This is a genomic window from Nocardia sp. NPDC058519 (genome assembly GCF_042719755.1).
Taxonomy (GTDB): domain Bacteria; phylum Actinomycetota; class Actinomycetes; order Mycobacteriales; family Mycobacteriaceae; genus Nocardia.
The window spans coordinates 57,672-100,768 of record NZ_JBHXNK010000028.1; the positions used below are offsets into that span (position 1 = coordinate 57,672).

Genomic DNA, 43,097 nt, shown 5'->3' on the forward strand with positions numbered 1-43,097 from the left:
ATTCCGAGGGGAATTCGTGACTGACATCGAAACCACCAAGGCGGCGAAGGCTGCCGCGGTCTCCGGGGTCGAGATCGTCCTCGACCGGGTCACCAAACGCTATCCCGAACAGCCCGAACCCGCGGTCGACGAGGTCTCCATGACCATCCCGGCCGGGGAGATCGTGGTGCTGGTCGGCCCATCCGGCTGCGGCAAGACCACCACCATGCGGATGATCAACCGGCTGATCGAACCCACCTCGGGCACCGTCACCATCGGTGGCCGCGACGCGGGCGCGATCGACGCCGACGAATTGCGTCGCGGCATCGGCTATTCGATCCAGCAGGCGGGACTTTTCCCGCACATGACTGTCGCCAAGAACATCGCCACGGTGCCGGGCCTGCTCGGCTGGGACCGCCGCCGGATCGCCGAACGCACCGACGACATGCTCACCCTCGTCGGCCTCGACCCCGGCACCTACCGCAACCGCTACCCCCGCCAGCTCTCCGGCGGACAGCAACAGCGCGTCGGCGTCGCCAGGGCGCTGGCGGCCGACCCGCCGGTCCTGCTCATGGACGAACCGTTCGGCGCGGTCGATCCGATCACCCGCGGGCTGCTGCAGGACGAATTGCTCCGCCTGCAAGGCGAACTCGGCAAGACCATCGTGTTCGTCACCCACGACTTCGGTGAAGCGGTGAATCTGGGCGACCGCATCGCCGTCCTCGGCGACCGCTCCCGCATCCTGCAGTACGACACCCCCGCCGCGATCCTGGCCGCACCCGCCGACGAAACGGTCGCCGGTTTCGTCGGCGCCACCGCCACGATCGACCGCCTCGGCCTCGCCGTCCTCGCCGACATGGACCTGGACCAGGGCATCGCCGTCGAGGAGAGCACCACTCCCACAGCCCTCACCACGGCCCTGCACGATGCCGACCGAACCTGGGGCATCATCCTCGACGCACAACGCCGCCCACTGCGGCGGGTCTCGACAGGCGAACTCGCCCACGCGGATTCACTGCACGAGCTCGGCACCCCGATCGGCACCACCCTGCCCGCCGACGCCACGCTCCAGGACGCACTGGCCGCGCTTCTCACCGAACGCACCGCCTCCGCCGTCGTCGTCGACAACACCGGCACCTACACCGGAACCGTCACCGTCGACACGCTGATCAGCCATCTGGCCGCGACAGAAACCACACCGGCATGACGGCCGAGCCGCGATCGACGCCGATCGCACCGGGAGCGACGACACCAGTGGACGGAATCGCCCTCTGCGATCCATCGCATCGTCTATCGGCGTCGAACACGAGGCGTAGCACCGCGCGAACGTCGCCACGAACGCCGATCGAATCCGAGCCGGCTCGGAGGGCAGCGCAGTGACGAATGTCGTTTCCGTTCGGCCGACTTCGATAGCCGACGTCCCCGCCGCGACCGCCGCACCCGCCACACAGCGCCGTGCCGAATACCTCCGCCTCCTCGCCCAGCCGGTGATCGTGCTCATCCTCACCGTCGGTGTGCTCGTGTGGGCGTTCCGGCGCGATCTCACCGTCATCCAGCAGGCCAGTATCAGCGTGAGCAATATCGCGCAGGTGACCTGGCAGCACGTGCTGATCACGGCCGCGGTGGTGCTCATCGTGGTGGTCGTCGCCGTGCCGCTCGGGACCTTGCTCACCAGGCACCGATTCCGCCGTCTCGCACCGCTTTTCGTCGGCATCGCCAATATCGGGGCATCCGCTCCGGCGATCGGGCTCATCGTGCTGTGCTACCTGGTCACTCGCACCACCGGGTTCTGGGTGGGTGTCGCGCCGATCGCGTTCTGCTCGCTGCTGCCGGTCCTGCGCAATACGATCCTGGGCTACCAGCAGGTCGACCCGGCACTGATCGACGCGGGCAGGGGACAGGGCATGTCCGCCGGTCTCGTGTTGCGCCGCATCGAATTTCCCCTAGCCGTGCCCTACATCTTGGCGGGCCTGAGAACCTCGCTGGTGCTGGCCGTCGGCACCGCGACACTGTCGTTCATGGTGAGCGCGGGTGGGCTCGGCATTCTCATCGACACCGGCTACAAACTGCGCGACACCGTGACATTGACGCTGGGCGCCGTACTCGCTGTCGCGCTGGCACTGTTCGTCGACTGGCTCGGTGCGCTGGCCGAACAGTTCCTCGGACCGAGGGGGTTGCGGTGAGATTCACCGGATTGCTGCGTGGGCTCGCCCCGGTGCTGAGCGTGCTGGTGCTCGCGAGTTGTGGCTTGCAGTCGGGTGGTTCGGTGCCGCTGCCGGTCGGGCCGGGCAGCATCGAACCCGTGCCCGAACTCGACGGTGTCGCGGTCACGGTGGGCTCCAAGGATTTCACCGAGGCCAACATCCTGGGCTACATGATCGAATTCGCGCTCACGGCCGCGGGCGCGAATGTGCGTGACCTGACCAATATCCAAGGCTCCAACAGCCTGCGCGACGCGCAGCTGAACGGCCAGATCGACATCGCCTACGACTACACCGGCACCGGCTGGATCAACTACCTCGGCAAGGAGAAGCCGATCCCGACCGAGGCGGCCCAGTTCGAGGCGGTACGCGAGGCCGACCTCGCCGAACACGACATGGTGTGGGCGGCGATGGCGCCGATGAACAACACCTACGCCCTCGTCACCAGCAAGAGCAACGCCGAGCAGACCGGGGTACGCACGCTGTCGGACTACGCGAACCTCATCGCGAAAGATCCCGGTGCCGCGGCCACCTGCGTGGGCACCGAGTTCAACGTCCGCCCGGACGGCTATCCCGGCCTGGCCGGCGCCTACGGGATCGACCTCGGCAAGGCCCAACGGCAGATCGTCCAGGACGCGCTCGTCTACCAGGCCACCGCCGACGCGAAACAGTGCCGATTCGGCTCGGTCGCCGCCACCGACGGCCGCATCCCCGCTCTCGAACTCGTGCTCCTCGAAGACGACAGGGCCTTCTTCCCGAAGTACAACGCGTCGCTGGTCATGCACCGCGACTTCGCCGACGCCCACCCCCAGGTCGTCGGGGTCATGACCCCGATCTCGGCCCGGCTCACCAACGAGGTCATCACCGAACTCAACCGTCAGGTCGACATCGACGGCCGCGAACCCGCCGACGTCGCCCGTGACTGGATGATCGCCGAGGGACTCGTCACCGCAGGCTGATCCAGCGCGGTGGTTTGCTGAACTGTTACCAGCATCTCGCCCGAGATGTCCGGAACGCGTGGGTCGCTCACACCACTGACTCAGCTTCTCGGGCCATGATGGACGGCGGTAGACACAACCGGAAACCGCGACGCGCGGCGGTGGGGGCTCGCGTCCAGACTGGGAGGCTGATGCATGACCATCGAAATCCGCAAGGTGACTGTCCTCGGGACAGGGGTGCTCGGGTCCCAGATCGCCTTCCAGACCGCGTTCCACGGGTTCGACGTCACCGCCTACGACATCGACGACGCGGCGCTCACCGCCGCGCGCACCCGGTTCGATGACCTCGCCACGGTGTACCAGCAGGACGTCGCAGGCGCCGATGCGAGCAACACCACAGCGACCGCCGCGGGCATCACCCTGACCGCCGATCTGGCCACCGCGGCGGCCGAGGCAGACCTGATCATCGAGGCGGTCCCGGAGGTACTCGAGATCAAACGCGACCTGTACGGCAAGCTCGGCGCGCTCGCACCCGAACGCACCGTGTTCGCGACGAACTCCTCGACGCTGCTGCCCAGCGACATCGTCGACTACACCGGCCGCCCCGACCGATTCCTGGCGCTGCACTTCGCCAACCACGTCTGGAAGTTCAACACCGCCGAGGTCATGGGCACCGACCGGACCGATCCGGCGGTGTTCGCCGCGGTGGTCGAGTTCGCGAAGGCCATCGGCATGGTGCCGATCGAATTGCGCAAGGAGAAGGCGGGTTACGTTCTCAACTCGTTGCTGGTGCCGTTCCTGAATTCCGGAATCGAGCTCGCCGCGGGCGGATACGCCGAGCCCGCCGCGGTGGACGAGACCTGGCGCATCGCAACCGGTGCGCCCATGGGCCCGTTCCAGATCCTCGACATCGTCGGCCTGACCACCCCGTACAACATCCTGATCAACGGCGGTGAAACCCAGAAGAAGCTCGCGGCCTGGCTCAAGGAGAACTACATCGACAAGGGCAAGCTCGGCGCCGCGACGGGGGAGGGGTTCTACCGCTACACCGCGTAGTCACGTACATCAGCACAGTCCCGCTCGACCTTCCGGATCGGACAGAGGAGTCGGATGTACTACAGCAACGGCAACTACGAAGCGTTCGCCCGGCCGCGCAAACCCGAAGGCGTGGACGGCAAATCGGCCTGGTTCGTCGGGGCGGGGCTGGCCTCGCTCTCCGGCGCGGCGTTCCTCATCAGGGACGGGCAGCTGGCCCCCGACAAGATCACCGTCCTGGAGCGGCTGAAGCTGCCCGGCGGCGCGCTCGACGGCATCAAGGAGCCGAAGAAGGGTTTCGTCATCCGCGGCGGGCGCGAGATGGAGAACCACTTCGAATGTCTGTGGGATCTCTACCGTTCGGTGCCGTCGATGGAGATCGAGGGCGCCAGCGTGCTCGACGAGTTCTACTGGCTCAACAAGGACGACCCGAACTTCTCCCTGCAGCGGGCCACGGTGAAACGTGGGCAGGACGCGCATACCGACGGGCTGTTCGCCCTCACCGATCGCGCGCAGAAGGACATCGTGAAGGTGTTCCTCGCCACCCGCGAGCAGATGGAGAACAAGCGCATCGACGAGGTGTTCGGCCCGGAATTCCTGGCGAGCAACTTCTGGCTGTACTGGCGCACGATGTTCGCGTTCGAGGAATGGCACAGCGCGCTCGAGATGAAGCTGTACCTGCACCGGTTCATCCATCACATCGGTGGCCTGCCCGACTTCTCCGCGTTGAAGTTCACCAAATACAACCAGTACGAGTCGCTGGTGCTGCCGCTGTACCGGTGGCTGCTCGACCAAGGCGTGCGGTTCCGGTTCGACACCGAGGTCACCGACGTCGACTTCGATATCTCCGGGCCGCGCAAGCAGGCCACGCGCCTGCACTGGATCGCCGACGGCACCGCCGGTGGCGTCGACCTGACCACCGACGATCTGCTGTTCGTCACCATCGGCTCGCTCACCGAGAACTCGAACGAGGGCGATCAGCACACCCCGGCCAGGCTCGACGAGGGACCGGCCCCGGCCTGGGATCTGTGGCGCCGCATCGCCGCCAAGGACCCCGCGTTCGGCCGTCCCGAGGTCTTCGGCGGCCACATTCCGCAGACCAAATGGGAATCGGCGACCGTCACCACCCTCGACGAGCGGATTCCGCGCTACATCCAGAAGATCTGCAAGCGTGACCCGTTCAGCGGCAAGGTGGTCACCGGCGGCATCGTGACGGTGAAGGACTCGTCGTGGCTGATGAGCTGGACGGTGAACCGGCAGCCGCACTTCAAGCAGCAGCCCGCCGACCAGATCGTGGTGTGGGTCTACGCGCTGTTCGTCGACCGTCCCGGCGATTTCGTGAAGAAACCCATGGCTGACTGCACCGGCGCGGAGATCACCCAGGAATGGCTGTACCACCTGGGCGTTCCCGAAGCCGAGATCCCGGAGATGGCCGCCGACGCCGCGACGTGCGTCCCGGTGATGATGCCCTACATCACCGCGTTCTTCATGCCGCGTCAAGCCGGCGACCGGCCTGACGTGGTGCCCGCGGGCGCGGTCAACTTCGCCTTCATCGGCCAGTTCGCGGAGACCACCCGCGACTGCATCTTCACCACCGAGTACTCGGTGCGCACCGGGATGGAGGCGGCCTACACGCTGCTCGATGTCGAGCGGGGAGTGCCGGAGGTATTCGGCTCCACCTACGACATCCGGTCGCTCCTGGCGGCGACCAGCCGGTTGCGCGACGGCGAGGAGATGAGCCTGCCCGGACCGGAGTTCGTCCGCAACCGGCTGCTGAAGAAGCTCGACGACACCGAGATCGGGCCGCTGCTGCGCGAATTCGGCCTCCTCGGCGAGGACTGAGAAACAACAACGGGGCCCGATCCGGTTCGGATCGGGCCCCGTTGTCGATGTGCGACTACTTCTTGGTGATGTCGACACCCGGCGCGGCGTCGGTGAGGATCGAGTCGGCGGTCAGGACCGCACCACCGCTCTTCTTCCGCGACCGCAACCGCTTCTCCAGGGTGGTGGCCAGGAAGCTCAGCGCCATGTTGAGCGAGATCATGATCAGCGCGATGACGATCAGCGCGGGGATCGTGTTCTGCATCGACGCGCCTTCTTGCTGCCCGGACCGCACCAGCTCCACATAGGTGATCTGGTAGCCCAGCGCGGTGTCCTTGAGCACGACCACCATCTGCGAGACCAGGGCGGGCAGCATCGCGGTGACGGCCTGCGGGAGCAGGATCAACCGCATCAGCTGGTTCTTGCGCAACCCCAGCGCGACGGCGGCTTCGGTTTGTCCCTTGGGCAGGGACTTGATGCCGGCGCGCACGATCTCGGCGATGACCGCGGAGTTGTAGATGATCAGCGCGATGACCACCGCGGCCAGCGCGAGCTGGTCGGAGGGGAACAGGTCGTAGTCGCCGAATACCGCGAACAGGAAGATCATCAAGATCAGCACCGGGATCGCCCTGGCGAGCTCGACGACCGTGCCCGCGACCCAGCGCACCCACGCGTGGTCGGACAGGCGCAGGATCCCGAAGATCATGCCGAAGAACACCGAGCCGATGATCGAGATGACCGCGGCGGTGAGGGTGCCTTCCAGGCCGGGCAGGAGGTAGGTCTCCCAGATCTCGGCTTCGAGAAACGGTTTCCACTTGGCCGCGGTGAACTGGCCCTTGTCGGCGAAGGCGTTGTAGAGCCACCAGCCCGCGCCGACGAGCACGACGACGACCAGGACCGAGTACAGGTTGTGCCGTAGCCGGGCGCGGGGCCCGGGAGCGTCGAACAGAACCGAAGCGCCGCTCATCGTGCCACCTCGTATCGCTTGGCCAGCCAGCCGAAGAACAGCCCGGTCGGCAGGGTGAGGACGACGAAGCCGAGCGCGAAGATCGCGCCGATGGCCAGGACCGCGGCCTCGTTCTCGTTCATCGCGCCCATCAGGTACGCGGCTTCGGCGACGCCGATGACCGAGGCGACCGTGGAGTTCTTGGTCAGTGCGATCAGCACGCTGCCCAGCGGTGCGATGACGGCCCGAAACGCTTGCGGCAGCACGATCAACCGCAGATTCTGGGCGAATCCGAAGCCCAGCGACCGGCCCGCTTCGGATTGGCCGAGCGCGACGGTGTTGATGCCAGAGCGCAGCGATTCGCAGACGAAGGCCGCGGTGTAGACGCTCAGGCCGATGATCGCCCAGCGGTAGTTGTTCTCGCGTAGATCGTCACCGGCGATCTTCCACCCGAGAGTGGTGTAGAGGCCGAGCGAGGTGAACACGATGATCAGGGTGAGCGGGGTGTTGCGGAAGATGGCCACGTACGCCGCGCCGACCCAGCGCGCGACCGGAATCGGGGACACGCGCATACCGGCGACGACGGTACCGATGACGAGCGCACCGATCGCCGAGAAGAAGGTGAGTTTGATTGTTACCCAGAACGCATCGAGGATTTGGTTGTCATACCTCGAGATCAGGTCGAACACGGACGCGCGTCCTCCGATCGGTGTGAAAGCCAGCAGGACAACATCGCATCGGTGACCCGGGAATTCCCGGGCCACCGATGCGATGGTCGATCAGTAGCGGTCGACGACCGGCGGCGCGGGCACCGCGATGCCGGTACCCGCGAAGTTCTTCTCCTGGGCGGCCTTCCACGAACCGTCGTCGATCATCGCCTGGATGGCGTCGTTGACCTTGCCGCGCAGCTCCGAATCGCCCTTCTTCAGGCCGACGCCGTACTTCTCGGTGGTGAAGGTCTTGTTCACCAGCTTGAAGGTGCCCGGCGACTGCGCGGCGTAACCGGCGAGGATCACGTTGTCGGTGGTGACCGCGTCGATCGCACCGCTACGCATCGCCTCGATGCACAGCGAGTAGGTGTCGTAGGTCTGCAGCTGCGCCTGGGTGTAGTTCTTCTCGATGTTCTGGGCCGGGGTGGAGCCCTTCACCGAGCAGACCTTCTTGCCCGCGAGGGAATCGGGGCCGGTGATGTCGGTGTTGGCGGCAGGTACAAGCAGATCCTGGCCCGCGATGTAGTAGGGGCCGCCGAAATCGACCTTCTCCTTGCGCTTGTCGTTGATCGAGTAGGTGGCGACGACGAGGTCGACCTGGCCGTTCTCGATCAGCGTCTCGCGCTGCGCCGAGGGCGCTTCCTTGAAGGTGATGTTCTCCGGCTTCACGCCGAGCTTGTCGGCGACGTACTTGGCGACGTCGACATCGAAGCCGCTGTAGGTGCCGTCGGTATTGCGCAGGCCCAGACCCGGCTGGTCGAACTTGATGCCGATGGTCAGCTTGCCGTCCTTGGCGTTGTCAAGGGCCGACTTGTCGTCACCGCCACCACAGGCCGCGGTGACGGTGGCTGCCATTACCAGTGCCGCTGCGCCGATTCCGACGCGCATCGCACGATTGATCCTCATGGTTTTCCTTCTCCTTGTGACAATGGTGCTGCGAGTCAGTGACTGAGAATTTTGCCGAGGAAGTCCTTGGCGCGTTCGGATTTCGGTGCGGTGAAGAAAGCTTCGGGCGCGGTGTCCTCGACGATCTCACCGTCGGCCATGAACAGCACGCGGTCGCCCGCCCTGCGCGCGAAGCCCATCTCGTGGGTGACCACGAGCATGGTCATGCCCTCCTTGGCGAGGGAGACCATCACGTCGAGCACCTCGTTGACCATCTCCGGGTCAAGTGCCGAGGTCGGTTCGTCGAACAGCATGACCTTGGGGTCCATCGCGAGCGAGCGGGCGATGGCGACGCGCTGCTGCTGACCGCCGGAGAGCTGGGCCGGGTACTTGTCGGCCTGGTTGGCGATGCCGACGCGCTCGAGCAAGGCCATGGCGTGCTTGCGTGCTTCGTCTTTTTTCTTCCCGCGGACCTTCGTCGGCGCCAGCATGACGTTCTCGACGATCGTCTTGTGCGCGAACAGGTTGAACGACTGGAACACCATGCCCACCTCGGCGCGCAGCGCGGCGAGAGCCTTGCCCTCGTCGGGCAGTGCGACGCCGTCGATGGCGATGTCACCGGAGTCGATCGGTTCGAGGCGATTGATGGTGCGGCACAGGGTCGATTTCCCCGAACCCGACGGGCCCAGGACGATCACGACCTGCCCACGGGGCACTTCGAGGTGGATATCGCGCAGGACATGGAGCTCACCGAAGTGTTTGTCCACGTTGCGCATCGAGATCATCGGCGGAGCAGCGGTAGTGGCTGCGGCGTCGGCGTTCCCGGTCGCGGGTGCGGCGTCGTCGGTCATGGTGAGAAACCTTATGTCCATTCTGGAGAATTGCCCGGCTTTCGAAGACATGCCGTGACGGCACGCCGAAACGACACCTGCTGGTAACCCGGTGGCTGCCCGTTACCTTTGCGTATTATCGCGCGAACGCAACCGTGACGCGCATCACAGTCAGGGCTGCCCGTACCCTGGACAGGTGGATTCGACGGTTCAGGACGCGACTGAGGGCGTCACGCAGCGCAGCTCCGTGACGCAGCGCAGCTATGAGGTTCGCACATTCGGCTGCCAGATGAACGTGCACGACTCCGAACGCTTGTCCGGGCTGCTCGAGGACGCGGGCTATACGAAAGCCGCCACCGGGGAGACGCCCGATCTGATGGTGTTCAACACCTGCGCGGTGCGCGAGAACGCCGACAACAAGCTCTACGGCACCCTCGGTCAGCTGGTCCCGGTCAAGCAGGGCCGCCCCGGCATGCAGATCGCCGTCGGTGGCTGTCTGGCGCAGAAGGACCGCGAGACCGTGGTGGCCAAGGCGCCGTGGGTCGACGTGGTGTTCGGCACCCACAACATCGGCTCGCTGCCGGTGCTGCTCGAGCGGGCCCGCCACAACGAGCAGGCCCAGGTGGAGATCCTCGAATCGCTCGAGGCGTTCCCGTCGACGCTGCCCGCCAAGCGGGAGTCGGCCTACGCGGGCTGGGTGTCGATCTCGGTGGGCTGCAACAACACCTGCACGTTCTGCATCGTGCCCTCGCTGCGCGGCAAGGAAGTGGACCGCCGTCCCGGTGACGTGCTCGCCGAGGTACAGGCGCTGGTCGATCAAGGCGTGCTGGAGGTGACGCTGCTCGGGCAGAACGTCAATTCCTACGGCGTGAACTTCGTCGATCCCGAACAGCCGCGCGACCGGGGCGCCTTCGCGCAGCTGCTGCGCGCGACCGGGCAGATCGAAGGCCTCGAACGCGTGCGGTTCACCTCCCCGCATCCCGCGGAGTTCACCGACGACGTCATCGAGGCGATGGCAGCCACCCCGAACGTCTGCCCGCAGTTGCACATGCCGCTGCAATCGGGTTCGGACCGGGTGCTCAAGGCGATGCGCCGCTCCTACCGCAAGGAACGCTTCCTCGGCATCATCGACAAGGTGCGCGCCGCGATGCCGCACGCGTCGATCACCACCGACATCATCGTCGGCTTCCCCGGCGAGACCGAGGAGGATTTCCTCGAGACCCTCGACGTGGTCCGTCGCGCCCGCTTCACCAGCGCCTACACCTTCCAGTACTCGAAGCGTCCGGGCACTCCGGCCGCCGAGCTGCCCGATCAGCTGCCCAAGCAGGTCGTGCAGGAACGCTTCGAACGGCTGATCGCGTTGCAGGACCAGGTCTCCTGGGAGAACAACCAGGCGCTCATCGGCACCGAGGTGGAACTGCTCGTCGCCGACGGCGCGGGCAAGAAGAACGCGGTGACCGCGCGGATGAGCGGACGCGCGCGCGACGGCAGACTGGTGCACTTCCGTCCCGGTGACGTGACCGGTATCCGTCCTGGCGACATCGTCACCGTCGACATCACCGAGGCGGCACCGCACCACCTCATCGCCGACAGCGCGGTGAAGTCGCATCGGCGGACCGCCGCCGGTGACGCGCACGAACGTGGCATCACGCCCAAGACGGCGCCGATCGGTGTCGGGCTCGGACTGCCCCGCATCGGCGCACCGGTCGTCGAGGCGGTCGAGACCGGCTGTTCGACGGGCTGCGCGTCGTGAGCGACGACGAATCTACTACCGGTCGTAGTGGGTCGGATGCGAACGGTGCGTCCGGTGATGGCACAGTGGGACCCGCCAACGATCAGCCTGTGGACAGGAGCGGACACGCGGTGAACCCGGCGCGCAACGACCAGGACTTCGAACAATTCCGCGATGAACTCGACGCGGTCGAGCGTCGCATCGCCGGCGAGATCGACCCCGGCGCGCGGGCGCTGGTGGTGGCCGGTGCGGTCTTCGCACTGCTGATCTCGCTGGTCCTACCGACCGCGGGCACCGCGCGCGGCTTCGACGTGCTGCTCGCCACCGACGCCGCGGGCGTCGAGCACATCGGCCTGCCGTCGCGGATCTTCGTGTGGCTGGTCATCGTCTTCGGTGTCGGCTTCTCGTTGCTGGCGCTGACCACCCGCCGCTGGGTGCTGGCCTGGATAGCCTGCGCGGGTTCGGCCGTGGGCAGCGTGTTCGGCGTGCTCTCGATCTGGCACCGCCAGACCCCCGGCCTCGGCAACTACGAGGGCGCGGGCCCCGGCATCGGCCTGATCCTCGGGACCATCGCGATCATGGTGCTCACCTTCCACTGGGTCCGCGTGGTCTGGAGTCGCACCGCCGTGCAACTCGCCGCGGAGGAGCAGCGCCGCAACGCGGCGCGCGAAGCCGAGGATCGCGACCGCAAGCGACTCACCGGCGAATAGTGCTGCGAGACAAGAAAACCCCCGACCGTATCGGTCGGGGGTTTCTTTCTCTGCAACTCACAAATTGCTGACAGCGCCCTCGGCGGCCTCGGCCCATTCGCGCCACTGCTGAGCTTGCTCGAGTGCCTTCTCCGCATCGCGCTTCTTGCCCGCCGCGGTGGCCTTGGCGGCCTGCTCCTCGAACTGGGCTACCCGCTCACGGAACTGCGCGGCCCGCGCGACCGCCTCGGGGTCGGAGCGACGCCACTGCTGATCGGCGGCGTCGCGGACCCGCTTCTCGATGGCGCGCAGCTTGGCTTCCAGCTCCTGCATGCGCTCGCGGGGGACCTTGCCGATGGCGTCCCACTTGTCCTGCAGCTCGCGCAGCGCGTTGCGGGCGGCGTCCACGCCGTTGGCCGGGTCGATGTGCTCGTAGGCGGCCAGCAGTTCCAGCTTGGCGGTGGCGTTGTGGTCGAACTCGGCGTCGCGCTCGGAGACCGCCGCGTTGCGGGCGGCGAAGAACACGTCCTGGGCGCTCTTGAACCGCCGCCACAACGACTCGTCGGCCTCGCGCGGTGCCCGGCCCGCGGCCTTCCACTCCGAGAGCAGGTCGCGGAACACCGCGGCGGTGCCGGTCCAGTCGGTGGAGTCGGCCAGTTCCTCGGCGCGCACGCACAGCTCTTCCTTGCGCGTCTTGGCGGTGGCGCGTTCACGGTCGAGGTCGGCGAAGTGGGCGCCGCGACGGCGGTTGAACGCCTCACGGGCCTTGGAGTAGCGCTTCCACAGCGCGTCGTCGACCTTGCGGTCGACACCGCGGATCGACTTCCACTCGTCGAGGATCTCGCGCAGCCGGTCGCCGGCGGCCTTCCACTGCGTGGATTCGGCGGCGATCTGCTCGGCCTCGGCGGCGAGGGCTTCCTTGCGCTCGGTGTGCTCGTGGCGGGCGCGGTCCTTCTCCTCCTTGGCGTGCGCGGCGGCTTCCTCCGAGTGCTCGGTGATGGCCTGCAGACGGGCCGTCAGGCCGTCGATGTCGCCGATGACGGCCGCGGTCGGCAGCGTCTCGGCCAGTGCCAGCGCCGCGGCCTTGGTCTTGCGGGCATCCGCGCCCGCGGCCAGCCTGGCCTCGAGCAGCGCGACCTCGGTCGCGAGATCGTCGAAGCGGCGGCCGAAGTGGGCAAGGCCCTCGGTGACGTCGCCCGCCTGCCAGGAACCGACGACGCGTTCGCCCTCGGCGGTCCGCACCCAGGCGGTGCCGTCCTCATCGACGCGACCCCACTTGCCCGGGTCGGTGGCGCTCGGCACGATCACGGCGTGCGGATGCGGTTGATCGGGGCCCGGCGCCGGTTTCACGGCATGCGGTTTCGGCGGACGCGGAGCATTCCCGCCGGGCTTGGGGGTACCGGACGGTCGCGGGGCCGGACCTGGGGTGGGCTTCGCGGTTCCGTTGCTGTCGGTCATTGCTCTCCGTCCCTGCCGCGCGTCACGGCTGCCTGGTTACGCCCTAGCACATCCCATTGAACCCGGTTCGAGCCGCGGAAACCATCGATCCGGAGGATCGGATAGCGGATTTCCTGGGATTTCGTCCCGGACGACGTGGGTAGTCGCACCTGAAAACACTAGCAATCTCGACGAGCATCACTACGCCGGACACTCGCAGACGGCCGCACGCCCGCGCGGCGCCGGATGCGGGCCAAGGTGCGCGCTGCGGCTACGGTTACCGCGTGTTCTCGATAGCGGCCCTGGTCCCGTCGCCGCCGATGCTGGTGCCCGAGCTGTGTGGGCGAGTCCCGGTGTCCGGCAGCGATCCCGACGATCCGACCGTCGTGCTGCGCGCGGCCGCCCTGGCCGCCGCGGCCACCCTCGCCGCGACCGCCGACCGGTGGTTCGTCGTCGGCGTCGACAGCCATGACCGGATCTACGGTTCGGCGACGCGGGGAACGTTTCGTGGGTTCGGCGCCGATGTCGTCGTCGGGCTCGGTCCGGTGGGCGCGGAGCCTGGTCCAGCAGACGCCCAGCTTCCCCTTCCGCTACTGATCGCCGGATGGTTGCGGGAGCAGGCCGCACCGCGGATTTCGGTGCGGGCCCGGCTGTTCGCCGCCGACGCTTCGCCCGCGGCGTGTGCCGAGGCAGGCGCGGCGCTCCGAGCCGAGCTCGACAACGAGCAGGACCCGTACGCGGTGCTCGTCGTCGCCGATGGTGCCGCGACCTTGACGGTCAAGGCGCCCGGCTATCTCGACGAGCGGGCCCACGAGGTTCAGTACGACCTCGACGCCGCCTTGCGCGCGGGTTCGCGGGCGGGGCTGGCCGCGCTGGAGCCGGAGCTGTGCGCGGCGCTGCTCGTCGACGGACGGGCCGCCTACCAGGTACTCGGCGGGCTGTTCGCCGCGGATTCGGCTGATCCGCGGGTACGTACGCTGTACCAAGGCGCGCCCTTCGGCGTCGGCTACGACGTGAGCGTGTGGGAACCGGGTGGAGAGGAAGGTAGCGGCGAGTGACGCGTAGACCGATCGCGGTCGTAGGCCCCACCGCCACCGGCAAGTCCGACCTCGCCCTCGATCTCGCCACCGAACTCGGCGGCGAGATCGTCAACATCGACGCGATGCAGCTCTACCGCGGGATGGATGTCGGCACCGCGAAACTGCCGCCCGACCAGCGCCGCGATATCCCGCACCATCTGCTCGACGTTCTCGATGTCACCGAGACCGCGACCGTCGCCGCCTACCAGAGCTCGGCCTGCGCCATCGTCGAAGACATCATGGCGCGCGGAAAGACCCCGGTCATCGTCGGCGGCTCGATGATGTACGTGCAGGCCCTGCTCGACGAGTGGGATTTCCCGGCCACCGACCCCGAGGTCCGCGCTCGCTGGGAAGCACTCCTGGATGAGGGCGGCGTGCAGGCACTGCACGAGGCGCTGCGGCAGGCCGACCCGGTCGCCGCGGCCACCATCCTGCCCACCGACGGCAGGCGCATGGTGCGCGCGCTCGAGGTCGTGGAACTGACCGGCCGCCCGTTCGCCGCCTCGGCCCCGACCATCGGCACCCCACGCTGGAACACCGCGATTCTCGGCGTCGACCGCGAGACCGCCGCTCTCGACGCCCGCATCGAGACCCGCACCGCCCTGATGTTCGATTCGGGCCTGGTCGACGAGGTCCGCGGACTGCTCGATATGGGCCTGCGCGAGGGCCAGACCGCACGCCGCGCCATCGGCTACGCCCAGGTACTGGCCTACCTCGACGACGAATACGATCTCGACCACGCGCGCGAGCGCACCCTGATCGGCACCCGGCGCTACGTGCGCAGGCAGCGGTCGTGGTTCCGCCGCGACCCCAGGGTCCGCTGGGTCGACGGCGCCGATCCCGAGCTCGCCACGACCGCGCTGGCGCTGCTCCGACAATCGAACACCGACCCGATAGGACGGACAGCGCAGTGACGCGACGAGTGAGTACCCGCAACGCCTCGGTGCAGGTGTGGCAGGCCTACCTCAACAACCGGACCAAACGTCATCGCGACGGCCGGTTCCTCGTGCAAGGCGTGCGCCCGATCACCCAGGCACTGGCCAACGACTGGCCGCTGGAAACGCTGCTCTACCGGCTCGGCGGCCCCGAGCTGTCGAGCTGGGCGCGCGAGGTTCTCGACACCGCCGACGTGCCGCAGGTCGGCCTGGTCCCCGAACTCATGGCCGAGCTGGGGGAGAAGGCGGCGAGCGCGCCGGAGATCGTGGCGGTCGCGGTGTCACATCACCCCGACCTGGCCGATTACGCACCCGGTGAACCGGGGGAGGACGCCCCGGTCGTGGTCGTGTTCGATCGCCCGAACTCGCCCGGCAACCTCGGCACCCTGATCCGCTCGGCGGACGCTTTCGGCGCGTCCGGGGTGATCGTCACCGGCCACGGCGCCGACCAGTTCGACCCGCAGGCCGTGCGCGCCTCGACCGGTTCGCTGTTCGCGATGCCGGTGCTGCGCGCTGCGGGCCCCGGTCAGGTGCTCGAATTCCGTGACCGCCAGCAGGCCCGCGGCATCCCGACCCGCATCGTCGGCACCGATGAGGACGCGCCGGGCACCATCTACGACCACGACTTCACCGAGGCCACCATCCTGGTCGTCGGCAACGAGACCACCGGCATGAGCTCGGCCTGGGCCGACGCCTGCGACGACCTGGTCACCATCCCGATGGGCGGCACCGCCAGCTCGCTCGGCGCGCCGTCGGCGGGGGCGATCAGCCTCTACGAGATCGCCAGGCAGCGGCGCACGTTCGCCCGGTAGTACCCCCGACCGCCGCGCAGAGGAGAATGACGGACGTGTCCGACATCGAATTCAGCAAGGGCCACGGCACCCAGAACGATTTCGTGGTGCTGCCCGACCTCGAGGTGCGCCTCGACCTGACCGTCGACCGGGTCGCCGCGCTGTGCGACCGGCAGCGCGGCCTCGGCGCCGACGGTGTGCTGCGCGTGGCGAAGGCCGGTGCGCTGCTCGCGGCCGGTGTCCTGGAAGCGCTGCCCGAGGGTGTCGGCGCCGACGACTGGTTCATGGACTACCGCAACGGCGACGGTTCGATCGCCGAGATGTGCGGCAACGGGGTGCGGGTCTTCGCGCACTACCTCAACGCCACCGGGCTCGAGGAGCGCACCGAGTACGTCGTCGGCAGCCGCGCGGGCGCCCGTCCGGTCGTCGTGCACGCCGCGGGGCCGACCGACGGTGAGGTCACCGTGGACATGGGTGTCGTTCGCGAACTCGGCCCCTCCACCGCCACCCTGGCCGGTTGGGCGCTGGCCGGAATCGGCATCGATGTCGGCAATCCGCACCTGGCCTGTGTCGACGACGGCCTGACCGTCGACGCGCTCGCCAAACTCGACTTGAGCGTGTCGCCCGGCTTCGACCCCGACCTGTTCCCGCACGGCGTGAACGTCGAAATCCTCACCGCGCTCGACGCCGACAACGCCGTCGACATGCGCGTGTACGAACGCGGGGTCGGCGAGACCCGTTCCTGTGGCACCGGAACCGTGGCCGCGGCCGCCGCCGCGCTGACGGCCGCCGGGGTGTCGATCGGCACCGGATCCGGCGAGGTCACCGTCCGTGTACCCGGCGGACAGGTCCGCGTCGGCATCGCCGACCGACGTGCCTGGTTGCGCGGGCCCTCGGTGCTGCTGGCCTCGGGCGCGTTGTCGCAGGACTGGTGGGACGCGCAGTAGCAGCGATAACCGCGTGCACGCTGTCACCTGGACGTGGCAGCATAGAGGACGTATGACGAAACCAGTAGAACCCACAGAATCCACATCGGCCGAGCACACCACCGCGGCCGATCCCGACGTGGCCGCCGATCGCGGTGACGTCGATGATGCGCTGGCCCGCCACGCGGCCCGCATGAAACAGCCCGGTTGGGCGGCCGACCCGACGGTCGGTGAGATGCAGCTCGACGAGCGCAGCTCGCTGCGCCGCGTCGCCGGGCTGTCCACCGAACTCACCGACATCACCGAGGTCGAATACCGCCAGCTGCGCCTCGAGCGCGTCGTGCTGGTCGGTGTCTGGACCACCGGCAGTGTCGCCCAGGCCGACGCGAGCATGGTCGAGCTGGCCGCGCTCGCCGAGACGGCGGGCTCGGAGGTCCTCGAGGCGCTGATCCAGCGCCGCGACAAGCCCGACCCGGCCACCTACATCGGCTCCGGCAAGGCCGAGGAGTTGCGCACCGTTGTCCTCGACACCGGTGCCGACACGGTGATCTGCGACGGTGAGCTCACGCCCGCGCAGCTCACCGCGCTGGAGAAGGTCGTGAAGGTGAAGGTCATCGACCGCACCGCGCTGATCCTCGACATCTTCGCCCAGCACGCCACCTCCCGCGAGGGCAAGGCCCAGGTCGCGCTGGCGCAGATGGAGTACATGCTGCCCCGCCTGCGCGGCTGGGGTGAGTCGATGTCGCGCCAGGCCGGTGGCCGGGCCGGCGGCAACGGCGGTGGCGTCGGTCTGCGTGGTCCCGGTGAGACCAAGATCGAAACCGATCGTCGCCGCATCCGGGAGCGGATGGCCAAACTGCGCCGCGAGATCCGTGAGATGAAGACCGCCCGCGACACCATGCGCGCGCGCCGCAGCGGGAGTGGCGTGCCCTCGATCGCGATCGTCGGCTACACCAACGCGGGCAAGTCCAGCCTGATGAACTCGCTCACCGGCGCGGGTCTGCTCGTGCAGGACGCACTGTTCGCCACCCTCGACCCGACCACCCGCCGGGCCGCGCTCGACGACGGCCGCGAGATGGTGTTCACCGACACCGTCGGCTTCGTCCGCCACCTGCCGACCCAGCTGGTCGAGGCCTTCCGCTCGACGCTAGAGGAGGTCACCGGCGCCGACCTGCTGCTGCACGTCGTCGACGGCGCCGACCCGCTGCCGCTCGAGCAGATCCAGGCCGTGCGCGAGGTGATCACCGAGGTGATCAGGGAGCAGGGCACGCCTGCCCCGCCCGAACTGCTGGTGGTCAACAAGATCGACGCCGCCGATCCGAACGAGCTCACCCGGTTGCGCGGCATGCTGCCGCAGGCGGCCTTCGTCTCCGCGCAGACCGGCGCGGGAGTGGAGGAGTTGCGCGAGCGGCTCTCCGAGGTGCTCGGTGGACTCGATGTCGACATCAGTGTGCTGCTGCCCTACAGCCGCGGTGACCTGCTCGCCCGCATCCACGCCGACGGCCGGATCGTCACCGCCGACCACGAGGAAGGTGGCACCCGGGTTCGCGCGCGTGTGCCGCACGCCTTGGCCGCGGCACTGTCCGAGTACGCCCATTCCGGGCCTTCCGCGCCGGCGCTCAGCTGATCTTTTTCGCTGATTTGCCCGCCGGTTGCGGACAAATGTCGATGCGACACAGGCATTTTCGGACGCTATGGTCGAATATCGACTGCAGGAGGGTGTTATGTCGAACGACCATGATGGTACGAAAAATCTGAAGGAGAACAGGGTCGCGGAGGGCGATCCTGTTCGGTCCGGCGGGGTCTTGTCGGACGGGGCGCCGCTGAATCCGGCGCCGAGCGAATGGGACATGCGCGCCTTCGAAGCGCTGTTCGCGCCGGTGCGGTTGTGGACCAGCCCGAAGTTCTACGGTCTGGAGAACATCCCGGCCGAGGGGCCGGTGCTGATCGTGGCCAACCACAATCTGCTCGGCGGGATCGACGCGCCGCTGATCATGCCGGAGATCCTGCGGGTGCGCGGCAGGCTGGTGCGCGGCCTGGCCGAGCATGTGCTGATGGTGCCCGGCGTGCGGGACTTCCTGCATCATTTCGGCGCTGTCCGCGGTACCCGCGCGAACTGCCTGGCGCTGCTCGAGCGCGGGGAAGCGGTGGTGGTGTTCCCTGGTGGTGGCCGTGAGGCGATCCGCCGCAAGGGCGAGAAGTACGTGCTCAAGTGGGAGGGGCGCACCGGTTTCGCGCGGATGGCGATTCAGGCGGGGGTGCCGATCGTGCCGCTGGCGATGATCGGCATCGACGACGCCTACGACATCGTCTTCGACGGTCAGCATCCGGTGATGGCTCCGCTGCGCTGGACCTGCCGTCTGCTCGGCATCAATCCCGAGCTGAACCCGCCGCTGGTCAAGGGTGTCGGCCCGACGGTGCTGCCCCGCCCGGAGCGGTTCTACTTCTCCGTGGGTGCCCCCATCGACCCCACACCGTGGATGGAGGCCGACGACCTCGACGGCGCGGCCACCGATCTGCGCGATGTGGTGCGCAAGGGTCTCGAAGAAGAACTGCAGTTCCTGTTCAACGAGCGCGAACGCGATACCGGCCGCACCCTGGTCGGCCGCCTGCGCAACGCGCTGCCCTGGTGACCGGAACCGCCTGATCGGCTGGATCGGCGTCGCGGAGCAGACGCACACATGTGTGGAATGCCCGCGGCGCCGATCTCGTTACCCAGTTATACGGACTAGGGTCCGCATAGCGAGAGGGTGACGATGATCGTGACGGAACAGGTCCAGGTCGTGCCCGGCGCCGACCGCAGGCGCTGGCGCAACGAATGGCTCGACTCGCGGCAGTCGTTCCCGGCTACCGGCAACTTCGTGCTGGAGGACTACGCGCACGGGCTGCTGCTGGTGCACAACGAGGACATCGTCGACCCGGGTGAGGGGTTCGACACCCATCAGCACCGCGATACCGAGATCCTCACCTGGGTGCTGGAAGGCACCGTGGTGCACCGGGATTCGACCGGACATTCGGGGATGATCCGACCCGGGCTCGCGCAGCGGATGAGCGCGGGTGCGGGCATCCTGCATTCGGAGCGGAATGGGGCGGGCTACCGGGAGAAGGAGCGTCTGCACGTCGTGCAGATGTGGATCCCGCCGGACACCACCGGCGTCGCCCCGAGCTACCAGGAACTCGACATCGAGGGTGAGCTCGCCCGCAACGTGCTGGTGCCGGTGGCGTCCGGGATGCCGCGCCATCGCGGTGCGGCGGCGATCGGCATCGGCAACCGCCATGCCGCCTTCCACGTCGCGCGACTCGACCCCGGTCAGGCGATCATCGTCCCCGACGCACCCTACGGTCACGTCTTCCTCGCTCGTGGCACCGTCGACTACGAGGGTTACGGCACCCTGACACAGGGCGACGCCGTTCGCCTGACCGCGACGGGCGGCCACCGCGTCACCGCGATGGCCGCCGCCGAGCTGCTGATCTGGGAGATGACCGCGACCGCGCGCCGCTAGACCTTGCGGATGACGGTGACGACCTTGCCCAGGATTTGCGCGTCGTTGCCGGGGATCGGCTCGAAGTGCGGGTTGTGCGGCATCAGCCACACGTCCTTGCCGCTGCGCTTGAAGGTCTTCACGGTGGCCTCACCGTCGATCATCGCGGCGACGATATCGCCACCCTCGGCGACATTCTGCTGACGCACCACGACGAAGTCGCCGTCGCAGATCGCCGCGTCGATCATCGACTGGCCGACCACCTTGAGCAGGAACAGCGAACCCTCACCGACGAGTTCGCGCGGCAGCGGGAAAACATCTTCCACGGCCTGTTCGGCCAGAATCGGGCCACCGGCGGCGATCCGTCCCAGGACCGGGACGAACGTCGGAGTCGGGCGGCTCGGGTCGACCTCGTCGGTCTGCTGGGGCAGCGTGGTCACCGAGCGGACCGCCTCGTCGAGCCCGCGGACGTTCACCGCGCGCGGTCGATTCGGGTCGCGGCGTAGATAGCCCTTGCGTTCGAGGGCGCGCAGCTGATGGGCCACCGAGGAGGTGGAGGTGAGACCGACCGCGTCGCCGATCTCGCGGATGCTGGGCGGATAGCCCCGTTCGGTCACCGAGGCACGGATGACATCGAGGACCGTGCGCTGACGCACGGTGAGATCCGTCCCGGATCCCGATGTGACGGTGCCGGTGCCGCTTTCGTCACCCGTGTCGTCTGTGTGGGTCACCGTGTCCCGCCCTTCTGAGTTGTCGAATTCGCCATCTCGAGGCTAGTCGGGCCACGCCGAACAATCAAACATCTGTTCGAGCATGTCGGGCGTTTCGTGCTGACAGCGGCGCTGGAATCTGGTAGAAATCGAACATCAGTTCGTCGCACAGGTGTTCGAATAAGGGGAGGCATCGCCGCCTCACCAGTACTTTCTTGCAGCAGCGGAGCACACCACCCCGGAGGTTCTTCCGATGAGCACAGCAACCAGCGCCCTGCGTTCCTCAGACCCCATCCCGGCCTCGGAGTCGATTCTCCGTCGGCACCGGACCGCCCGCGCTCCACGGCCTTTCGCCTTGGTCCGGCCCGCGATGCCGCAGTCGGCAGGCGCCGAAGATCAGACGGTCGAAGCGCCGACCGCAACTGCTGTCTCGACCCGCCCGGCCGCGACGGCCCCCTCGGAAGTCACGCGCAGTATCGTCCGGTCCGGCGTGTTGAGCTCGCCGGTGGACGCCCTGCCCGCCGCCGATATCGTCCGCGTCGCCCGGCGCATCGAACTCACCGACGCCGAGCTCGATCTCGCCTTCGCGACCGTGCCCCGCAGTGAACCCGCGCGCCGAACCCGCGAGGTCGCTCGCCCGTCGGCGGATCGGGGCCCACGCCATCGCGCACCGCGCAGCGAACTCTCCCTGTATGCCCGCGGTCCCGTGCGCGCCGGCCGGGCGAAGGGCTTACATCCGCTGCACCGAGTCGAACAGGCCAAGGTCGGATTCGCCGCGCTGGCCGTGACCGCGCTGGTGACCGCGCTGATCGTCGTGGCTTTCCTCGGGCTGGCGCATGTGCGCGCGGGCAGTTTCGTCGACCACGTCGACTCGACGATCCCCGGAATCTCGGAGCAGGCGGGGCTCGGGTCCGGCGCACGGTTCGAGCCGGGTCGATGAGTCGAAAATAGCTGCGCGGAAACGCTTTCGGGGAGTTTTCGGCAGTGTGCGAGATCGTCGGTATCGACGAATCACACCCTGAAACTAGAACACGTTGCTACGGTGACGGGCATCCTGAATCGGGGCGGGGCCCCGGTCGAACCCGGATGCGAGGTCTCGGTGCGCCGCTGCTCGATCGCTCTACTACTCGGTGCGATGCTCGCTGCGTTGCTCGCACCCGCCGCGCACGCGGTTCCCGCCTATACCGAGTACCTCGATCTGCCCGCTCTCAACGGTGACGGCGAATACGGTGGCGGGCTGCACCCGCAGCTTCCGACCACACAGCCACCCCTGCGGGCAGCGCTGACGCAGGCACGGGCCGACGGCATCGACCCGGCACGGTATGCGACGCTGCTGCACCAGTATTGGCTCGTCGTAGCCACCGACAATGCCGCGATCGACCTCGAAGCCTGGGCGCCCGAGCGCGGCGTCGCGGCCAATTCGGCCACCTTCAGCCAGGTGTACGTGAACTACTTCCGCCTCGCCGCCGCCCGGTCCGATCTCTACTGGGCAGGCATGGCAGGCATCGCCGGCGCCTCCTTCGCCGCGGGCTTCTTCGACGTCGGCGACATCGCCGGGGCTGTCTCGGTCGCCGGTATCCACGAACTCGGCAACGCGGTCGCCGACCTGCTCCGTGCCACCCCGCCGGAGCTGCTCACCGGGGTCCCGTCCGATGTCACCGGCCTGGCCGCCCTCGGTCCCCGGCTGACCGCCGGCGACCTCGCCTGGTACCAGACCCGGCTGATGATCATGCAGAAACACATCTTCATCGACCTGGTCCCGATGCACGAGGCCTACCTCGCCGACGGACTGGCGGGCATCGACGAGATGTTCGCGGCCGGCCTGCTCGGCGACGGCATGCGGGTGTCCTGGAACGGGATCGACGGCGGCACCGAAGCGGGCCGCGCCGACGCGCTGGCCGCCATGGCCGATCGGGAACAGAACCAGATCGTCGCCGACCAGTGGGATGTGACCTCGCGCGGCCGCGACGGGATGGGTCGAGTACTCACCTACGTCACCACCGTGGCGGGCAAGCCCGCCGTCCCCGGCACCCGCGCTCCGGGCGTGTACGCGCCGGTCACGGTGTGGTCGCCGATCGCCGCTGGCGCGCCGCTGGGTCTGCGGATGCCGCTGCCCGCGTTCAACTGGGCCGATCGTGAGACCCGCTGGGACTACATCTCCGCCGACCTGCTGCCCCGCCATCTCGACCTCGCGACCGACCCGGCGCGCGCGGTGACGGTGTATCGCGAACCGTTCACTGTCAAGCTCGACCGGGGCCGGATGCTCGCGCGGCTACCCGACATCATCGCGGACCTGACCACGCAGTGGCAGGTTGTGCCATCCTGACCGGTATCCTGTCAAGAGCCATGGAATAGAAATGCGCATCGACGAAGGAACCCTCGGATGCATTGCCCGTATTGCCGACACCCCGACTCGCGCGTCGTCGACTCGCGGGAAGCAGAGGAGGGCACCGCGATCCGTCGCCGTCGTTCCTGCCCGAGCTGTGGGCGCCGATTCACCACCGTGGAGACGGCGATCTTGTCGGTGGTCAAGCGCAGTGGCGTGACCGAGCCGTTCAGTCGCGAGAAGGTGATCGTCGGTGTGCGCCGGGCCTGCCAGGGTCGTGAAGTCGATGACGACGCCCTGAACCTGCTCGCCCAGCAGGTCGAAGACGCGGTGCGCGCCACGGGTTCTCCCGAGGTACCCAGCCACGAGGTCGGCCTCGCCATCCTCGGCCCGCTGCGCGATCTCGACGAAGTGGCGTATCTGCGCTTCGCCTCGGTGTACCGATCCTTCACCAGCGCAGCCGATTTCGAACGCGAGATCACCGAGATGCGTGCGGCCCGCGCGGCTGCCGCGGTCGCCGCGACCGAGTCCTAGTAACCCGTCCGGGGCGGGAACGGGTGACGAATCCTCAACGCCCGCATCGACTTCAGCGTCGAATCGAGCTGATGGCCTTGTCGATGCGCTTCGCCGACACCGGGTACGGCGTGCCCAGCTTCTGGGCGAAGAGACTGACTCGCAGTTCCTCGATCATCCACCAGATTTCGGTGACCTCACGGGCGTTCTTGCGTCCGGGGGGCAGGGCGCCGACGAGCTTGTCGTAGGCGGCGAGCATGCGGTCTACCTCGACCATGGCCTGACGGTCGCGCACCGCCGAGCCCGGTAGCGATTCCAGGCGCTGTGCCGCGGCGAGGAGGTAGCGCGGGAGTTCACGCAGCCGCACCCGTCCCCATTCGGCAACGAAACCGGGGAACAGCAGGTCGTCGAGTTGCTGGCCGACGTCATCGGCGATATCGGTTTCGAGGGTGTCGGCCAGCGCCGCTCGCGCCTGCTGGGCGGCAGCCAGTACCGGCACGACGGTGCGGATCAGGGCGACGACCGCCGTGGACAGTTGCGGCCGGACGATCGCGACCAGCTTGTCGAACTCCTCGGGCGTGCGAACCGGGCCGCCCGCCTTGGCGATGAGCTCGTCGGCGGCGGCGACCCGGCAGTCCTCGACCAGCTTGTCGAGCGACCCGTCGGGGTTCTGGCTCAGCGCCAGCCGATCGCGGGCGGGCAGTCCGGCGGTGACCGCACGAGTCGAGGTCGGGATCGCGGCGAGCAGCAGGGTGCGCACACCCGCTCGCATCGCGGCCGCCTGCTCGCCGGGCGAGCTCAGCACGCGCACCGCGACGCCCTCGCCCTCGGGGACGAGTGCCGGGTACCCGGTCACGGTCTGGCCCGCGACTTCGCGGCTCACGGTCGACGCGACCGAACCGAGGGATTCCGAGGTCCACACTGTCGCAGGCGCCCGCTCGGCACCGGCGGTGGCACGGGCGACCGATGCTGAAACCTGTTCGGCCAGTTGTGCTTTCAGCTGCTGGAGGCTCTTGTTCTTGGCGAGCACCTTGCCGTGCTGATCGACGGCGGCGAAGGTCATGCGCAGATGGTCGGGCAGCGCGGTGGGGGAGAGGTCGTCGGCGGTGATGGTGACCGAACCCAGCCGCGACAACTCCCGCGACAGCCCCGTGCGCAGCGGCTCGGCGCGCGGAGTCAGCGCGCGCAACGCCGCCGACGCGAAGTCGGGCGCGGGAACGATCGCGCGCCGCAACGCTTTCGGGAGAGTCTTGATGAACGTGGCGGCGAGTTCTTCGCGCATGCCGGGAACCAGCCAGTCGAAGCCGACCGCCCGCACGTGCGCGAGCTGCTCCACCGGGATCCGCGCGGTGACGCCGTCGTCGTCCTGCCCCGGCTCGAACTGGTAGGTCAGCGGGAAGCTGAGTTCGCCCTGACGCCAGGCGTCGGGGAAGTCCGTCGGGTCGAGCGTGGCGACACCGGCGTTGACCACGGTGTCGGTCGAGAAGTCCAGCAGTGCGGGATCGTTGCGCTCGGTCTTGCGCCACCAGCTGTCGAAATGGCGCACCGACACGATATCGGCGGGGATGCGCTTGTCGTAGAACTCGAACAGCACTTCGTCGTCGACGAGGATGTCGCGCCGCCGGGCCCGATGTTCGAGGTCGGCGACATCGTCGATCAGGGCCCGATTGCGGGCGAAGAATCCGTGGCGGGTCTGCCATTCGCCCTGTACCAGCGCGTGGCGGATGAACAGCTCGCGCGAGAGCTCCGGGTCGATGCGCCCGAAGTCCACCGGCCGCCCGGTCACCAGCGGCACGCCGTACAGCGTCGCCCGCTCGTAGGCCCGCGCCGAACCGCGCTTGGCCGACCAATGTGGTTCGGAGTAGGTACGTTTCACCAGATCGCCGGCCAGCCGTTCGGCCCACTCCGGCTCCACCTTGGCCGCGATCCGGCCCCACAGCCGCGAGGTCTCCACCAGCTCGGCCGCCATCACCCAGCGCGGCGCCTTCTTGGCCAGCGACGACCCGGGGAAGATCATGAACTTCGCATTGCGCGCCCCGAGGAACTCCCGCGACTCCGCCTCGCGCACACCGATATGGGACAGCATGCCCGCCAGCAGTGACTGGTGGATCTGGGTACTCGGCCACGGCATCGCGTCATCGTCGGACGAATCCGCCGACCCGCTTGCCGCTTTCGCGGGCACAGTGGTCTGCCCACGTTGCGCTCCGTCGCCGCCACGTCCGGATCGGGAATTTCCACGGCCACGGCGTCCACGATTGCCTCCGGCGCCCTCGGCCGAGCTACCACCGGCGGCCCCGGTGCGCCGGTTCCCGGCCGATTCGCCGATCGTTGTGGTGTCGGGGTTCGCCTGTCCCCGAACCGAACCCGCGTCGGTCCAGCCCATCCCGCGGGCGATCGTACGCAATTGGCCGTGCAGGTCCTGCCACTCCCTGATGCGCAGGTAGTGCAGGAACTCGTCGCGACACATCCGGCGGAACTGGTTGGACGACAGCGACTTCCGCTGCTCGGTGAGATAATCCCACAGCCGCAGATAGGCCAGGAAGTCCGAGCCCTCGACGACGAAGCGCGCGTGCTGGGCGTCAGCGGCCTGCTGATGCTCCACGGGACGTTCGCGCACATCCTGAATCGACAGCGCCGCGACAATGATCAGTACCTCGTCGAGACACCCGTTGCGCTGCGCTTCGACGAGCATGCGCGCCATCCGCGGATCCACCGGCAGCTGCGCCATCTCCCGCCCGATCGGCGTGAGCGTGAGATGTCCACCCGAATCGGGTTCGCCGTCAACGGATTTCGTGCTGCCGTGCGCAAGCGCGCCCAGTTCTTCGAGCAGGGCGATGCCGTCGCGGATAGCGCGACGGTCGGGTGCCTCGACGAACGGGAAGCTCTCGATATCGCCCAGCCCCAGCGCCGTCATCTGCAGGATGACCGCCGCGAGGTTGGTGCGCAGGATCTCCGGCTCGGTGAACGCGGGGCGCGCCTCGAAATCGTCCTCGGAATACAGCCGGATACAGATACCGTCGGCGACGCGGCCGCAGCGACCCGATCGCTGCCGCGCCGAGGCCTGCGAGACCTCTTCGATCGGCAGCCGCTGCACCTTCGTGCGCATCGAGTAGCGCGAGATGCGCGCCGTACCGGGGTCGATGACGTAGCGGATGCCCGGCACCGTCAGCGAGGTCTCGGCGACGTTGGTGGCCAGCACCACCCGGCGACCGGTATGCGGGGCGAAGACCTTGTGCTGTTCAGCGGCCGAGAGCCGTGCGTACAGCGGGACGATCTCGGTGCGGGGGAGTTTCAGGTCTCTCAGGGCGTCGGCAGTGTCGCGGATCTCGCGTTCGCCCGACAGGAACACCAGCACGTCACCGTCGCCCTCGGCGAACAGTTCGACAACCCCGTCGGCGATGGCGTCGGTGGGGTCGCGGTCGACGACGCGGGTGTCCTCGTCGTCGTCCGCGGCGGGCAGTTCCAGCGACAGCGGACGGTACCGCAACTCCACGGGATATGACCGGCCCGACACTTCGACGATCGGCGCGGGAGTGCCCTGCGCATCGGCGAAATGGCGGGCGAACAGTTCGGGATCGATCGTCGCCGAGGTGATGATCACCTTGAGATCGGGCCGCCGCGGCAGCAACTGCTTCAGATACCCGAGCAGGAAGTCGATATTGAGGCTGCGTTCGTGGGCCTCGTCGATGATGATCGTGTCGTAACGGCGCAGCATCCGGTCGCGCTGGATCTCGGCGAGCAGAATGCCGTCGGTCATCAGTTTGACCAGCGTGCGATCCGACGCCTGATCGGTGAACCGGACCGTGTAGCCGACCACGTCACCCAGTTCGGTGCGCAGTTCCTCGGCGATGCGCTCGGCCACGGTGCGCGCGGCCAGCCTGCGCGGCTGGGTGTGGCCGATGGTGCCGCGGATCCCGCGACCGAGTTCGAGGCAGATCTTCGGGATCTGGGTGGTCTTGCCGGAACCGGTCTCACCGGCCACGATCACGACCTGGTTGGCGGCGATGGCGGCGGCGATGTCGTCGCGGCGCGCGGAAACGGGAAGTTGTTCCGGGTAGGTGATCTGCGGAAGCGCCGCGCGGCGATTGGCCACGCGGGTCTCGGCGGTGGCGATCTCGGCCTCGATGGCGGGCAGATCGTCGGGCCGCACACGGTCGAGCTTGCGCCGGAGCCGATGTTCATCGCGCAGCGAGACCTCCGCCAGGCGGGTGCGCAGCGCGCGGGTTCCGGTGCTAGCTGTCCTGGTCATTGCGCTTACCAGCGTAGCGAAGCCCGCCACCGGTTTTCCCCCGAGTCACCCGCTCGCGGGCTTGCGGAGACCAACGACACACCACGACGCCCGCCCGTCACGGCCCGCGCGTCCGGCTGACAGCGCGCGACGCGAACGCCCGTGCGCACACGAGCTCCCGGTCAGCTGGGGTCCGTCGTGCGAGGATCCGGGCATGAGCGCAACGGAGCGAACGGCATGGTGGATCAGGGCCTATCGGCTCGGTTTCGGCCTGCTCGGGGTTGTCGTCCTGCTGTGGATCCCCGTGCGCAATATCGACTCGGCGACCTTCTCGCTCACCAACTATCTGAGCTACTTCACCATCGAGTCCAACATTCTGGGCGTGATCGTGCTGCTCATCGGCGGCCTGGTCGCACCGCAGGGTCGCGGCTGGCAGCTGTTCCGTGGCGCTGTCACCCTCTACATGCTCATCACCATGGTCGTGTACGCGGTGCTGCTGTCGCGGATCGATGTGATGCTCAACGACAAGTGGATCAACGACCTCATGCACCGCTACCTGCCCTTGATCCTGGTGCTGGACTGGATGTTCGTCGCGATGGCGCAACGCCTGCGGCCGAGTCCGGCCCTGATCGGGCAGTGGTTGCTCTTTCCGCTGATCTACGGCATCTACAGCCTGATCCGTGGTCCGATCGTCGACTGGTATCCCTATCCGTTCATCAATCCCACCGACCAGGGCTATGTGTCGATGGCGATCGGGCTGGTCGTACTCACGCTGGTCTTCGCGGTCCTGGCGGTAGCCATGGCTTCGCTGGGTGATCTGCCCGCGTGGTGGCGTGAACGCAAGGCCGAAGGCTGACCCGCGATGGCCCCGGTGCGCGCGTCGCGGCGCAGTGGGGTAAATGTGGACCCATGAATGCGCTCTGGCACGGATTCGCTGATATGGGTGCCGTCAATCGTGACGGTGCGTTCGTTATCGCTCGCGGCGAGGGCGCTTACGTCTTCGACACCGCGGGCAAGCGCTACCTCGACGCCACCGCTGGGCTGTGGTTCGCCAACGTCGGCCACGGTCGCGGTGAGATCGCCGACGCGGTCGCCGACCAGTTGCGCACCATCGCGCACTACTCCAACTTCGGCGACCTTACCGAAGCCCCCACCCAGGAACTCGCCGAGAAACTCTCCTCGATCGCCCCCGTTCCCGGCAGCAAGATCTTCTTCACCTCCGGTGGCTCCGATTCGGTGGAGACCGCGGCCAAACTGGCCCGCCGCTACTGGCACGAACAGGGCCGCACCGACAAGAAGATCCTGGTCGGGCGCCGGTTGGCTTACCACGGCATGCATTACGCGAGCACCTCGCTCGGCGGTCTGACGCCGAACAAGGAGGGCTACGGCGTGCTGGTCGACGACACCCGCACCGTCGAATGGGACGACGCCAAATCGCTGCTCGCCCTGATCGAAGACGTCGGTGCCGAGCAGATCGCCGCGTTCTTCTGCGAACCGATCATCGGTGCCGGTGGGGTGTACCTGCCGCCAGAGGGCTACCTGGCCGAGGTCCGCCAGATCTGCCGTGACCACGACATCCTGTTCGTCGCGGACGAGGTCGTCACCGGTTTCGGCCGCATCGGCGGGTCCTGGTTCGCCTCCACCCGCTTCGACCTGCAGCCCGACCTGATGACGACGGCCAAGGGCCTCACCTCCGGCTACGTCCCGATGGGCGCGGTCTTCATCGCCCCCCACCTGGCCGAGCCGTTCTTCGCAGGCGGCACCTGGTTCCGCCACGGCTACACCTACGGCGGCCACGCCGGTGCCGCCGCCGCGGCCCTGGCCAACCTCGCCATCGTCGAACGCGAGGGCCTCATCGAGGAAGCCGCCCGCCTCGAATCCACCCTGCACACCGCGTTGGCCCCGTTGGCCGACCACCCCCGCGTCGCCGAAGTCCGCAGCGGCCTCGGCGCCGTCGCCGCCGTCCAGCTCGCAGACCCCGCCGAAGGTCCCGCCCTGGTGAAAACCTTGCGCGAACACGGCATCTCGGGCCGCGCCGCCGGTGCGGGCGCCATGCAGATCTCGCCGTCGTTCGTCATGACCGACGCACAGGTAGCCGAGCTCGCCGACGGATTCGCGCGCGCCCTGGGCTGATTCGTACACCGGTTCCGTCTGCCGAACTCGCCGGCGGAACCGGGCTCGAGGCGGGCGACCTCAGCGTGCCCTGATCCCCTGGCAGGCGGTGGGTCGGCGGAATCAGGAAGGTTCGAGCCCCAGGGTGAAGAATCGGCTCAGTGGGTCGGGGGAGTAGCTGCCGAACGGGCCGCACTCGGTGAACCCGTGGCGCAGGTAGAGGCGGCGGGCCGGGGCGAAGAAGTCTTCGGCGCCGGTTTCCAGGCTCAGCCGCCGGTACCCGCGTTCTCGGGCTACCGCGACCAGGTGGGCGAGCACAGCGGCGGCGACACCGCGGCCGGTGTGCCCGTCGGCGGTGCGCATGGACTTGATCTCGGCGTGCTCGGTGTCGAGTTCCTTCAGCGCACCGCACCCGGCGAGGTCGTCGCCGGACCACGCGCTCCACACCGTGACCGCGGGATCACGCAGGGCGGTGAGGTCGAGGGCGTGCATGCTGCAGGCGGGGGTGGTGTCCGCCATCTCCGCGTGGTGAGCGGCCAGCAGGGCCCGGATTTCCGCGCCGGTGAGGTCATCGGCCACCACGCGAAGCCGGTCGACCGCGGCAGTTGGGTTATCGGTCATCAGTCCAGTTTGCAGATCGATGCCGATGCCCATCGATCCGGGTCGGCCACTATGGGCGTGACCTCGCCGTGCGGAACGAGCGGTGCTGAGGGCGCAGCGCATGGTCTCGCCGTGGTGTCCGCCGGCGTGAGGCGTCGCGATGAGGTGCGTCCTGACCGCGGAAAACGCCCCGGAGCACCACTGTGGGTGCGAGCATGGTGGCGCGGGTGTCGACTCGAAAGTGGTGGGGTGTGGCCGATTTCGTGGAGCAGTATGCGTTCGTGCGGTGGCCGGTGGTCGCCGCGTTCGTGCTGGCGTCGGTGATCGTGGCGACCCGGTTGACCAGGCGAACGCCGCCCGCGCACCGGGTCGATACCGCGTCCGACAGCGCGCACCTGCTCATGTGCCTGGTGATGCTGGTCATGCTGGTGTTCCCCGCCGCCACCGACCCGCACGCGATGCGCGGGCTGCTCACCGCCCTCACCGTGGCGTTCGCGATCCTGCTCGCCGAACGCGTCATGGGCCGGCGCACCGGCTCGGCACCCGACGGTGTGTTGGCACTGGGCTATCACACCGTCGCCGCGGCGGCGATGCTCTACGCGATGGCCGGGCACGGGGCGGTGCACGGCGCCGGTGGGGCGAGCTGGCCTGCCGTCGTGCTGGCGGTGCTGTTCGGCCTCGACGCGCTGGTCGCGCTCGGCACCGTCGGTCACCGGTCACGCTGGCACAGCTTCGTCCATCCCGCCGGTTCCCACCCGCTGACCTCGGCGCTGGTGCCCCACGTGGCGATGGATTTCGGGACCGCGTTCATGCTGATCGCCGCGATCGGCCGGTGAATACCGATCCACAACCGCTTGCGCTGCGAATTGCCTTAGTGCGGGCAGGAATTCGACGATGAGCGGGCAGCGCGGTCCCCAACCGCCGCCGGGGCTCCGCGGCGGCGGTACGCGGATCCCCGCGATCGTCTCCGGCGCCGACGATCGCGAGGAGATGCGCGCGCTCTACCGCGCCACCGGCGCCGCCGCGTTCGGGTTGGCACTGCGGGTGCTGCACCGTCGCGGCGCGGCCGAAGATGTTGTCCGCGAGGGATATCGGCGCGCGAGAGCGGCGCAATGGATCGTCGACGAGGACGACACCGACCGGGAATCCGCTGCCCGCCCGGCCGAATCCGCCGATGACACGGTGATGGGCCCGCCGTCGCGTCCCGGTCCGGACCTCGGGACGCCGTGGGGTCGTTCGGCATTCGTCGCGACCGAACAGCGATCCGATCTGGCCCCGCACACCTACGGTTCGATGGACGTGGCGTTCGGTCGCGGGGTCGTCTATACCAACGACGGTTCCCGCCGGTCCGATCACGAGGGCACCGACCACGTCGATGTCGGCTCGCGTGCCGGACTCGACCACCTCGGCGCCGACTACCCGGACCATGAGGGCACCGATGGCGCAGGCCCCGGCCTCCGTCTTCCCGCCGCGGACCACGCAGAAGCCGGCCGTGGTCACCCCAGCCCCGGCAATGCCGGTACAGACCGGCTCGGCACGGACCGATGGGGCTTCGGCACGGATCGACCGGGCGCGGGACATCCCGGCATCGACACCGAACGTCCGGGTGTGGACCATCCCGGCGCAGCCCCTACCCAGATCGACCTCGGCAGCCCGGCGTTCACCCCCGACCAGTCCTGGCTGCTGGCCCAGATCCATCGCCTCGCGGTCCAGCGCCTGCGCCTGGATCGCCGCGGCGGCGACGACATGCCTTGGCTCGCGGCCGCGGCCAGGCTCGGCTTCGACGACCCACTCGACAGCCACTGCGAGATCTTCGTCCTCGCCTACTACGGCGGCCGCACCTACCGCGCCATCGGCCGCGAACTGGGCCTGCGCGTGCCGATGGTCACGAGACTGCTGGCCGAGAGCATCGAACGGCTCGCCGAGCAGCGGATCGACCAGTGGACGGCCGGCCAGTCGTGGTGCCCGCCCGGCTCGGTGCTGTCCCTGGCCGACGCCTACGCGCTCGACGCGGTCGCCGAGCTCGAACATCACCACATCGAGAACAAACTCACCGCCACCACCGCGAACAGCCTGTCGCAGTTCGCCACCCGCGTCCGCGGTGTGCACGAAGTGCTCGCGCTGCTGGCCGCCGACGATCAGCACACCCCGCCCCGCGCGCTCGAAACCCGCATCCTCGCCGACCTGGGTACGGCCGCGCCGCAGCGGCGCGGCCAGTGGACGGCCAGACCACCCTGGCTGCGCCGGTTCGGCGGTCAACCGGACGGTTAGGCGTACCTCCGCCTTCGTTCCGGCCGTGCGCAGTTGAGGAACGCTGTCGCGTCTGCGCCCATCACGCGGCTGCGCCGATCAGAGCACCACCACGTGATCTTCGGCGACCCGCCCGCCGAGGCGAACCCACCCGTCGGAGTCCCACTCGGTGTAGAGCTGCGAGCCCTGCCCCTGCGTGATGATCAGCCCGCGACGCAACTGCCCGGTGAGCGCGACCGCCGCTGCGCCGGTCGCCTCGTCCTCGGCGATGCCCATCGCGGGAGCGAACATCCTGGCCCGCAGCGCGCCGCGCGACTCGTCGGTCCACGCCCAGAAGAAATGCTGGCCCTCGGTGAAGTCGCCGGGCGACAATGCCGCCAGCGCCTCGGCCGACTCCAGTTGCTGGAAGGCGAATTTCGGTGCCCACTCGGCGCGCGCGGTGATCCAGGTCAGGCCGTCGGTCCGGGTGACGGCCACCGGGCCCGCGGGCACCTGCAAAGTGTGCACCGGCGTGCGCTGGACATCCAGCCACCACGCGGTGCCGACGGTGGGATGCCCGGCGAAGGGCAACTCGACGGCGGGTGTGTAGATGCGGACGTCGGCGACGCCGTCGACGGGATCGGAGACCACCGTGGTCTCGCTGAATCCCAGCCGCGCCGCCAGCTCCTGCTTGTCGAGGGCGACAACATCGCCCGCCCTGGCGATGCCGAGCGCGTTGCCGAGATTTCCGGCCGGATCGGTGAACACTCGGACGACCTCGACCTGGATGTTCGGGGCATCGGGCACATCATGTGCGTTCATGATCGCGAGCCTACCGGGACGCTGAGCGGCGCCGACCGAACCGTGAGCCCCGGACGTGTCCCCTCCTCACGGCAGCGGCCCCGACCCGGAATCCGGATCGGGGCCGCCCGAACGCCTCGTAAGCAGGCGCGAAGCCGATGTCTCGAATCAGACGGCGGCCGAGGCCAGCGCCTCGGTCGACGCCACCGCCTGGCCGACACCGGCGACGATCGCCGCGGCCCGCAGCGACTCGAAGATCACCTCGCGCGAGACACCCGCCTCACGCAGCGTCTTCTCGTGCGCTTCGAGGCAGTGCGCGCAGCCGTTGATCGAGGAGACCGCGAACGACCACAGCTCGAAATCGGCCTTGTCGACACCGGGGTTGCCGATGATGTTCATCCGCAGACCCGCCCGCAGGTCGTCGTAGCGACCGTCCAGGAACGCCTTACCGCGGTAGAACACGTTATTCATGCCCATGATCGACGCGGCACCGAGCGCGGCGTCGTACGCCTCGGCCGAGAGCACGTCGGCGGCCTCTTCGGCGATCTCGCGCAGGGTGGTCGCCGACCGGGTGGCGGCGGCCGAAGCGAGCAGGGTGCCCCACAGCTGCTGCTCGTTGAGCACCGTGGTGCGGGCCAGCGAGGACAGATTGAGCTTGAGGTCCTTGGCGTACTCGGGAAGAGAGTTCTTCAGGTTCTCGATGCTCATGACAGTGGGGCTCCTCTGGGGTGTTTCGGTGGGGAAGGGTGAATCAGACGCTGGCCGAAAGGAGTTCGCCCGCGTCGATGGTCGGGTCGCCCTTCTTCCAGTTGCAGGCGCACAGCTCGTCGGACTGCAGGGCGTCGAGCACGCGCAGCACCTCGTCGACATTGCGGCCGACCGAACCGGCGGTCACCGAGACGAACTGCACCTCGTTGTTCGGGTCGACGATGAAGGTGGCGCGATCGGCGACCCCGTCGGCGTTGAGAACGCCGGTGGCAGCGGCAAGTTCACGCTTGAGGTCCGACAGGATCGGGAAGGGCAGGGTCTTGAGATCCTCGTGCTGGGCACGCCACTGGAAGTGCACGAACTCGTTGTCGACCGAGGCGCCGAGTACCTGCGCGTCACGATCGGCGAACTCCTCGTTCAGCTTGCCGAACGCGGCGATCTCGGTCGGGCACACGAAGGTGAAATCCTTGGGCCAGAAGAACACGATGCGCCACTTGCCCGCGTGGTCGTCGCTGGTGATCTGGGTGAAGTAATCGTCGGGCTGCTGCGCGTCGACCTTGGAGAGATCGCCTCCGATGACGGCCTTGAGGTTGTATGCCGGGAACTGGTCGCCGATGGTCAGCAGAGCCATGCTTCGTCTCCTCATTCGTGGGTGGTTGATGTCAACCTACTGAAAGGTAAAGCCGATTGCTGGTCGTACACTGATAGGTGTGAGTGATCAGACTTATCAGCCAACCCTGTCGCAGCTGCGTGCGTTCGTGGCCGTCGCCGAATACCGGCATTTCGGCACCGCCGCAGCGCGTTTGACTGTGAGTCAACCCACGTTATCGCAGGCACTGGCATCACTGGAAAACGGACTCGGGCTCCAATTGATCGAGCGCAGCACCCGCCGCGTGCTGGTCACCGCGGCCGGGATGCGGCTGCTGCCGCAAGCCAGGGCGACGCTGGAAGCCGCCGATCGATTCGTCGCCTCGGCGACCGGCGACACCCTCGGCGGCACGCTGCGCCTCGGCATCATCCCGACCGTCGCGCCGTATGTGCTGCCCGAGTTGCTGCCCGAATTACGCCGCAAACTGCCCGGGGTGGTGCCCCAGGTGATCGAGGACCAGACCTCGCGGCTGCTCGACGGCCTGCGCACCGGTGTGCTCGATGTGGCGGTGCTCGCGCTGCCGAGCGAAGCGAGCGGCCTGGTCGAGATCCCGCTCTACAGCGAGGAGTTCGTCCTGGTCACTCCGCGCGGGCACGACCTGGCCGGGCGTACCGACCTGGCCGCGCCCGCGCTCGCCGACCTGCCACTGCTGCTGCTCGACGAGGGGCACTGTCTGCGTGATCAGACCCTTGACCTGTGCCGCTCGGTCGACGTGCAGCCCGGGACGGTCGGCGACACGCGCGCCGCGTCGCTGACCACCGTGGTGCAATGTGTGGCGGGCGGGCTCGGCGTGACACTCATCCCGGAGATGGCCGTGGCCGCCGAGACCGCGCGCGCGAATCTGGACACCGCGCGCTTCGCCGACCCCGCCCCCGGCCGCACGATCGGGCTCGCATATCGAGGGTCATCCGCGCGGGCCGCGGACTACGAATACCTCGCAGCGGTCATCCGATCCAAGCGCCCTTTCTGATCTCATCTGTTCGAACGACGAAATTCCCGACCGCCGGTGCTGTTCTTGAAAGCGGTGACGATCCCGACTCGGGACCGACACGACTCGTAGTCAGACAGTCGAAGGAATGGTCATGTACAAGATTCGTTCAACCATCGCGGTGCTCGCATGTGCGCCGCTGATCGCATTAGGTGCCGGCGTAGCCGGCGCAGCACCCGCGGCGGATCCTGCCCCAGCCCCCGTCGCACCGGTTCCTGTTCAGGTCGAGCCCGTCGTGTTGTCGCCGTTCATCACCATCCCCGGCGCTTTCCTGGCGTGTCTTCCGGTCCTGGTGACAGTGCCGTTCCTCTACCCGGTATGCGTGGTCTGACACGCCGATGCCAGCAACCAAGAGGAGTAATCGAGGCACTCCCGCACCACAGTGCGGGAGTGTCCCTATGGCTTGGGGTCGATGGTGGCAGATCGCCGCCGCATTGCTGCTGATGTGGGCGACAGTCGGGACAGCGCAGGCGGCTGCCCCGGTGACCCTCGGTGGCGGATCCGGCATCATCTTCGATGACGGGTCGACCTGCACACTCACCACCATCGGCTTCGACGGATCGGGTCAGCTGGTCGGCTTCACCGCGGGACACTGCGCGGTGGCCGGAGCCGGAGTATCCGCGGAAGCTGATCAAGAGGCCGGGTCCGTCGGCACCGTCGCGTTCACCAGTACCGACCTCGACTACGCGGTCATCCGCTTCGACGCCGGTCTGGTCAACCCGGTGAACTACGTCGGCTCGACCTCGATCACCGGTGTCGGACTGCCCGCGCAGTTCCCGGCCGTCGCCTGCAAGGAAGGACGAACCACCGGGCAGACCTGTGGTTTGGTCTACGGCGATGTTTTCGGCGGGGCCAATTGGACGCTGACACAGATCTGCGTGATCGTCGGTGATTCCGGCGCGCCCGTGGTGGTCGGATCTACCCTCGTCGCCATTGTCAACGGCTACGTCGCGGTGCCGTGTATCGGCCCGCAAGTGGGCGCGAATTTCACCAGAATTCTCGACGATGTGAATTCCCGCGGCGGCGCTGGGGTGGGATTCCACCCGATTTAATATCGAATATCACTGCGCCGAAATCGCGGTGGTCGATAATAACCGGACCAATTCGGCCTGCCGGTGTGTTTTCGTCTTGGCGAAAATGTGCTGCAAATGAGTCCGGGCGGTATATACCGACACGGAGAGTTCATCGGCGACGGCGGGGAGTCCGTCGCCGCGCAGGACGCACAGTGCGACCGATACCTCCGCGTCGGTCAAACCGTAGAGCTCGTGCAGCACAGCCGGATCCGGTGTCGGTTCATGATCCGGATCGGTGATCGCCACGAGCGCGGCTCTCGGCCACAGCCCGTTGCCGGAGTGCGTGTCCAGCGCGGAGATCCGCAGGATCAGCGACCGCTTGCCCGAAGGACGGGCCACGGCCACGTTCCCGCCGCCGAACTCCGAGTCGGTGGCCTCGTCGATCAACTGGCGCAGCCGGTCCTGCACCTGTGCGGAGTGGGCCCGTAGATGTCCGAACGAGTCCACCGTCAACCCGTCGGACTCCCGCGCGATGCGCTCGGCCGCGGCGTTGGCGAACACCAGCGCGGTGTCGGCGGTGACGATCATGATGCCGTGGTGGGCCTTCGTCAGGGCAGCGAGCGCGAACGCCCGTTCCCGCGCCATGCCGACCAGCTTCGCGCGAGTGTGTAGCGCGGCGCGCAGGTGCGGGACGAGCACTCGCAGCAGTACCGGACCGCCGGGCTGGTCGATGATCGCGCCGTGGTCGGGCATCGTCAGACACAGCCACGACGACGGCAGATCGCCGGTGAGCCGAGCGACGAAACTGTTGGCCAGGCCGTTCGCCCGCACCGCCGCGGTGCCGCCGCCGTTTCCACACCCGAACAGTTCCTCACCGGTCGCGGTGGCACCGACCGGCAGCCGATTCACGCGTACGGCGCCCGCGTCGAGTTGCTTGCGCACCTCGGCGGCGGTGATCGCGCCCGCGGAATTGACCTCGACGCCGCCGTGGGCAGGGTCGGCGATCACGAGAAAACCGTGCATCGCGTCGAAGGTATCGGTGATCTCGCGAACCACTCCATCCCAGCGGTCCGGTTCGGTGCCTGCGGTATGTATTTCGGCGATCAAGTTCGAAAAGCGTTGTAGCGCAATCGACATGACTGGCCTTCCTCGGGCACTGATCGCGCGCACGATGTTTCCGTACGGCGGGGCCTTCCGAGTGGTACCAACCCTCCCATCGTAGTCGATCGACGGCGGGCACAACATCGGTCCACAGTCTCGTTCCGGTTGCGGCAGCGGCCTGATCACCTGCTATTTTGAACGTTGTTCAATTCTGTTGTGAAGGATGTTTGCCGTGTCTGAAGTCGAGAAGAACGCGAAGCCGGTGACCGGGTTCGCCGCACGGGACATGGCGCAGATCGCGGTGTTCGCGGCGCTGATCGCCGCCCTCGGCCTGCCGGGTGCGATCACCGTCGGGTTCAGCGGGGTACCGATCACGCTGCAGACGCTCGGGGTAATCCTCACCGGCGCGATCCTGGGCGCCCGCAAGGGCACTGCCGCGGTGGCGGTGTTCATCGCGCTGACCATGATCGGGCTGCCGCTGCTGTCGGGTGGCCGCACCGGACTCACCGCGCTGGCGTCGCCGACGGCCGGCTACCTGATCGGCTGGATTCCGGCGACGCTGGTCATCGGGTTGCTGACCGCGATGATCCTGCCGAAGTATCCGATCGTGCTCGGCCTGCTGATCAATGCCCTCGGCGGCATCGTGATCATCTACCTGTTCGGCACCGCGGGACTGCTGGTGCGCACCGATCTCAGCCCGTGGGCGGCGGTGTCGACCAACTTCGCGTTCGTGCCCGGCGATCTGGCCAAGGTCGTGATCGCCACGGTCGTGGCGAAGGGTGTGCATCGCGCCTATCCCGGGCTGATCCGTTCCGCGACGTCGTGAGCGAGATCGTCGTCAGCTCGGTCGGGCACCGTTTCGGTGAGCGGACCGTGCTGCGCGATATCGACCTGCGGATCACCGAACGCCGGGTCGGATTCATCGGCGCCAACGGGTCGGGCAAATCGACGCTGGCCCGCATGCTCAACGGACTGCTCAAGCCCTCCACCGGCACCGTCACCGTCGACGGACTCGACGTCGCCCGCAAGGGCGCGCAGGTGCGGCGCAAGGTCGGCTTCGTGTTCACCGATCCCGACACCCAGATCGTGATGCCGACGGTCGCCGAGGACCTCGCGTTCTCGCTGCGCCGCAGCGACCTGAGCAAGGCTGAGATCGCGGCACGGGTGCGGCGAATGCTCGACCGCTTCGGCCTCGCCGCCCACACCGACCATCCGGCACACCTGCTCTCCGGCGGCCAGAAACAGCTACTGGCCATCGGTTCCGCGCTGATCCGCGAGCCCGAGGTGATCGTGGCCGACGAACCGACCACGCTGCTCGATCTGCGCAACGCGCGGCGGGTTTCGCAGGCGCTGAACTCCCTCGACCAGCAGGTGATCGTGGTGACCCACCAGCTCGGACTGCTCGACGGATTCGATCGAGTCGTGGTGCTGGACAACGGTTGCGTCGTGTTCGACGGCCCCCCGGTGGCGGCGATCGACGCGTATCGGCAACTGATCGAATGATCGGCCTGTACTGCCCCGGCGACTCGCTGCTGCACCGGATGCCGGCGGGAGTGAAGCTGGCGCTGTTGCTGGTCTCGATCCTGGCGTTGACGGTGTTCGTCCGCGGCCCGCTCGGAGTGCTGGTCGCGGTGGCGCTGGTAGTCGGCCTGTTCGCGCTGGCCCGTATCTCCTGGCGGGTGGCCTTCGCTCAGGTGCGCCCGGTGCTGTGGATGACCGCGATCATCGGAGTGTTCCAGCTACTCACCACTTCGCCGATGCGGGCCGTTGTGGTGTGCGGGGTGTTGCTCGTTTCGGTCGCTCTCGCCGCCCTGGTCACGGTGACCACGCGCGTGACCGACATGCTCGACGCCCTGACCCGCGCGCTCGGACCGCTTCGTCGTGCCGGGGTGAACCCGGAGCGGGTGGGTCTGCTGCTCGCCCTGGCGATTCGGTGCGTTCCCTTGCTGGCACAGATCGTCCACGATGTCGGTGAGGCGCGGCGAGCGCGCGGGGTGTCATGGTCGGCGACCGCACTGGTCACGCCGGTATTGGTGCGGGCGTTGCGGACCGCCGACGCGATGGGGGAGGCCCTTGCGGCTCGTGGAGTCGACGACGACTGAGCACGTGTGAGAATCGGCTCTTGCCATTCCTAGACGACCGGTCGTATAGTTTCTCGCATGGCACGACCACGGCGCAGCGACGACACGCGAGCTCTCCTCATAGAGGAGGGCGCCGTCGGCCTGCTGTCGCAGGGCTACCACGGCACCGGCATCAAGCAGGTGCTCGACAAAGTCGGCGTGCCGAAAGGGTCGTTCTACAACTACTTCGACAGCAAGGAGAGCTTCGCGCAGGCGATCATCGAGCATCATTCGCTGTGCGTGCAGCGCAACCTCGCCGCCGCCTTCGATACGGCGCCGGACCCGCTCAGTGGCATCCGCGCCTTCTTCGCGACCATGACCGAGGATTTCGTCACCGCCGAATACACCGGCGGCTGTCTGATCGCCAACCTCGGCGCGGAACTGGAAGGCAGTGAGCTGCTGCGGAATTCGCTGTCGACTGCCTGGGCGGCGTGGCGTGACGGCGTGGCCACCGCGCTGGGTGAGGCGCAGGCGCAGGGTACTGTCCGCGCCGATATCGACGCCGTGGATCTGGCGGATCTACTCCTCGAATCCTGGGAGGGTGCGGTGATCCGGATGAAGATCGACCGCACCGTCGAGCCGCTCGACAAGTGTCTGCGCCGACTGCTCGACGACTACTTCCGGCCGTAACCCCGTCGGCGCCGGTCCGGTGCCGATTCGACCAGCATCGCCGGCCTACGGGTCGGTCTCCTTTCGGTCGCCATTTCAAGACGACCGGTCGTATATCATTCGAAAGGATCAGTTCATGTCCACAGCGAAGACGGTCGTCGTGACCGGTGGTTCCAGCGGCATCGGGCGTGATGTCGCTCGTGCGCTCGTCGCCCGGGGTGACAATGTCGTCCTTGGCGGGCGCGACGCCGACAAGCTCGCCGAGGTCGCCGCCGAACTGGCCGCGCCCGAACGGGTGGCCACCGTGGTCGGTGACATCGCCTCGCCCGCAACGGGTTCGGCATACGTGCGTACCGCGCTCGATCGGTTCGGCCGGGTCGACGCGCTGATCAACAGCGCGGGCGTCTTCGGTGCCACGCCGTTCGTCGACGTCACCGAGGACGAACTCGATCGCTACCTCGGCGGCAACCTCAAGGGCACCTATTTCACCACCCAGGCCGTCGTTCGACAGCTGCTCGCCCAGGGTGCGGGCGGCAGCATCGTCAATATCGGCACGGTTCTGATCGACCACGCGCTGGCCGGTCTGCCCGCCTCGGCCGCGCTCATCAGCAAGGGTGGCGTGCACGCGCTCACCACCAGCTTGGCCGCCGAATTCGCCTCCGCCGGAATCCGGGTGAACGCGGTGGCTCCCGGCATCATCCGCACCCCGCTCTTCGGTGACGGCGACGAGCGCGCCTCGGGTGCGCTGGCGCTGCTGAACCGGATCGGCGAGGTCGCCGACACCACCGCGGCCGTGCTGTATCTCACCGACGCCGAGTTCGTCACCGGCCACATCCTGCCCGTCGACGGTGGGTTCATTTCCGGTCGATCCGCCTGAGTCGACGAAAACTGCTCCTACCCAGCGGAGTCGGGTGCGCAGCTGCCCGACCGCCGGTCATCCTGTGAAAGCTGTACCCATCGAAAGGACACGCTCATGCCGTACGTGAACATCAAGGTCACCGACGAAAACGTCACCACGGAACAGAAGTCGCGGCTCATCGAGGGCGTCACCGATCTGCTCTTCGAGGTACTCGGCAAGAACCCCGACAGCACCTACGTCGTGATCGACGAAGTGCCGCTGACGGATTGGGGCGTCGGTGGAGTGAACGTCGCCGAGTATCGCGCCCGTCGAGCCGCCACGGAGTGAGTCGTCGGCACTGTCACCGAGCGAGAGCGCGGGGCCGACTCACAGTGGACCGTCGAACTCGATCGAGGCGTCCAGGGCGAACCAGCCCATGGATGTCAGTTTCGCACCGCGCTTGAAGTAGCTGGGTCCCAGCCACAGACCCGGCTCTATCTCGCGCAACTCGTCGTAGATCCGGTGGGCGGGACCGGGCTTTCCGGCTCGGAGATCGTCGTAGTCCAATCGCACGGCCGCGCGGCCGTCGACCGAGGATGCGCCGACCGTTGCCACGAAGTTCAGCGCCCGCATACCGCCGAGCAGGCGGAAGATGTTGTGCCCGAATGCCATCCCGCCGTCCACGTGACGAAAGGACTTACCGACCCAGAAGTAGGCGGGACGGTCCATCAGCGGTCCGAGCAACCGGGTGCCGGTCGCGGGGAAGGACCGCATCACCAGGTCGCCGGTCAGTCGGCCGAAATCGGATGCTGTCGTCTCCGGCGCCGCGGTGAACAACTCCGTGAACGTGGCGATCCCCTTCGTGGACAGGGCATCGAGGCGGGGACGTTGGTCGGATGGTCGGTGGACCGGCATCAGACCGTTCCCGGACAACGGTGTCGGCTTCATGGGCGGACTCGATTCTGTCGTAACTCGGTCTTCGCATGGTGCCAAGTCGCGGCGCGCCCCGGTGCCGGTTTCGCCGGACCCATGACAGCGGGCCGGGACGCATCACGCGTCCCCGCCCCCAGGCGGGGGAGATTACGACCGGTCGCGCCGGGCGTACGGCGCGATCGCGCCCCGCGCCAGTGCCCGCG

44 protein-coding genes (1 of these 44 only partly in view) are annotated in these 43,097 nt (G+C 68.0%); 31 read left to right on the forward strand and 13 right to left on the reverse strand.

Annotated elements, in window-relative coordinates:
• The 6 genes from ACFWPK_RS26555 to ACFWPK_RS26580 form a co-directional block, all read left to right on the forward strand.
• Nucleotides 1-24, forward strand: partial view of an ABC transporter permease gene (locus ACFWPK_RS26555; RefSeq protein ID WP_378920284.1) — the 3' end only. 627 nt of this gene lie to the left of the window's left edge; 24 of the gene's 651 nt are visible here — the last part of the coding sequence; its start codon lies beyond the left edge, outside the window; the stop codon is at nucleotides 22-24.
• Complete coding sequence (locus ACFWPK_RS26560; RefSeq protein WP_378920204.1) at nucleotides 17-1,186, forward strand: ABC transporter ATP-binding protein; 1,170 nt, start codon at nucleotides 17-19, stop codon at nucleotides 1,184-1,186. The genes ACFWPK_RS26555 and ACFWPK_RS26560 overlap by 8 nt, the downstream gene beginning before the upstream one ends.
• Nucleotides 1,187-1,388: 202 nt before the next feature.
• Nucleotides 1,389-2,162, forward strand: a complete 774-nt coding sequence (locus ACFWPK_RS26565) for an ABC transporter permease (protein WP_378920286.1) — start codon at nucleotides 1,389-1,391, stop codon at nucleotides 2,160-2,162.
• Nucleotides 2,159-3,139 carry a glycine betaine ABC transporter substrate-binding protein gene (locus ACFWPK_RS26570; RefSeq protein ID WP_378920205.1) on the forward strand — a complete coding sequence of 327 codons (981 nt, stop codon included), beginning with the start codon at nucleotides 2,159-2,161 and terminating at the stop codon, nucleotides 3,137-3,139. The genes ACFWPK_RS26565 and ACFWPK_RS26570 overlap by 4 nt, the downstream gene beginning before the upstream one ends.
• Before the next feature lie 174 nt (nucleotides 3,140-3,313).
• Nucleotides 3,314-4,174, forward strand: coding sequence for a 3-hydroxyacyl-CoA dehydrogenase (locus tag ACFWPK_RS26575; protein ID WP_378920207.1), 861 nt, complete (start codon nucleotides 3,314-3,316; stop codon nucleotides 4,172-4,174).
• Nucleotides 4,175-4,228: 54 nt separating this feature from the next.
• Nucleotides 4,229-5,995: an oleate hydratase gene (locus ACFWPK_RS26580; RefSeq protein WP_378920209.1), complete on the forward strand. Its 1,767-nt coding sequence runs from the start codon at nucleotides 4,229-4,231 to the stop codon at nucleotides 5,993-5,995.
• A gap of 55 nt (nucleotides 5,996-6,050) precedes the next feature.
• Here ACFWPK_RS26580 and ACFWPK_RS26585 read toward each other — a convergent pair whose 3' ends face one another.
• The 4 genes from ACFWPK_RS26585 to ACFWPK_RS26600 form a co-directional block, all read right to left on the reverse strand.
• Entirely contained in the window at nucleotides 6,051-6,941 is an 891-nt protein-coding gene (locus tag ACFWPK_RS26585; RefSeq protein WP_378920211.1) for an amino acid ABC transporter permease, read from the reverse strand.
• Entirely contained in the window at nucleotides 6,938-7,609 is a 672-nt protein-coding gene (locus tag ACFWPK_RS26590; RefSeq protein ID WP_378920213.1) for an amino acid ABC transporter permease, read from the reverse strand. The genes ACFWPK_RS26585 and ACFWPK_RS26590 overlap by 4 nt, the downstream gene beginning before the upstream one ends.
• A gap of 90 nt (nucleotides 7,610-7,699) precedes the next feature.
• Nucleotides 7,700-8,536 (reverse strand): glutamate ABC transporter substrate-binding protein, encoded by an 837-nt coding sequence (locus ACFWPK_RS26595; RefSeq protein ID WP_378920214.1) that lies wholly within the window; start codon nucleotides 8,534-8,536, stop codon nucleotides 7,700-7,702.
• Between the two features lie 35 nt (nucleotides 8,537-8,571).
• Nucleotides 8,572-9,300: an amino acid ABC transporter ATP-binding protein gene (locus ACFWPK_RS26600; protein WP_378920288.1), complete on the reverse strand. Its 729-nt coding sequence runs from the start codon at nucleotides 9,298-9,300 to the stop codon at nucleotides 8,572-8,574.
• A gap of 241 nt (nucleotides 9,301-9,541) precedes the next feature.
• Between ACFWPK_RS26600 and miaB the strand changes: the two genes are divergently transcribed.
• Together miaB and ACFWPK_RS26610 are read left to right on the forward strand one after the other, a co-directional pair.
• Nucleotides 9,542-11,098, forward strand: a complete 1,557-nt coding sequence (gene miaB, locus ACFWPK_RS26605; protein ID WP_378920216.1) for a tRNA (N6-isopentenyl adenosine(37)-C2)-methylthiotransferase MiaB — start codon at nucleotides 9,542-9,544, stop codon at nucleotides 11,096-11,098.
• 89 nt (nucleotides 11,099-11,187) lie between these two features.
• Nucleotides 11,188-11,787, forward strand: a complete 600-nt coding sequence (locus ACFWPK_RS26610) for a hypothetical protein (protein ID WP_378920218.1) — start codon at nucleotides 11,188-11,190, stop codon at nucleotides 11,785-11,787.
• Nucleotides 11,788-11,844: 57 nt separating this feature from the next.
• Here the strand turns inward: ACFWPK_RS26610 and ACFWPK_RS26615 are convergent, their stop codons facing one another.
• Nucleotides 11,845-13,224, reverse strand: coding sequence for a DUF349 domain-containing protein (locus ACFWPK_RS26615; protein ID WP_378920220.1), 1,380 nt, complete (start codon nucleotides 13,222-13,224; stop codon nucleotides 11,845-11,847).
• A 263-nt stretch (nucleotides 13,225-13,487) separates the two neighbouring features.
• On the opposite strand from ACFWPK_RS26615, the gene ACFWPK_RS26620 reads away from it, so the two are divergent.
• The 7 genes from ACFWPK_RS26620 (at nucleotide 13,488) to ACFWPK_RS26650 (ending at nucleotide 20,437) form a co-directional block, all read left to right on the forward strand.
• The gene (locus tag ACFWPK_RS26620; protein WP_378920222.1) at nucleotides 13,488-14,261 is read left to right on the forward strand and encodes a hypothetical protein; all 774 of its coding nucleotides are present in this window, start codon (nucleotides 13,488-13,490) and stop codon (nucleotides 14,259-14,261) included.
• Nucleotides 14,258-15,196: a tRNA (adenosine(37)-N6)-dimethylallyltransferase MiaA gene (miaA, locus tag ACFWPK_RS26625; protein ID WP_378920224.1), complete on the forward strand. Its 939-nt coding sequence runs from the start codon at nucleotides 14,258-14,260 to the stop codon at nucleotides 15,194-15,196. Before ACFWPK_RS26620 ends, miaA begins: the two co-directional genes overlap by 4 nt.
• Complete coding sequence (locus ACFWPK_RS26630; protein WP_378920226.1) at nucleotides 15,193-16,029, forward strand: TrmH family RNA methyltransferase; 837 nt, start codon at nucleotides 15,193-15,195, stop codon at nucleotides 16,027-16,029. Before miaA ends, ACFWPK_RS26630 begins: the two co-directional genes overlap by 4 nt.
• Before the next feature lie 44 nt (nucleotides 16,030-16,073).
• The gene (dapF, locus tag ACFWPK_RS26635; RefSeq protein WP_378920290.1) at nucleotides 16,074-16,955 is read left to right on the forward strand and encodes a diaminopimelate epimerase; all 882 of its coding nucleotides are present in this window, start codon (nucleotides 16,074-16,076) and stop codon (nucleotides 16,953-16,955) included.
• Between the two features lie 172 nt (nucleotides 16,956-17,127).
• Complete coding sequence (hflX, locus tag ACFWPK_RS26640; protein ID WP_378920292.1) at nucleotides 17,128-18,561, forward strand: GTPase HflX; 1,434 nt, start codon at nucleotides 17,128-17,130, stop codon at nucleotides 18,559-18,561.
• Between the two features lie 97 nt (nucleotides 18,562-18,658).
• The gene (locus ACFWPK_RS26645; RefSeq protein WP_378920228.1) at nucleotides 18,659-19,567 is read left to right on the forward strand and encodes a lysophospholipid acyltransferase family protein; all 909 of its coding nucleotides are present in this window, start codon (nucleotides 18,659-18,661) and stop codon (nucleotides 19,565-19,567) included.
• 123 nt (nucleotides 19,568-19,690) lie between these two features.
• The gene (locus tag ACFWPK_RS26650) at nucleotides 19,691-20,437 is read left to right on the forward strand and encodes a pirin family protein (protein WP_378920230.1); all 747 of its coding nucleotides are present in this window, start codon (nucleotides 19,691-19,693) and stop codon (nucleotides 20,435-20,437) included.
• Here ACFWPK_RS26650 and lexA read toward each other — a convergent pair.
• A complete protein-coding gene (gene lexA, locus ACFWPK_RS26655) occupies nucleotides 20,434-21,072 on the reverse strand; it encodes a transcriptional repressor LexA (RefSeq protein ID WP_378920294.1) in 639 nt (212 codons plus the stop codon). The genes ACFWPK_RS26650 and lexA overlap by 4 nt on opposite strands.
• Before the next feature lie 307 nt (nucleotides 21,073-21,379).
• On the opposite strand from lexA, the gene ACFWPK_RS26660 reads away from it, so the two are divergent.
• From ACFWPK_RS26660 to nrdR, 3 genes are all read left to right on the forward strand, one after another.
• Nucleotides 21,380-22,066: a hypothetical protein gene (locus ACFWPK_RS26660; RefSeq protein ID WP_378920232.1), complete on the forward strand. Its 687-nt coding sequence runs from the start codon at nucleotides 21,380-21,382 to the stop codon at nucleotides 22,064-22,066.
• A 102-nt stretch (nucleotides 22,067-22,168) separates the two neighbouring features.
• Nucleotides 22,169-23,452 carry a hypothetical protein gene (locus tag ACFWPK_RS26665; protein WP_378920234.1) on the forward strand — a complete coding sequence of 428 codons (1,284 nt, stop codon included), beginning with the start codon at nucleotides 22,169-22,171 and terminating at the stop codon, nucleotides 23,450-23,452.
• A gap of 57 nt (nucleotides 23,453-23,509) precedes the next feature.
• Complete coding sequence (gene nrdR / locus ACFWPK_RS26670; protein WP_378920236.1) at nucleotides 23,510-23,986, forward strand: transcriptional regulator NrdR; 477 nt, start codon at nucleotides 23,510-23,512, stop codon at nucleotides 23,984-23,986.
• Nucleotides 23,987-24,038: 52 nt separating this feature from the next.
• Here the strand turns inward: nrdR and hrpA are convergent, their stop codons facing one another.
• Complete coding sequence (gene hrpA / locus ACFWPK_RS26675; protein WP_378920238.1) at nucleotides 24,039-28,214, reverse strand: ATP-dependent RNA helicase HrpA; 4,176 nt, start codon at nucleotides 28,212-28,214, stop codon at nucleotides 24,039-24,041.
• Nucleotides 28,215-28,407: 193 nt separating this feature from the next.
• Between hrpA and ACFWPK_RS26680 the strand changes: the two genes are divergently transcribed.
• Nucleotides 28,408-29,049 carry a Pr6Pr family membrane protein gene (locus ACFWPK_RS26680; RefSeq protein ID WP_378920240.1) on the forward strand — a complete coding sequence of 214 codons (642 nt, stop codon included), beginning with the start codon at nucleotides 28,408-28,410 and terminating at the stop codon, nucleotides 29,047-29,049.
• A gap of 53 nt (nucleotides 29,050-29,102) precedes the next feature.
• Complete coding sequence (locus tag ACFWPK_RS26685; RefSeq protein WP_378920242.1) at nucleotides 29,103-30,326, forward strand: aspartate aminotransferase family protein; 1,224 nt, start codon at nucleotides 29,103-29,105, stop codon at nucleotides 30,324-30,326.
• 102 nt (nucleotides 30,327-30,428) lie between these two features.
• Here ACFWPK_RS26685 and ACFWPK_RS26690 read toward each other — a convergent pair whose 3' ends face one another.
• Entirely contained in the window at nucleotides 30,429-30,926 is a 498-nt protein-coding gene (locus ACFWPK_RS26690; RefSeq protein ID WP_378920244.1) for a GNAT family N-acetyltransferase, read from the reverse strand.
• A gap of 206 nt (nucleotides 30,927-31,132) precedes the next feature.
• On the opposite strand from ACFWPK_RS26690, the gene ACFWPK_RS26695 reads away from it, so the two are divergent.
• Entirely contained in the window at nucleotides 31,133-31,741 is a 609-nt protein-coding gene (locus tag ACFWPK_RS26695) for a DUF5134 domain-containing protein (protein WP_378920246.1), read from the forward strand.
• A 58-nt stretch (nucleotides 31,742-31,799) separates the two neighbouring features.
• Nucleotides 31,800-33,176: a hypothetical protein gene (locus ACFWPK_RS26700; RefSeq protein ID WP_378920248.1), complete on the forward strand. Its 1,377-nt coding sequence runs from the start codon at nucleotides 31,800-31,802 to the stop codon at nucleotides 33,174-33,176.
• A 78-nt stretch (nucleotides 33,177-33,254) separates the two neighbouring features.
• Here the strand turns inward: ACFWPK_RS26700 and ACFWPK_RS26705 are convergent, their stop codons facing one another.
• The 3 genes from ACFWPK_RS26705 to ACFWPK_RS26715 form a co-directional block, all read right to left on the reverse strand.
• Nucleotides 33,255-33,956 (reverse strand): PhzF family phenazine biosynthesis protein, encoded by a 702-nt coding sequence (locus tag ACFWPK_RS26705; RefSeq protein WP_378920250.1) that lies wholly within the window; start codon nucleotides 33,954-33,956, stop codon nucleotides 33,255-33,257.
• A 147-nt stretch (nucleotides 33,957-34,103) separates the two neighbouring features.
• Nucleotides 34,104-34,643 (reverse strand): carboxymuconolactone decarboxylase family protein, encoded by a 540-nt coding sequence (locus ACFWPK_RS26710; RefSeq protein ID WP_378905620.1) that lies wholly within the window; start codon nucleotides 34,641-34,643, stop codon nucleotides 34,104-34,106.
• A 43-nt stretch (nucleotides 34,644-34,686) separates the two neighbouring features.
• Nucleotides 34,687-35,274, reverse strand: coding sequence for a peroxiredoxin (locus ACFWPK_RS26715; RefSeq protein ID WP_378920252.1), 588 nt, complete (start codon nucleotides 35,272-35,274; stop codon nucleotides 34,687-34,689).
• A 79-nt stretch (nucleotides 35,275-35,353) separates the two neighbouring features.
• Here ACFWPK_RS26715 and ACFWPK_RS26720 point away from each other — a divergent pair, with 79 nt between their 5' ends.
• The 3 genes from ACFWPK_RS26720 to ACFWPK_RS26730 all read left to right on the forward strand — a co-directional run bounded on the left by ACFWPK_RS26720 (nucleotide 35,354) and on the right by ACFWPK_RS26730 (nucleotide 37,332).
• Nucleotides 35,354-36,262, forward strand: coding sequence for a LysR substrate-binding domain-containing protein (locus ACFWPK_RS26720; protein ID WP_378920254.1), 909 nt, complete (start codon nucleotides 35,354-35,356; stop codon nucleotides 36,260-36,262).
• 106 nt (nucleotides 36,263-36,368) lie between these two features.
• Nucleotides 36,369-36,611: a hypothetical protein gene (locus tag ACFWPK_RS26725; RefSeq protein ID WP_378920256.1), complete on the forward strand. Its 243-nt coding sequence runs from the start codon at nucleotides 36,369-36,371 to the stop codon at nucleotides 36,609-36,611.
• 67 nt (nucleotides 36,612-36,678) lie between these two features.
• Nucleotides 36,679-37,332 carry a serine protease gene (locus ACFWPK_RS26730; protein WP_378920258.1) on the forward strand — a complete coding sequence of 218 codons (654 nt, stop codon included), beginning with the start codon at nucleotides 36,679-36,681 and terminating at the stop codon, nucleotides 37,330-37,332.
• A gap of 9 nt (nucleotides 37,333-37,341) precedes the next feature.
• Here the strand turns inward: ACFWPK_RS26730 and ACFWPK_RS26735 are convergent, their stop codons facing one another.
• Nucleotides 37,342-38,430, reverse strand: a complete 1,089-nt coding sequence (locus tag ACFWPK_RS26735; protein WP_378920260.1) for a helix-turn-helix transcriptional regulator — start codon at nucleotides 38,428-38,430, stop codon at nucleotides 37,342-37,344.
• Between the two features lie 187 nt (nucleotides 38,431-38,617).
• On the opposite strand from ACFWPK_RS26735, the gene ACFWPK_RS26740 reads away from it, so the two are divergent.
• The 6 genes from ACFWPK_RS26740 (at nucleotide 38,618) to ACFWPK_RS26765 (ending at nucleotide 42,309) form a co-directional block, all read left to right on the forward strand.
• Nucleotides 38,618-39,220 (forward strand): biotin transporter BioY, encoded by a 603-nt coding sequence (locus ACFWPK_RS26740; RefSeq protein WP_378920262.1) that lies wholly within the window; start codon nucleotides 38,618-38,620, stop codon nucleotides 39,218-39,220.
• The gene (locus ACFWPK_RS26745) at nucleotides 39,217-39,897 is read left to right on the forward strand and encodes an energy-coupling factor ABC transporter ATP-binding protein (RefSeq protein ID WP_378920264.1); all 681 of its coding nucleotides are present in this window, start codon (nucleotides 39,217-39,219) and stop codon (nucleotides 39,895-39,897) included. The genes ACFWPK_RS26740 and ACFWPK_RS26745 overlap by 4 nt, the downstream gene beginning before the upstream one ends.
• Nucleotides 39,894-40,496: an energy-coupling factor transporter transmembrane component T family protein gene (locus ACFWPK_RS26750; protein WP_378920266.1), complete on the forward strand. Its 603-nt coding sequence runs from the start codon at nucleotides 39,894-39,896 to the stop codon at nucleotides 40,494-40,496. Before ACFWPK_RS26745 ends, ACFWPK_RS26750 begins: the two co-directional genes overlap by 4 nt.
• A 57-nt stretch (nucleotides 40,497-40,553) precedes the next feature.
• On the forward strand, nucleotides 40,554-41,144 hold the full coding sequence (locus tag ACFWPK_RS26755) for a TetR family transcriptional regulator C-terminal domain-containing protein (protein WP_378920268.1): 591 nt from the start codon (nucleotides 40,554-40,556) through the stop codon (nucleotides 41,142-41,144).
• A gap of 115 nt (nucleotides 41,145-41,259) precedes the next feature.
• Nucleotides 41,260-42,000, forward strand: a complete 741-nt coding sequence (locus ACFWPK_RS26760) for an SDR family NAD(P)-dependent oxidoreductase (protein WP_378920270.1) — start codon at nucleotides 41,260-41,262, stop codon at nucleotides 41,998-42,000.
• Nucleotides 42,001-42,096: 96 nt separating this feature from the next.
• Nucleotides 42,097-42,309: a 4-oxalocrotonate tautomerase family protein gene (locus ACFWPK_RS26765; protein WP_378920272.1), complete on the forward strand. Its 213-nt coding sequence runs from the start codon at nucleotides 42,097-42,099 to the stop codon at nucleotides 42,307-42,309.
• A 39-nt stretch (nucleotides 42,310-42,348) separates the two neighbouring features.
• Here ACFWPK_RS26765 and ACFWPK_RS26770 read toward each other — a convergent pair whose 3' ends face one another.
• Complete coding sequence (locus ACFWPK_RS26770) at nucleotides 42,349-42,909, reverse strand: hypothetical protein (RefSeq protein WP_378920274.1); 561 nt, start codon at nucleotides 42,907-42,909, stop codon at nucleotides 42,349-42,351.
• Between the last annotated feature and the right edge of the window lie 188 nt (nucleotides 42,910-43,097).

Bases quoted from the DNA above. Each gene is read 5' to 3' on its own strand.
- ACFWPK_RS26575 (WP_378920207.1), top strand. From the start codon at position 3,314: ATGACCATCGAAATCCGCAAGGTGACTGTCCTCGGGACAGGGGTGCTC.
- ACFWPK_RS26580 (WP_378920209.1), top strand. From the start codon at position 4,229: ATGTACTACAGCAACGGCAACTACGAAGCGTTCGCCCGGCCGCGCAAA.
- ACFWPK_RS26585 (WP_378920211.1), bottom strand. From the start codon at position 6,941: ATGAGCGGCGCTTCGGTTCTGTTCGACGCTCCCGGGCCCCGCGCCCGG.
- ACFWPK_RS26595 (WP_378920214.1), bottom strand. From the start codon at position 8,536: ATGAGGATCAATCGTGCGATGCGCGTCGGAATCGGCGCAGCGGCACTG.
- ACFWPK_RS26600 (WP_378920288.1), bottom strand. From the start codon at position 9,300: ATGATCTCGATGCGCAACGTGGACAAACACTTCGGTGAGCTCCATGTC.
- ACFWPK_RS26615 (WP_378920220.1), bottom strand. From the start codon at position 13,224: ATGACCGACAGCAACGGAACCGCGAAGCCCACCCCAGGTCCGGCCCCG.
- hflX (WP_378920292.1), top strand. From the start codon at position 17,128: ATGAAACAGCCCGGTTGGGCGGCCGACCCGACGGTCGGTGAGATGCAG.
- ACFWPK_RS26645 (WP_378920228.1), top strand. From the start codon at position 18,659: ATGTCGAACGACCATGATGGTACGAAAAATCTGAAGGAGAACAGGGTC.
- ACFWPK_RS26650 (WP_378920230.1), top strand. From the start codon at position 19,691: ATGATCGTGACGGAACAGGTCCAGGTCGTGCCCGGCGCCGACCGCAGG.
- ACFWPK_RS26660 (WP_378920232.1), top strand. From the start codon at position 21,380: ATGAGCACAGCAACCAGCGCCCTGCGTTCCTCAGACCCCATCCCGGCC.
- nrdR (WP_378920236.1), top strand. From the start codon at position 23,510: ATGCATTGCCCGTATTGCCGACACCCCGACTCGCGCGTCGTCGACTCG.
- hrpA (WP_378920238.1), bottom strand. From the start codon at position 28,214: ATGACCAGGACAGCTAGCACCGGAACCCGCGCGCTGCGCACCCGCCTG.
- ACFWPK_RS26680 (WP_378920240.1), top strand. From the start codon at position 28,408: ATGAGCGCAACGGAGCGAACGGCATGGTGGATCAGGGCCTATCGGCTC.
- ACFWPK_RS26685 (WP_378920242.1), top strand. From the start codon at position 29,103: ATGAATGCGCTCTGGCACGGATTCGCTGATATGGGTGCCGTCAATCGT.
- ACFWPK_RS26690 (WP_378920244.1), bottom strand. From the start codon at position 30,926: ATGACCGATAACCCAACTGCCGCGGTCGACCGGCTTCGCGTGGTGGCC.
- ACFWPK_RS26700 (WP_378920248.1), top strand. From the start codon at position 31,800: ATGAGCGGGCAGCGCGGTCCCCAACCGCCGCCGGGGCTCCGCGGCGGC.
- ACFWPK_RS26705 (WP_378920250.1), bottom strand. From the start codon at position 33,956: ATGAACGCACATGATGTGCCCGATGCCCCGAACATCCAGGTCGAGGTC.
- ACFWPK_RS26710 (WP_378905620.1), bottom strand. From the start codon at position 34,643: ATGAGCATCGAGAACCTGAAGAACTCTCTTCCCGAGTACGCCAAGGAC.
- ACFWPK_RS26715 (WP_378920252.1), bottom strand. From the start codon at position 35,274: ATGGCTCTGCTGACCATCGGCGACCAGTTCCCGGCATACAACCTCAAG.
- ACFWPK_RS26725 (WP_378920256.1), top strand. From the start codon at position 36,369: ATGGTCATGTACAAGATTCGTTCAACCATCGCGGTGCTCGCATGTGCG.
- ACFWPK_RS26730 (WP_378920258.1), top strand. From the start codon at position 36,679: ATGGCTTGGGGTCGATGGTGGCAGATCGCCGCCGCATTGCTGCTGATG.
- ACFWPK_RS26735 (WP_378920260.1), bottom strand. From the start codon at position 38,430: ATGTCGATTGCGCTACAACGCTTTTCGAACTTGATCGCCGAAATACAT.
- ACFWPK_RS26740 (WP_378920262.1), top strand. From the start codon at position 38,618: ATGTTTGCCGTGTCTGAAGTCGAGAAGAACGCGAAGCCGGTGACCGGG.
- ACFWPK_RS26750 (WP_378920266.1), top strand. From the start codon at position 39,894: ATGATCGGCCTGTACTGCCCCGGCGACTCGCTGCTGCACCGGATGCCG.
- ACFWPK_RS26755 (WP_378920268.1), top strand. From the start codon at position 40,554: ATGGCACGACCACGGCGCAGCGACGACACGCGAGCTCTCCTCATAGAG.
- ACFWPK_RS26760 (WP_378920270.1), top strand. From the start codon at position 41,260: ATGTCCACAGCGAAGACGGTCGTCGTGACCGGTGGTTCCAGCGGCATC.
- ACFWPK_RS26765 (WP_378920272.1), top strand. From the start codon at position 42,097: ATGCCGTACGTGAACATCAAGGTCACCGACGAAAACGTCACCACGGAA.
- ACFWPK_RS26770 (WP_378920274.1), bottom strand. From the start codon at position 42,909: ATGAAGCCGACACCGTTGTCCGGGAACGGTCTGATGCCGGTCCACCGA.